Source organism: Bradyrhizobium tropiciagri (assembly GCF_018130545.1).
Taxonomy (GTDB): domain Bacteria; phylum Pseudomonadota; class Alphaproteobacteria; order Rhizobiales; family Xanthobacteraceae; genus Bradyrhizobium; species Bradyrhizobium tropiciagri_A.
This window is the reverse complement of sequence record NZ_JAFCKF010000002.1, coordinates 53,990-109,130: the sequence shown is the minus strand read 5'-3', so window position 1 is coordinate 109,130 and position 55,141 is coordinate 53,990. Positions and strand designations below refer to the sequence as shown.

Below are 55,141 nucleotides of genomic sequence, written 5' to 3'. Positions count from 1 at the left end.
TCGCGCAAGCGCAACGCGCTGTCGCTCGCCGCCGGACAACTGACGCGGCCTCCGGTCGAGAAGGAACTCGATCCCAAGGAGACGCGATGCCCATTTGACCTTCTTCTCGATCTCGGTGCCGGAAACGCGCTGGGTCCGGAGCGGAAAGGCGATATTGTTGCGCACCGTGTAGTGCGGATAGAGCCCATAGCTCTGAAACATCATCGCCACGCCGCGGGCGCGCGGCGGAACATCGTTGACGATATTTCCGTCGATGACGAGATCGCCGCTCGTCTGCCTTTCGAGGCCGCAGATGATGCGCAGAAAGGTTGTCTTCCCGCAGCCCGACGGCCCCAGCAGCACCACGAACTCGCCGTCCGGTATCGCCAGCGAAATGCCGTTGACCGCGAGAACCTCATCAAACCTCTTGACGATATTGCTCGCAGATACCGTAGCCATTGGTCATCCCAGCAAAGTTAGCCTTCCGCTCCGCCTGGCGGCGCGTGGTTCCTGTCTGCCCTTTGCTTCCAGTCCGCGCCCGAGCCTGCATGCGAACACGGGCTCGGACGCTGGCAATCACGCAATCACGTCACGCCTTGTGTTGCCACTTGGTAAGGATGGCTTCGCACTGTTGTGCAGCCCATTTGACCGACTGTTCCGCCGTCATCGCGCCAGTTGCCGCTTTCGCCATCATGTCGCAGATGATGAAATCATTGTAGACTTCGTCGGTCGCGGGCGTTGCCGGCCCGGGATAGCCGGGAACGGCGGACCATTGGTCCGACGTCTGCAGCGCAGCCAATTTGTCGCGCGGCGTCGACGTCGGATCATCCGACAGCAACGGCATCGGTTTCGGCACGATATTGGCGAAGATCGGGTTGTTGTACCCGGAACTCGCCTTGAAGGCCTCGATCCAGTTGTCGGCGTAGTATTTGAGAAACTCGATCGCCGCATCCTGGTTCTTGCCGAACTTCCAGATTCCGTAAAATTCCGACGCGCCGCCCATCAATCGACGCACCGGCCCTTTGGGAGGCTCCATCACGAAGATGTCGTCGGCCACCTTCTTGTTGAGTTGCTGGGCCGTCCGATAGGCCGAGATCGGGTTGATGATCAGCGAACTGACGCCCGAGTCGATGTACTGGTTGTTGCTGGCGTCGCTCCACGACAGGACGTCCGACGTCATTGCCTCCTTATAGAGGGCGGCGGCGAACTTGACCGCCTCGACCGACTCCTTGCTGTCGAGAACGACGTGCTTGCCGGCTTCGTCCTGAACAGCGCCGCCATAACTCCACAGCACACCGCGCCACGTCGTATTCGGATCGTTTGAGTGACCGAGCGAAATCCCGACCGGGTGGCCCTTCTGCTTCAACTTCGCGCCGCCGATGCGCACATCGTCCCACGTCTCGGGCTTCATGCCGATCTCGTCCCACAGGCTCTTGCGGTACATGGCGGGGAAATTGATGTAATAGTCGGGAAAGGCAGACCAGGTGTGGTCGTCCTGATTGTAACCGATCTGCCGCCCGATCACGCTGACCTTGCCGTACTTCTTCTCCACCGACTCGACCAGGCTGGTCACGTCGATCAGGAACTTGCGGTAAAGATGCGCCCCGCCGGCGCCGTTCCATCCAAACAGATCATGGCCCGACCCTGCCGATGCTTCGGCGGCCGCGCGGGCGGCCACGTCCTGCACCGGAATGTGGTCGACCGAGACCTCGATGTGATTCTTCTCGCCCCAATCTCTGGCAAATTTGTCGAACCATTTGTCGTAGGCAGGAACGAAGTGGCTCCATTGAACGATCGTCAGCGTCTTGGTGTCGGCCATGGCGCGCGATGCAAAGGGCGCGGAGAGCACTGGAGACGCACTGGCGGCGGCGAGAGCGAGGCTCGTGTCCCGCAGGAACCGGCGCCGCGTGATGGATGAAGGTCTGGCTGCACTCATGTTGGGGCTCCTCCCGGTTGTTTGCCGATTCGTTCGGCAGCGGTTGGATGAGGCGCGCCCCAGTCGATGAAATGTCTGCCTCGTCGTTACGCGCGTGAACGAACAACGAGAAGTTCCAACGAGAGGTTCCATGAGACTTTCGAACAAGCCTCTCGGCGCGTTTCCGCTTCCCCTGGTTGCTCACGACTCCGGCAAACGACCCCATGCGCCGCCAGATCCTTGAGGTTCGGACGCCCAGCGCAGCGCGAAGCATCCAGTTTGCCCTCGATAGCCAACGCCGGTGAATAAAGCGCCCTGGAGGTCAGGCGACAATGCCGCAGCGAAGTTGGGTGTAGCCTCTGGCCATGTGGTCACACGGTCAGCCCGCCAGCCACCAGGTCTGGATCGTGGCCGCAAAATTGTTCAGGCCGTGCAGCAGGATGGTGAGCCAGGTCGAGCCGGTGCGGAAGCGCAGATAGCCGAACAGCAGCCCGATCGTCAGCACCTGGCAGAGGAAGAACCAGTCGTATTGCAGGTGCATTACCGTCCAGACGATCGACGACAGCAGGATCGCGCCGTAGGGACCGAGCCGGGATTCCGACCAGCCGCGATAGAGCCAGCCGCGCGCGAACAGCTCCTCCCAAAGCGGCGCGGCGACGGCGAAGGCAATCACCAGAAGCCACAGCGCGCTGTGCTCCTGCGCCGATTTCAGCACGTCGCCCATGAAGCCCGGCGCCACCTCGCGGCCGGCGGCGCGGGACACCATGTCCCAGGCTCCGACCAGCACGATCAGCGAGACGATGCCGATGATCACGTTCTTCCACGACGTCCAGTGCAGCCCGAGATAATCGGCAAACGATATCCGGGTCCGGCGGATCGCGAACCACAACGCCAGCAGCACCATCGGCAAACCCGCGAGCACCGAGAGCGATATCGTCAGGCCGTCGGCGACCACATGGGTGATGCCCCCTGCCGACATCTCCCCGCCCTGCGCGATGATGCGCCAGATGATGACCGCGACCTGACCGAGGAACATCGCAATGAAGATGACGAGGCCCCACAGCGCGGTGCCCCAGAACTTCCAGACCCGCGGCGGGCGCGGCGGCGGTTCGATCGCGGCCGGCGGAGTATCGGGATTGAGTGCGTCCATCAGCAAACCTTCATGGTAGCGCCCGCGCCAGCAGCGCGCGTTGATCAGCATCGGAGATATCCACCGCGCCGTACATGCCGGCGTGGCGTTCGGCAAGCCGTGTCGCTGCGAACAGCTCGGCGTTTTTCGGCGAAACCTGGTTGAGCGCAGCCGTGGCAGCCAGCAGCGCCAGCTGTTCGACCGCGAGCCGCGCGATGCGCTCGCTGTCGGGACGGCGGAACGACTGTCCGATCGATGCGACGGCCTCGGCCGTGCCCGGCAGGCCCCTGGTCTCGTCGGCGAGCGCGCGCAGCACGGCGAGCGCGGCATCGGCCTCGCGGCCAAGCGCACGCAGCACGTCGAGGCACATCACGTTGCCGGAGCCTTCCCAGATCGCGTTGACCGGCGACTCCCGGTAGTGGCGCGCCAGAATGCCCTCCTCGACGTAGCCATTGCCACCAAGGCACTCCATCGCCTCATAGAGGAAGCTGGGTGCGTTCTTGCAGGTCCAGTATTTGATCGCCGGCGTCAGCAGCCGCATATAGGCGGCCTCGCTGGTATCGGTGGGCGCACGATCGAAGGCGCGGCACAGCCGCATCACCAGCGCGACGGACGCCTCGACATGCAGCGCCATGTCCGAGAGCACCGCCTGCATCAGCGGCTGATCGGAGAGATGTTTCTGGAACACGCTGCGATGCCGCGTATGATTGAGCGCATGCGCCAGCCCCGAGCGCATCAGGCCGGCGGATGCGATCGCGCAATCCTGCCGCGTCAGCTGCACCATCTGGATGATGGTGCGGATGCCCTTGCCCTGCTCGCCGATCAATTCGGCATGAGCGCCGTGGAATTCGACCTCCGAGGAGGCATTGGAGCGGTTGCCAAGCTTGTCCTTCAGCCGCTGGAAGTGGATCGCGTTGACGGTGTCGTCGGGCGCAAAGCGCGGCATGAAGAAACAGCTCAGACCGTCCTTGGTTTGCGCCAGCACCAGGAACGCGTCGCACATCGGCGCCGACATGAACCATTTGTGCCCAGTGATGCGATAGCCATCGCCGTCGCGCTCGGCTCGCGTCATGTTGGCGCGAACGTCGGTGCCGCCCTGCTTTTCGGTCATGCCCATGCCGAGCGTCATGCCGCGCTTGGTCCACCACGGCGCAAAGCTCGGATCGTAGGCGCGCGTTCCGATCACCGGCATCGTCTTCGCCAGGATGTCCGGCTGCGAGGCCAGCGCCGCGACCGAAGCGCGGGTCATCGTGATCGGACAGAGATGGCCGGTCTCGACCTGCGCGGCGATGTAGAATTTCGCCGCGCGCACCACCTCGGCCGCGCCGCCGACCGGCTTGCCCTGGGCGGTCCACGTCGAATTGTGCACGCCGGCATGTGCGGAGTGCGCCATCAGCTCGTGATAGGCCGGATGAAACTCGACCTCGTCGCGGCGATTGCCTCTGGCGTCGAAGGTGCGCAGTTTCGGCGTGTTCTCGTTGGCGATGCGGCCGCGCTCCGCCATGGCGGCGGAGCCCCAATGCTTGCCGAAATCCGACAGCTCAGCGGCAGCCGCTGCCCCGCCATTGGCGGCGACAGCCGCGATCAGCGGCGCATCGGTCGCGAACAGGTCGACGTTCCAAAACGGCGGCGACTGGTTGAGCACGTCGTGGGTGGCAAACGGAGCCTGCGTCATGGTCTCCTCGGAAATGGTCTCGCTGCGCGCATGCGGCCCGGACAACCGGTCTGCCCCGCCGGGATCTCGGGCCGATCGTGGCGCATTGGAATCGGGGGATCATAAGCCTGCGGGCCGGTGCCGGGCAGCGAAAAATGCGCCCGCTGCTAGATGCTTCCGTGCCTGGGCGCATCGCGACCGAGCCGCCGGTCCAGCCAATCGTTGGCGCGGGTCCTGTTGGCCTCTTTCCGGGACGCCTGGACCGGAAAGATGTCGCCGGCGTGCAGTGGCCGGTTACCGGGATAGGACGCCAGTTGCAGGTTCGATTCATGCGCGGCGCCGTCCACCGGTGAGATGTAGGCAAACCGGATCTCGATCTTGCGCTTGATGTCGTAGCCCTGCCATTTCGGATGGTTGCGCGCCAGGAGCTCGGTCAGTTCGCACGGCAGGAGATCGGACGTCGAGCTCCGATTTCCCTCCGTCTTCTCCATATAGCATTGCTCCTTGACGCTGCTGACGCGCGCGTCGATCGGACGGAAGTTCACCCGCTTGTCGAACTCGATGTAGGCATAGAGGCCCGCGACACCGATAGCGATGATCCCGTAGAGGCCAAGGCGCATGGTTGAACTCCGATCCCCCGAACCGCCGCGACGATCAGATCATGCGGGTCTTATCCGCCTTGGTCTTGGAGGCCAGCACCGGAAACACGTCGCCGGCGTGCAGCGGCTTGCCGTTGGGGAAGTAGGACATCTCCAGGCTCGACTGGTGCGAGACGCCATCGACCGGCGAGACGTAGACCACGCGCACCTCGATCTTGTGCCTCAGGTCATAGCCGTGCCACTTCGGATGCTCCTTGCGCAGCAGCTCGGCGACTTCGCAGCGGGTCAGGTCGGAGGTCCACGTCGTCTTGGTGATGACGCCGCGCTCGACCTTCTCCAGATAGCATTGATCGTTGACGACGCTGATCCGCGCATCGACGCGCTGATAGTTCGCGCCCTTGTCGTATTGATCGTAGATCGCGATGCCGGCGGCGCCGACGGCAACAAGTGCAAAGGCTGCTAAACGCATGCTTCGTGCTCCCGCAATGCCCGCACTTCATACGGCCACAATTAAGGAGTGTTGAAAGCGCGTTTCGCCACTTTTGCGATGGCAAGCTTTGTCTTGCCGAAACGCCTCGAATTTGAGGAAATCCCGCGCTATCGCGCCCGCCCGATCGGAAAATCATAGGCCGGCCCGGCCGCCCCCGGCAGCGAAAAGTGCCACCATTCCTTCGAGTAGTTCGCAAATCCCTGTTCCGCCATCGCCGCGACCAGTCTCGCCCGCCAGCGCTTCTGCGCCGGCGTGATGGCGCTGGCGGCAGTGTGGCCCTTCGCATCAGAACAGTCGTAGCCGGTGCCCATGTCGACGCTGCCCTCCGGGGCGCGGACGGCGACGGGTGCGGTGCAGTCGGCATAGTCCTTGGCCGGATCGAACTTGAGCGAATTGTCGGCGGTCAGATCAACCAGCGTGAGATCGACCGCGGCCCCGGTCGAATGCCCGGAATGGGTCGCGATATAGCCGAGGCGGAACAGATCGGCTTTCGAGAAGGCCGGGTTATAGCGCCGTTCGGCCGCGGTCTCGGTGCCGTTCTTCGACCACGCCACCATGTCGGCGACCGCGCGGACCGGCCTGTAGCAATCGAACATCTTCAGCGATAGTTTCTGCCGGGCCAGTTCCTGCTGCACGGCCTTCAGGCGCAGCCCCACTTCCCGCTTCACCACGCATTCCGCCGCGCCGTAGCCCGCGATCGGCCGGCCCATGAAATTGTTCGCGCCAGCGTAGCGGATGTCCTGGATGATGGTCGGATCGATGTCGCGGAGGAACGCGAAGCCGCCGGGCAGATCCAGGGCAAGGACCGGCGAAACCAGGCCCAAGACGGCGACAATGATCACGACAATTTTCACAAGGTCTCGCTCCGACGTCATGGCCGGGGTTTATCCCGGCCGTCCCACGTCTTGTTCCGGAAAGCCCCGCAAAAGCAAGGCTTGGATGCCCCTCGACTAGCCCGGACATGACGGCGCAGAACCCCCGCCACATCTTACTCGGGGAAAACTCCTCGAAACCCTCTTCGCGCTTGCCCCACCGGCCATCCGCGCCTATAGCTCTGGCTTTAATGACCCCATCATTGAAATCGACTTTTGTCCTCGGTCACCGGCATCTGCTGGGCATTGAGGGCCTTTCCGCTGACGACATCACGGGCCTGCTCGACCTCTCCGAGGAGTATGTCGAGCTCAACCGCCAGGTCGACAAGAAACGCGCCAGTCTGCGCGGCCGCACCCAGGTCAATCTGTTCTTCGAGGCCTCGACCCGGACCCAGTCCTCGTTCGAGATCGCCGGAAAACGCCTGGGCGCCGACGTCATGAACATGTCCGTGTCATCGATGTCGACCCGCAAGGGCGAGACCTTGATGGACACCGCGGTGACGCTGAACGCGATGCACCCTGACATCCTGGTGGTGCGCCACCACGCCTCCGGCGCGGTCGAACTGCTGGCGCGCAAGGTTGACGGTTCCGTGATCAACGCCGGCGACGGCGCCCACGAGCACCCGACCCAGGCGCTGCTGGATGCGCTGACCATCCGCCGCAACAAGGGCCGGCTCGAAGGGCTCGTGATCGCGATCTGCGGCGACGTGCTCCATTCGCGCGTGGCGCGCTCCAACATCTTCCTGCTCAACACCATGGGCGCGCGCGTCCGCGTGGTGGCCCCCTCCACGCTGCTGCCTTCCGGCATCGAGCGGATGGGCGTCGAGGTCGCACGCGACATGCGCGAGGGGCTGCACGGCGCCGACATCGTCATGATGCTGCGGCTGCAGCGCGAGCGCATGAACGGCTCCTTCGTGCCGTCGAGCCAGGAGTACTTCCACTATTTCGGCCTCGACCAGAAGAAGCTCGGTTACGCCAAGCCCGACGCGCTGGTGATGCATCCTGGCCCGATGAACCGCGGTGTCGAGATCGACACCTTCGTCGCCGACGGCGCGCAGTCGCTGATCCGTGAACAAGTTGAAATGGGTGTGGCAGTGCGCATGGCGGTGCTGGAAGCGCTCGCCCGCAACCTGCCGAACGCGTGAGACCGATGCTGACCGATCGCCGCCCCATCCTGCTCGCCAACGCCCGCGTCATCGATCCGTCGCGCGACTTCGACGGTCCGGGCGATGTCCTGATCGCCGACGGCGTGATCCGTGATGCCAAGCGCGGCATCGGCGCCGCCGGCGTCCCCGAAGGCACCGACATCGTCAATTGCGCCGGCAAGATCGTGGCCCCCGGCCTGATCGACATGCGCGCCTTTGTCGGTGAGCCCGGTGCCAGCCATCGCGAGACCTTTGCCTCCGCGAGCCAAGCCGCGGCCGCCGGCGGCATCACCACCATCATCTGCCAGCCCGACACCTCGCCGGTGATCGACAATTCCGCCACCGTCGACTTCGTTCTGCGTCGCGCCCGCGACACCGCGATCGTCAACATCCATCCGATGGCGGCCCTGACCAAAGGCATGAAGGGCCAGGAGATGACCGAGATCGGCCTGTTGAAGGCCGCCGGCGCGGTCGCCTTCACCGATGGCGACCGCAGCGTCACCAACGCCCAGGTGATGCGGCGCGCGCTGACTTATGCCCGCGATTTCGACGCGCTGATCGTGCATCACACCGAGGACCCGCATCTGGTGGGCGAAGGCGTGATGAACGAGGGCGAGTTCGCTACAAGGCTCGGCCTCGCCGGAATCCCAACCGCCGCCGAGTCAATCATGCTCGAGCGCGACATGCGGCTCGCCGGCCTCACCGGCGGGCGCTATCACGCAGCCTCGCTGACCTCGACCGAGTCACTGGAGATCCTCAAGCGCGCCCGCGACGCCGGCCATAATGTCTCGGCCTCGGTCTCTATCAACCATGTGACGCTGAACGAGAACGACATCGGCCCCTACCGCACCTTCCTGAAGCTGGCGCCACCGCTGCGCACCGAGGACGACCGGCGGGCGCTGGTCGCGGCGCTGGCTTCCGGGCTGATCGACGTCGTGATGAGCGATCACAATCCGCAGGACGTCGAGGTCAAGCGGCTGCCGTTCGCGGAAGCGGCCAGCGGCGCGGTCGGGCTGCAGACCATGCTGCCGGCGGCGCTGCGGCTGATCCACAATGGCGAGATGGAGTTCAAGACGCTGATCCGGGCGATGTCGACCCGGCCGGCGGAGTTGCTCGGCCTGCCCGGCGGCACGCTGCGCGCCGGCGCACCGGCCGACGTGATCGTGATCGACGCCGACACACCCTGGGTGCTCGACCGCGACGATCTCAAATCGCTATGCAAGAACACGCCGTTCGACGACGCCCGCTTCTCCGGCCGCGTGACGCGGACCATCGTCGGCGGACGCACCGTGTACGAGCACGTCTAAAGCATGATCCGGAAAAGTGGGAACCGGTTTTCCGAAAGGATCATGCTCAATCGATGTGGAACTCAGCGCGCCGCGAGTTGCGACATCGCTTCCATTGTCGTTCCAACGACGATGGCCGCGACGTAAACGACAAAGAAAAGCTGCTCCAGCCGCCTGCGAACAGAAGCCATGATAAGCTCCCTCATTTCCAAGGCCATGGTGCGGATCGATGGTTAATTTTTCGTTGACAGAATTGTTCAAAATGGACCGGACCGGCCGTCCAGGGAGCCACCGCGATGTCCGCTGACGCGTTCCTGCTGGTCGCCTTTGTGATCGGCTACCTCTTGGGCTCGATCCCGTTCGGCATGATCCTCACAAGGATGGCCGGCACGCAGGATCTGCGCACGATCGGCTCGGGCAATATCGGCGCCACCAATGTGCTGCGCACCGGCCGCAAGGGCCTCGCCGCGGCGACGCTGCTCGGCGACATGCTTAAGGGCACGGTCGCCGTGATCATCGCGGGCACCATCGACGGCCCGAACGCCGCGATGCTGGCGGCGCTAGGTGCGTTCCTCGGCCACCTCTTCCCGGTCTGGCTCAAATTCCGCGGCGGCAAGGGCGTCGCGACTTATATCGGCGTTCTGCTGGGCCTGTTCTGGCCGGCGGCGCTGATCTTTGTCGTGATCTGGCTCGGCACCGCCTACACCACGCGCTACTCGTCGCTGTCGGCGCTGATCGCCGCGTTCGTGACTCCGCTGTTCCTGTGGTTCTTCGGCCACAACGCGCTCGCCTCGCTGTTCGCCGTGCTGACCGTACTGTTGTTCTACATGCACCGCGAGAACATCAAGCGGCTGCAGGCCGGCACCGAAGGCAAGATCGGCGAGAAGAAGTAGTCCCGTCATTCCCCGGTGCGCAATTGCGCACCTGAGGACGCGCCCCTTGGCGCGGGCCCGGAATTCATGGGGCCGCAAGACTTGCGGAAAAATGGATTCCGGGCTCTCGCTTCGCGAGCCCCGGAATGACGAGGACTTAACCCCTCAGCGCTCCCTCGACAAAACTCGCCGCCGCCAGCGCCTTCGCATCATCGCCAAAGCCCGCGACCACGGTGACACCAATCGGCAAACCGCCTTCGGCGGTCAGCGTCGGCACGTTGACGCAGGGCACGCCCATCAAGGTCCAGAGCCGGTTGTAACGAGGGTCGCCGGTCGACGATAAACCCTCAGGTGCGGCGCCCGGCGCCGACAGCGTCAGCAGCACGTCGACCTCGCTGAGAACAGCGGCGAGTGCCTGCCGCGCGTGCAGCGTGACGTCCATTGCCGCATCATATTCGGCCGGCGTGCCGCCCTTGCTCTCGTCGAGCCGGCCACGCAGCAGCGGCGGCATCGCATCGTAGTTCTGGCCGTACTCCCAGGCGAATGACTGGTGCGCCTCGAACTCCTGGACCACCGGATGGATCCGCCACGCCTCGGCGATAATCTCGGGCATGGCGAGCTCGCGCACGACAGCGCCCGCTTGCTCGGCAGCGCGCGCGGCTGTCTGCACCGCCTCCGCTCCGGACGGATCAGGCGCGCCGGCGAAGGCCTGCGTCACCACGCCGATGCGTGGCGCAGCGAGCTGCGACGGCACCACCAGCTCGGGCCGCCTGGTCATCGCGGCCAGCCCCAGCGCGACGTCACGCACGCCGGCGCCGAACAGCCCGACGGTATCGAGCGTCCAGGAGAAGCACTTCACGCCGACGGTCGGCAGCAGCCGGTAGCTCGGCTTGATCGCGGCGACGCCGCAGAACGAGGCCGGCCGGATCACCGAGCCGCCGGTCTGCGTGCCCAGCGCCAGCGGGATCATCCCGGCGGCAACAGCTGCGGCCGAGCCCGACGACGACCCGCCCGGCGTGTGTGCGTGATTGTGCGGATTGACCGTCGGCGTCGGATCGTTCGCTGCGAACGCCGTCGTCGTGGTCTTGCCGATGATGGTCGCGCCGGCCTGCTTCAGCGCCATCACGACAGGCGCATCGGCGCGCGGCTGATGGCCGCGATAGATCGCAGCACCCATCTCGGTCGGGAAATCGGCGGTGTCGATGATGTCCTTGATCCCGACCGCAATGCCGCGCAGCGGCCCGGCCGTTTGCGCTCGGGCCTTCTCATCGAGCCGGACGAAGGCGCCGATGGTTTTTTCTTGCGCTGCGATGGCGTCCTGCGCTTGCGCGATGGCGGCATCAGCGGACAATTCGCGAGAGGCGATGCGGCGTTGGAGATCGGCAAGCGAAATCATCGGCGGACTTCCTGTTTCTTGACGGTTTTTGACGGCTTCTTGGCAAGCGCTTTTAGCGCGTTGCGCGCGGTAGCGCCAATGTCGCAGTTGATCACAATCTCAGGTTGGGCGAAGCTGCGCCCCGCATGCATGACCGCCCGCCCAGCCCGACAAAACTCACCGACGCCGAACGGCTCAACCGCCTGCGGTTGATCCGCTCCGACAATGTCGGCCCGCGCACCTTTGCATCGCTGCTCCGCCATTTTGGCGACGCCGCGCAGGCGCTGGAGCGTCTGCCGGATCTCGCGCGCCGCGGCGGCGCATCGGGTCCCCAGCGGGTCTGCAGCGAGGCCGACGCCACAGCCGAGCTCGCGGCCTGCCGCAGGTTCGGCATCGACCTCGTCGCGCCGGAAGAGGCACATTATCCCGCGCGGCTTGCCACCATCGACGATGCGCCGCCGCTACTTGCGGTGCGCGGCGCGCGCGACACCTTGATGCGGCCGATGATCGCGATCGTCGGCTCGCGCAATGCCTCCGGGGCGGGACTGAAATTTGCCGGCCAGCTGGCGCGCGATCTCGGCGATGCCGGGTTCGTCGTGATCTCGGGCCTCGCCCGCGGCATCGACCAGGCCGCGCATCGTGCCACCGTTGCCAGCGGCACGGTCGCGGTGCTCGCCGGCGGCCACGACAGGATCTACCCGCCGGAGCACGAGGATCTGCTCGCCGCCCTGCTCGAACAGGGTGCTGCGATCTCGGAGATGCCGCTCGGCCATGTGCCGCGGGCACGCGACTTCCCTCGCCGCAACCGGCTGATCTCGGGCGCGTCGCTCGGCGTCGTCGTGGTGGAGGCCGCGCATCGCTCGGGCTCGCTGATCACGGCGCGGATGGCAGCCGAACAGGGCCGCGAGGTGTTCGCGGTGCCGGGCTCGCCGATCGACCCGCGCGCAGCCGGCGCCAATGATTTGATCAAGCAAGGCGCCACGCTGGTCACCGAAGCCGCCGACGTCATCAACGCGGTCACGCCGATCATGGAGCGACCCGTGATGCTGTCTGTGCGCGAGGACGACGATCCGCTGGACTTTGCAACCGATGCCTCCGATCGTGCCCGCATCGTCAATCTGCTCGGACCGAGCCCGATCAGCCTCGACGATCTGATCCGGATGGCCGAGGTCTCACCCGCCGTCGTCCGCGCGGTGCTGCTCGAGCTCGAACTCGCCGGCAAGCTCGAGCGTCACGGCGGCGGATTGGTGTCGATGATTTAATCAATCGCGCAATCCGCTAGCGCCAATCGTTCCCCGTCACCCTGAGGAGGCCGCGACGCGGCCGTCTCGAAGGGTCGGCGGCCACCAGCCGGGCCGTGCACCCTTCGAGACGTCTGCTATGCAGACTCCTCAGGCTGACGGTCCAACAATGCGCTGATGACGGATAACCATCACTCCGCATTCCGCGTATCAAAATCCTGTCGCGCGCCCTCGATCTCCGGAAGATGGGTGAACGCCCACTGGCCGAGCGCCTTCACCGGCTCCGCCAGCCCGCGGCCGAGGTCGGTCAGCTCGTAGTCGACCCGCGGCGGAATGGTCGGAAACACCGTGCGCGTCACCAGCCCGTCGCGTTCCAGGCCGCGCAACGTGAGCGTCAGCATCCGCTGCGAGATACCGTTGATCATGCGCTTCAATTCATTGAAGCGCTTCGGTCCGTCGATCAGCATCATGATCACGAACACGCTCCATTTGTCGCCGACCCGCGACAACACGGAGGCGACCGCGCGGCAATCGCTGTGGTCGGGACTGGGCCGCGGCGACGGGCCGGTTACATCAATGTTCTCGGGTCTCATCGGTGTGCTCGGGTTTCAAAAATGTGCGTTCTTGCGAAGATTTAGGGCGGTCACTCATATAGCGCCAGTTACAAACCTATACCAAAGGTGACCTCTGCCATGAAGCTTCTGCACATCGATTCCTCGGTCCTCGGCCCCCACTCCGTCAGCCGCCAGGTCTCCGCCGCCGCCGTCGAGCGGCTGCGCCAGGCCAATCCCGGCCTCGTCGTGAGCTATCGCGACCTCACCCAGACCCCGCTCGCCCACCTCTCCGGCCTGCACCTTGCCGCCGGCCAGGGCGCGGCCCCGGACCCGTCGGTGCGCGACGACGTCGCCGCCGGCCAGGCAGTGCTGGACGAGTTCCTTGCCGCCGACATCGTCGTGATCGGCGCTCCCATGTACAATTTCACCGTTCCCTCCCAGCTCAAGGCCTGGATCGATCGCATCATGGTCGCAGGCAAGACCTTCAAATACGGCGCTGGCGGCGTCGAGGGACTGGCCGGCAACAAGCGCGTCATCATCGCCATCTCGCGCGGCGGCTATTACGGCGCCGATACGCCGATGGCCGCGCTCGAACATCTCGAGACCTATCTGCGCGGCGTGTTCGGCTTCATCGGCGTCAGGAACGTTGAGTTCATCCCGGCCGATGGCGTCCAGGTCGGTCCCGAGCATCGCGAAAAGGCGGTTGCAGGCGCGCTGCAGGCCGCCGGCAGCCTGAACGCGGCCTGATGTGATCGAGCACCTGCCGCCGCCCCTGGCGGCGGCAGGCCATTCAGTTGATGGAACTCAGAACCAGACGCCTTGAACGCCGCAGATCACGGCGACGAGCGAAATCAACAAACCGATGCCGGAGAACAGCGCGACGGTCACAAGCTGTGCCGAGTCTGAATTGTCTGCACTCTGGGACGCGGACGAAACAGGGATCGACGTCGAAATGCGGGCTGCTGCTTTCGGCATGAAGGAACTCCAAAATGATTCCGTGGTGAAAAAAATTCCCCGCCCATTCAGGAGTCCGGGCAGTACGACAAAGGTTCAATACGCACGATGATAGTCGCAGACGAAAACGGCCGGTGTGATCGGTTTCACACCGGCAGCTTCTTACAATGAGAAACAAACTTTATCCGCGATAGATCGGCGCGCCGGCAGGCGATGCAGTTGCGCCGCCATCGATGAACAGCTCCTGCCCCTGCACATGGGCAGCATCGTCGGACGCCAGGAACAGCACCGTCTTCGAGATATGATCAGGCTCGCCGATGCGGCCGAGCGGCGTGGTCTTGCCGATCCGAGCCTCGAAGACCTTCTCGGCCTCAGGCGTTGCGATCGCAGCACCCCAGATCGGCGTACGCACGGCGCCCGGCGCCACCACGTTGACGCGGATGTTACGCGGCGACAGCTCTGATGCCATCACGCGTGCCATCGCACGCACGCCGGCCTTGCTCGCCGCATAGGCCGAGTAGCCGGGATTGCCGAGCACCGAAATCACCGAGCCGTTGAGGATGATCGATGCGCCGTCGTTGAGATAGGGCGCGACCGCCTGCACGGTGAAGAACACGCCGGTGAGATTGGTGCGGATCACATTTTCGAACGCAGCGAGCGTGGTGCCGCCAACCGGCGTCTGACCGGGAATGCCGGCATTGGCGAACAGCACGTCGTATTTGCCGAACTTCTCGGCGCCTTGCTTCACCGCGGCTTCCAACGCAGCGATGTCGGTGGCATCGGCCACCACGGCGAGCGCGTTCGGTCCAAGCTCCTTGGCCGCCGCCGCAAGCGTCTCCTTGTTGCGTCCGGTGATGACGACCTTGGCGCCCTCCGCCACGAACAGCTTTGCCGTCGCAAGACCGATGCCGCTGTTGCCGCCCGTGATCAACGCCGTCTTGTTTGCCAATCTCATGTCCGCCTCCAATTGGTTGCATTATTAAACTTCGTTGCCTAGCTAGGGCATTCGGTTTAATATTGCAACCACACAAGGCCGTGATGAGCCCAATTCCCGGAGACACGTGGTGAAGAGAACCAGCCTTGCAGGCGACAGCTGCCCGGTGGCGCGCGCGCTCGATGTGTTCGGCGACTGGTGGTCGCTCCTGATCATCCGCGACGCCAGCCTCGGCCGCCGCCGCTTCGGCGAATTCCAGGCGAGCCTCGGGCTGGCGAAGAACATCCTCACGACGCGGCTGCGCACGCTGGTCGAACGCGGCATCCTCAAGACGGTCCCCGCCTCCGACGGCAGCGCCTATCAGGAATATGTGCTGACGCCGAAAGGCCACGGCATCTTCCCGATCCTGGTTGCGCTCCGACAATGGACCGAGGAGTTCGACGAGCATCCGGACGAGATCGCGACCATCATGGTCGACCGCGCCAAGGGCAAACCGGTGAAGAAGCTCGCGCTGCTGTCGCAGGACGGACGCGTGCTGAGCGCGACGGACACGACACTGAAACTGCGGCCTGCAAAGCGCGCGCGGCGCCTCGCGACTGCGTAGGACGGGCGGAGCGCAGCATCATCCGCTGCTTTCGCGGGTGATGACACCGGTCGTGTGGCAGTGGAATCGAGAACCATCCCCATCGTCGTCCTGGCGAAAGCCAGGACCCATTGCCCCAAGCCTCAATTGGGGCGCGCCGCTGGGGCCACCATCCCATTCATCACCGGATGCGGTGGTTATGGGTCCTGGCTTTCGCCAGGACGACCAACGGAGATAGCCGCGCCCCAACGCCGGCCCTGTCATCCCGCAGTGCCCTCACGACAGCTTCCGCCGGCTACGGAGCCGCAGCTGCTCGTCGGCTTCCAGGGTGGCCATCGCGAGCAGATGGTCGAGAACCTCAAATTTGTGGCGCTGGGCGAGTTTGGCGAGTTCGGTCGCGGCGGCCGCGATCAGGATCAGGGCGTCATCCGGGCCGCCCGCCCCGCCGGTCTCGTCACGCGCCGGTCGCCCCCGCCCGGACGCCTTGCGGTTCCCGCCGCCCCCTGTCCTGCTCAAAAGGCCTAATCCGATTCCCACCCCATATATAAAGAGATACGCCCTTTCCGGACGCAACTCTAGGACGCATTTTTCAACCCTTGGGATAGAAATTCCACAGTTTGGACTCTCCCTTCAATATCTGGCGATTTGACACCGACCGCCCCAGCACCCATGTTCGCCCCGACACGGCGGGTCGCGAGTCTAGCGGAAACCGCCTTCAAGTTTTCCCGTAAGCTATTGGAATGACATGAATATCGTCATTGTGGAGTCGCCGGCCAAGGCCAAGACGATCAACAAATATCTGGGCTCCTCCTACGAGGTCCTGGCGTCGTTCGGCCATGTTCGCGACCTCCCGGCCAAGAATGGTTCCGTCGATCCGGATGCCAATTTCCAGATGATCTGGGAGGTCGATGCCAAGGCCGCGAGCCGGCTCAACGACATCGCCAAGGCGCTGAAGGGCGCCGACCGCCTGATCCTCGCAACCGACCCCGATCGCGAGGGCGAGGCGATCTCCTGGCACGTGCTGGAGGTGATGAAGGAGAAGCGCGCGCTGAAGGACCAGAAGGTCGAGCGCGTGGTGTTCAACGCCATCACCAAGCAGGCCGTCTCCGAGGCCATGAAGGCGCCACGCCAGATCGACGGCGCGCTGGTCGACGCCTATATGGCGCGCCGCGCGCTGGATTATCTGGTCGGCTTCACGCTCTCCCCCGTGCTGTGGCGCAAGCTGCCCGGCGCCCGCTCGGCGGGCCGTGTGCAGTCGGTCGCGCTGCGGCTGGTCTGCGACCGCGAGCTCGAGATCGAGAAGTTCGTTCCGAGGGAGTACTGGTCGCTGGTCGCGACGCTGCTGACGCCGCGCGGCGAAGCCTTCGAGGCCCGGCTGGTCGGCGCCGACGGCAAGAAGATCGCGCGGCTCGACATCGGCTCCGGCGCGGAAGCCGAGGACCTCAAGAAGGCGATCGAGGCCGCGCTGTTCAAGGTCGCGACCGTCGAGGCCAAGCCGGCGCGTCGCAATCCGCAGGCGCCCTTCACCACCTCGACGCTGCAGCAGGAAGCCAGCCGCAAGCTCGGCTTCGCGCCGGCGCACACCATGCGCATCGCGCAGCGGCTGTATGAAGGCATCGACATCGGCGGCGAGACCACCGGTCTGATCACCTATATGCGAACCGACGGCGTGCAGATCGCCCCCGAGGCAATCACCCAGGCGCGCAAGGTGATCGGCGAGGATTACGGCAACGCCTACGTGCCGGACGCGCCGCGCCAGTACCAGGCCAAGGCCAAGAACGCGCAGGAAGCCCACGAAGCGATCCGCCCGACCGATTTGTCGCGCCGCCCGGCCACGATCGGCCGCCGGCTCGATGCCGATCAGGCACGGCTCTATGAACTGATCTGGAAGCGCACCATTGCGAGCCAGATGGAGTCGGCCGAGCTCGAGCGCACCACCGTCGACATCGAGGCCAAGGCCGGCGCCCGCGTGCTGGAGCTGCGCGCCTCCGGCCAGGTCATCAAGTTCGACGGCTTCCTCGCGCTCTACCAGGAAAGCCGCGACGATGAGGAGGACGAGGATTCGCGCCGCCTGCCCGCGATGAGCCAGGGCGAGGCCGTGAAGCGCCAGAGCCTCGCCGTCACCCAGCATTTCACCGAGCCGCCGCCGCGCTTCTCGGAAGCCTCGCTGGTGAAGCGGATGGAAGAGCTCGGCATCGGCCGTCCCTCGACCTACGCCTCGATCCTGCAGGTCTTGAAGGACCGCGGCTACGTCAAGCTGGAGAAGAAGCGGCTGCACGGCGAGGACAAGGGCCGCGTCGTGGTCGCGTTCCTGGAGAACTTCTTCTCGCGCTATGTCGAATACGACTTCACGGCCGATCTCGAGGAGCAGCTCGACCGCGTCTCCAACAACGAGATCGCCTGGCAGCAGGTGCTGAAGGATTTCTGGACCGGCTTCATCGGCGCGGTCAACGACATCAAGGATCTGCGCGTCGCCGAGGTGCTCGATGCGCTCGACGAGATGCTCGGCCCGCACATCTATCCGCCGCGCGCGGATGGCGGCGACGTCAGACAATGCCCGACCTGTGGCACCGGCAAGCTCAATCTGAAGGCCGGCAAGTTCGGCGCGTTCGTCGGCTGCTCGAACTATCCGGAATGCCGTTACACCCGCCCGCTCGCGGCCGACAGCGCCGAGAGCGCCGATCGCGTGCTCGGCACCGATCCCGACACCGGGTTCGACGTCACCGTGAAGGCCGGCCGGTTCGGCCCCTACATCCAGCTCGGCGAGCAGAAGGATTACGCCGAAGGCGAGAAGCCGAAGCGCGCGGGGATTCCGAAGGGCACCTCGCCTGGCGATGTGGACCTCGAACTGGCGCTGAAGCTGTTGTCGCTGCCGCGCGAGATCGGCAAGCATCCGGAGACGGGAGAGCCGATCGTGGCCGGCCTCGGCCGGTTCGGGCCGTTCGTGAAGCACGAGAAGACCTATGCCAGCCTCGAGGCCGGCGACGAGGTCTTCGACATCGGCCTGAACCGCGCGGTCACGCTGATTGCGGAGAAGATCGCGAAGGGCCCGAGCGGCCGCCGCTTCGGCGCCGATCCGGGCAAGCCGCTCGGCGATCACCCGACGCTCGGCGCGGTCGCGCTCAAGAACGGCCGCTACGGCGCCTATGTCGCGGCCGGCGGCGTCAACGCGACGATCCCGAGCGACCGCACACCCGACGAGGTCACGCTCGCGGAAGCGATCGCGCTGATCGACGAGCGCGCAGCCAAGGGCGGCGGCAAGAAGGCCAAGAAGGCGGCAAAGCCTGCCAAGGCAACCAAGGCCAAATCGGACAAGACCGAGTCGGACAAGGCTGACGGCGACGCCGAGGCCAAGCCCGCCAAGAAGGCTGCGTCGAAGAAGGCCGCGGCGAAACCGAAAGCGGATGCGACCAGCAAGGCGCGCGCGCCGGTCGCTTCCGGTGCCAAGACGTCGCCTTCAAAATCATCGGCACCCGCGAAAGCGCCCGCGAAGAAGAGCGCCGGCAAGGCACGAGGATAAGTGAAACGAAAACCCGACCATGGCTTTCCGGGCCGGGACGCCATCGTCGCCTTCATCCGCGCCAATCCAGGTAAGGTCGGCACCCGCGAGATCGCACGCGAGTTCGGCCTGAAGAACGCCGACCGCATCGAGCTGAAGCGGATCCTCCGCGAGCTCGCCGACGATGGCACGGTCGCCAAGCGCGGCCGCAAGATCCACGAGCCGGCGGCACTACCGCCGACCGTGCTCGCCGACATCACTGGCCGTGACGGCGACGGCGAGTTGATCGCCACCCCCGCCGAGTGGGATACCGAAGAGAACGGCACCGCTCCGAAAATCCGTATCGAGACGCCGCGGCGGCCGAAGCCCGGCACCACGGCCGGCGTCGGCGATCGCGCGCTGCTGCGGGTCGAAGTGACCGACGAGCAAGACGGTACGCCCTATCGCGGCCGCGTCATCAAGGTGATCGATCACGGCCGCACCCGTATCCTCGGCATCTTCCGCCGCAATCCGGATGGCGGCGGGCGCCTGATCCCGGTCGACAAGAAGCAAGCCGGCCGCGAGCTCAACATCGCCAAGCCAGATACCGGCGGCGCCGAGGACGGCGACCTGATCAGCGTCGACCTGATCCGTACCCGCAGCTTTGGGCTCGCCTCCGCCCGCGTCAAGGAGCGGTTGGGCTCGATCGCGAGCGAAAAGGCGATCAGCCTGATCGCGATCAACACCCACGACATCCCGCAGGTGTTTTCGTCTTCTGCGCTGCGCGAGGCCGAAGAGGCAAAACCCGCGACGTTGCAGGGTCGCGACGACTGGCGCGACGTGCCGCTCGTGACCATCGATCCGCCCGATGCAAAGGACCACGACGACGCCGTGCATGCGGAAGTCGACACCGATCCGAACAACAAGGGCGGCTTCATCGTCCATGTCGCGATCGCCGACGTCGCCTATTACGTGCGGCCCGGCTCGGCGCTCGATCGCGACGCGCTCCAACGTGGCAACTCGGTCTATTTCCCCGATCGTGTGGTGCCGATGCTGCCCGAGCGGATCTCCAACAATCTCTGCTCGCTGGTGCCGGGCGAGCCGCGCGGCGCGCTCGCGGTTCGGATGGTGATCGGCGCCGACGGCCGCAAACGCTCGCACACGTTCCATCGCGTGCTGATGCGCTCGGCCGCGAAGCTCGCTTACGCACAAGCGCAGGCGGCGATCGATGGCAGGCCGGACGACACGACAGGCCCCTTGCTCGATCCGATCCTGAAGCCGCTGTGGGCCGCCTATGAGCTGGTCAAGCTCGCACGCAACGAGCGCGATCCGCTTGATCTCGATCTGCCCGAGCGCAAGATCCTGCTGAAACCCGACGGCACGGTCGACCGCGTGATCGTGCCGCAACGGCTCGATGCGCACCGGCTGATCGAGGAATTCATGATCCTCGCCAACGTCGCCGCGGCCGAGATGCTGGAGAAGAAGGCGCTGCCGCTGATCTACCGCGTGCACGACGAGCCGAGCCAGGAGAAGGTGCACAACCTCCAGGAATTCCTGAAGACGCTCGATTTGCCCTTCACCAAGCAGGGCGCGCTGCGTCCCGCGCAATTCAACCGCGTGCTGGCGCAGGTCGCCGGCGAGGACTACGAGCCGCTGGTCAACGAGGTGGTGCTGCGTTCGCAGGCGCAGGCCGAATACTCCGCCGAGAACTACGGCCATTTCGGCTTGAACCTGCGCCGCTATGCGCATTTCACCTCGCCGATCCGCCGCTATGCCGATCTGATCGTGCATCGCGCGCTGATCCGCGCGCTCGGCCTCGGCGAAGGCGCCTTGCCGACCGATGAGAGCGTGGAGACGCTGGCCGAAATCGCCGCGCAGATTTCCGTCACCGAGCGCCGCGCGATGAAGGCGGAGCGCGAGACCACCGACCGGCTGATCGCGCATTTCCTCGCCGACAAGGTCGGCGCTTCGTTCCAGGGCCGCATCTCCGGCGTGACGCGGGCCGGCTTGTTCGTGAAGCTCGACGACACCGGCGCCGACGGCCTGATCCCGATCCGCACCATCGGCAGCGAATATTTCAACTACGACGAGACCCGCCATGCGCTGATCGGCACCCGCAGCGGCACGATGTATCGGCTCGGCGACGTCGTCGACGTGCGGCTGGTCGAGGCCGCACCGGTGGCGGGCGCACTGCGGTTTGAGCTATTGTCCGACGGCCAGGCCATTCCGCGCGACAGAAAACGCGACGGCAAAAGAGCCGAGCGCCGCGCCGTGGGATTTGGCAAGGGAAACAGCAAGGGCCCGAAGGGATCGGGCAAGAAGGCGCACAAAGAGCGCAAGGCACGCAACAAGAAGGACCGCAAGCCGGTGAAGCCGAAGTCCGGCAAATCGAAGCGTGGCAAATCATGGACGTGACACCGCCGACGGTGGTCTGGACTCGCGATGCGGCCGAGCCCGAAAAGCGCGACGTGTGGAGCGCGATGAAACGCGGGTTCCGCGGCCGTTGTCCGCGCTGCGGAAATGGCAAACTGTTCCGCAAGTTTCTGAAATGCGACGGCCATTGCCCAGTCTGCGATCTCGATTTCACGCCGCATCGCGCCGACGATCTGCCCGCTTATCTCGTCATCGTCATCGTCGGCCATATCGTGGTACCGACCGCGCTATGGATCGAGACCAATTATTCGCCGCCGGTGTGGCTGCAACTTGCGATCTATCTGCCCCTCACGCTGTTTGCATCGCTGGCACTGTTGCAGCCGGTGAAGGGAGCCGTGATCGGCTTGCAATGGGCCCTGCGCATGCATGGCTTTGACGAGAATCCCCCTAGCGACATCCCGCCGGTCTAGCTAAACCGGACGATAAGAAGAAATGAGGGATGAAATGACTGAAGCTGCCGCACCTGCCGCCGTCGTCCACCAGGGCGAGAAAGAAGCCGATCATCACGCCTATTTCCGGCCGAAGGATGCGGCGACGCTGATCCTGATCGATCGTTCCGGCGCCAAACCAAAAGTGCTGGTCGGCAAGCGCCACGACAAGGTCGTGTTCATGCCGGGCAAATTCGTCTTCCCCGGCGGCCGTGTTGACAAGGCCGACAACCGCGTGCCGGTCGCCGCCTCGATCACACCGGAGCTCGAAGCCAATCTGCTCAAGGGCAGCCCGAAGATCACACCCGGCCGCGCGCGCGCGCTCGCCAATGCGGCGATCCGCGAAGCCTGCGAGGAAACGGGACTCTGCCTCGGCCGCAAGGTGGAGAAGGCAGCAAAGCTCGACGGCCCCTGGGCGCCGTTCGCCGATGCAGGTCTCCTGCCCGATCCGTCCGGCCTTTTCCTGATCGCGCGCGCGATCACTCCGCCCGGCCGCGTTCGCCGCTTCGACACCCGCTTCTTCACCGCAGATGCCTCGACCATCGCGCATCGTGTCGAAGGCGTGGTGCATGCCGATGCCGAGCTGGTCGAACTGGTCTGGGTCGAGATCGGCTCCGAGCCGCTCGCGGATGCGCATGCCATGACCAAGAACGTGCTCGCCGAGCTCGACCGCCGTCTCGCCACCGGCCCGCTCCGCCACGACGCGCCGGTGCCATTCTTCCACTTCTACGGCGGCAAGATGCAGAAGGACGTGCTGGGCGCGTGAACGCCACAACACAAGGGCACTGTCCAGGTCAGCGCACCGCGCTCATCACCACGGGCAGCATGTGCGCTGCGACCACCTTGTGTCCCTCCACTGTGAAGTGAATGTGGTCCGGCTGCAGATAATTGCGCAGGACCGCATTCCACCACATCGGGATCACGCGGATGTGCCGGCTGCGTAGCCGCGCTTCGATCGCCGCCAGGTCGGCATTCTGGTCTCCCTGCCCGCGTCGCCTCGCATTCCAGCCACCTCCGAAGCGGTCGAGGAGCACGATCTTGGTCCCTTCGGGGACAGCGGAATCGAGCCGCGCCAGCATGCCCGCGTTGGTGTCACCCGAGATCCCTGCATTGGTCACGTGAACATTGCGGCCCTTCGCGGCGAGCATCGCCTCGAGCTGAGCCGGCCAGGCGTCCGAACTGCTGACGCCCCTGCCCGCGACGTTGCTGGCACCGATCGCGACGATTTGCGCCCGCGCGGGGTTGCCGAGACAGAGCAGCATCGCGACCAGGAAGCCCGCGATCCGCAACGGCCTTGTCGGATAAACCATGCCCCCTCCAAGATGACAAAAGGCGCCGGATTGAAAATATCCTCCGCTCGTCACCTAGATTGCAAGATTCTTCTTAAGTCCCCTCATGGCGTTGCCGTCCGGCCTCCCTATCTGTTCCGCTAACGACATCAAGAACGGAACGGGGCAATGGCGAAGCGTCAACTCAAGCTCGGCGCGTTCATGCGGCCGATCAGCATCCACACCGGCGCCTGGCGCTATCCCGGGGCGTGGCCCGACGCCAATTTCAACTTCGACCACATCAAGACGCTGATCCGCAAGCTCGAGGCCGGCAAGTTTGACGCCTTCTTCATGGCCGACCATCTGGCCGTGCTGAACATGCCGATCAATGCGCTGAAGCGCAGCCACACCGTGACCTCGTTCGAGCCGTTCACGCTGCTGTCGGCGCTCGCGGCCGTCACCGAGCGGATCGGCCTGATCGCGACCGGCTCGACCACCTTCGACGAGCCCTATCATGTCGCCCGCCGCTTCGCCTCGCTCGACCATATCTCCGGCGGCCGGGCCGGCTGGAATATCGTCACCACGTCCAACCCGGACGCGGCGCTGAATTTCGGCCTCGACGATCACATGGAGCACGCCGAGCGCTACAAGCGCGCCCGCGAGTTCTACGACGTGGTCACCGGGCTCTGGGATTCATTCGCCGACGATGCCTTCGTGCGCGATGTCGAGTCCGGGCTGTTCGTCGATCCCGACAAGATGCATACGCTCAATCACAAGGGAAAATATCTGTCTGTCCGCGGCCCGCTGAACATCGCCCGCCCCGTGCAGGGCTGGCCGGTGATCGTGCAGGCCGGCGCCTCCGATGACGGCAGGCAGCTGGCGGCCGAGACCGCGGAAGCCGTCTTCACCGGCGGCGGCAGCCTGGCCGACGGACAGAAGCTCTATGCCGACATCAAGGGCCGCATGGAGAAGATCGGCCGCGATCCCGAGCATCTGAAGATCCTGCCCGGCGCCTTTGTGGTGGTCGGCGACAGCGTCGAGGAAGCCAAGGAGAAGCGCGCGCTGCTCGACAGCCGCGTGCATTACGACAGCGCGATCGCCTCGCTGTCGGTGATCCTCGGCACCGATGCGTCGGGCTTCGATCCCGATGGGCAATTGCCGCCGATCCCGGAAACCAATGCCAGCAAGAGCGGCCGGCAGCGCCTCGTCGACGTCGCCGCGCGCGACAAGCTCACCGTGCGCCAGCTCGCGCAGCGCGTCGGCGGCTATGGCGGGCTCGCCTTCGTCGGCACGCCACAGACCATCGCCGACCAGATGGAGGAATGGCTGGTGAGCCGCGGCAGCGACGGCTTCAACATCATGTTCCCGTATCTGCCGCAGGGCCTGTTCGAGTTCGTCGACCGGGTGGTGCCGGAACTGCAGAAGCGTGGAATCTTCCGGACCGAGTACGAAGGGCGGACCCTGCGCGAGAATCTGGGCCTGCCGCGGCCCAAAAATCAGTTCTTCGAGGGGTAATCGGGCCCGAATCGGCATGATTTCAGCCCGGAAATCCTTGACTTCTCACGGTTTGTGGCTAGTTTCCGGGCCAAACGCGGGCCGATTTGGCCGGCTCCCGATACCCCTTCATTTTCGAGGATTTGCACATGGCCAAAGCGGTCACCATCAAGGTTAAGCTCGTGTCGACCGCCGACACCGGCTTCTATTACGTCGCCAAGAAGAATTCGCGCACCATGACCGACAAGCTGGTCAAGAAGAAATACGATCCGGTCGCGCGCAAGCACGTCGAATTCAAGGAAGCCAAGATCAAGTAAGATCGCCTGCTTCTGACGTTTCAAACGGGGCCCTCGCGGCCCCGTTTTGCGTTTCACGAATGTCTTTGATCGACGCGGTCAGACCGCCTTGAGCAGCGGCGGCTGCGCCGGCCGGATCAGCGCGAAGGCGACCTGGATGATGCCGCCGGCAAGACCGAGCGCGACGCCGATGCGCCAAGCCATCGTGTAGGAGCCGAGCGAATCGTAGATCAGCCCGCCTCCGTAAGCGCCGAGGAAGCTACCGATCTGGTGGCTCATAAAGGCAAGTCCCTGGATCATCGCCTGCCAGCGCAAGCCGAACATCTCAGCCACCGCGCCCGCGACCAGCGGACCGACGCCCATCCAGAGGAAGCCCATGATGGCACCGAACAGCAGCGTCGAGGAAGGCGTCGCCGGCAGCATGAAGTACCAGGCAAGCGCCAGCGAACGCAGGATGTAGATGCCGCCGAGCAGCGCCAGCTTGTTCCAGCGCTGGCCGGCCCAGCCGAAGAACAGCGAGCCCAGCACGTTGAAGCCGCCGATCATGCCGAGCGTCTGCGCGCTCAGCATCGGATCGAGCCCGCAGATCGCCAGATACGACGGCAGATGCGTGGTGAGGAAGACGAGTTGCATGCCGCAGACCATGTAGGCGCAGGTCATCACCACGAAGGACGCGTTGCCGAACGCAGTCTTCGCCGCGGTCGCAGCCGTGGCATTGCCGATATCATCGCCTGCAGGCTTCGGCAGCGGGATCTTGTCGACGCGGCCGGCGAACAGCGCGGCCGGGATCATGAAGACGGAGAGGATCACAAAACCGGCGAGCCCGACGCGCCAGCCGAAACCTTCATTGAGTATCTGGCCAAGCGGCGCCGACAGCAGCGCGCCGAGCGAGCCCGCCGCGGAGACCATACCGAGCACGGTCGAGCGCACCGTCTCCGGCACCGCGCGGGCCGCGACTGACATGGCGATCGCATTCGCGGTGCAGGCAAGCGAGATGCCGATCAGCACGCCGGCACCGATCATGATGCTGACCAGCCCATGCGCCGTCGTCATCAGCACGAGGCCGGCGATATAAGCCAGCGCGCCGACCACCATGATCGGGCGGAAGCCGTAACGCACCGTCATCGCACCCGCCAGCGGCTGCAGGAAGCCCCAGGCGAGGTTCTGCACGGCGAGCGCCAGCGTGAAATGCGACACCGAAATCCCGATGTCGTGCGTGAGCGGCTGCATGAAGATGCCGAGACTCTGCCGCAGCCCCATGCTCAGCGTGAGCATGATGGAAGCACCGATCAGAATGGGAAGCGTGGGACGCAGGACCTGCAACAGGGGCATTGTTCTTGTTCTCCCATACCGGCGCGGCACGATAGCCATGGCCTGCGATTCACGCATGTTTTGGTTACACAGACCTGTGTAATTAGTCTATAGAGAGGTGCTGCTGTCAAGCGAAGAGGATCACGGCCGGCGCATGGCTTCCCCGCCTCCCAAACAGACCATGAAAGAGCGGATCCTCGAGACCGCCGACAAACTGTTCTATCTGCAGGGTATTCGCGCCATCGGCGTCGACACCATCGCGGCCGAGATCGGCATCAGCAAGCGCACGCTCTACAATCATTTCCCGTCGAAGGACGCGCTCATCGAAGCCTATCTGCAACGCCGCTTCGTGCAGTCCCGCCCTTCCGACAAGCCGCCGGCCGAGCAGATTCTCGCAACCTTCGATTCGCTGGAGCGGCGCTTTGCGGCGAAGGATTTTCGCGGCTGCCCGTTCGTCAACGCGGTCGCCGAGCTCGGTCCTGATGACGAAGACCGCACGTTCCGAAATATCGCGATCGCCTTCAAGGAAAGCCGCCGGGTCTGGTTTCGCGATCTGCTGCTGCAACTCGGCGTCGTCGATGCCGAGGGACTTGCGACCCAGCTCACACTGCTGGTCGACGGTTCGATCGCGCAGGACCTGGTACGCGACGATCCGGCCATGGCGCGCGCGGCCAAGGAGGCTGCCAGGGTGCTGCTGGCGAATGCCGGCGTGAAGGTTGGCGCCTCCGCGCCCGCGGACAAGAAACGACCTGGATAAATCCCGGTTGCGTACACAGATCCGGTTTGGTTGTTAGCGTCGACGGCACGCGACGGCATCCCAATTGGATATTCCGTCCGGCGAGATAGAGAGCGACCGCGCGACAGCCTGCGGCACAACAGGGGAACGACCATGGAAGATCTGAAGGTGACGGCCACCGGCTACGACTTTGCGCCGGCGCGCGCCGCCATGCAGCGCTATATCGACAACGATCTCTTGTCCGGCATCTCCTGGACGGTTCTGGTCGGGCGCGACATCGCCGACACGGGCTGCGTCGGATGGGCCGACAAGGAAGCGCAAACGCCGCTGCGGACCGACCACATCTTCCGGGTGTTCTCCAACACCAAGCTGATCACGTCGTGCGCGGCGCTGCTGTTGTTCGAGGACGGCCGCTTCCGGCTCGACGATCCGATCGAGACCTACATCCCGCAACTCGGAAACCGGAAAGTGCTGCGGCCGGGCGCGACCTCGATCGAGGACACCGAGCCGGCGCGGAGCTCGATCACGATCCGCCAATTGCTGAGCCACAGCGCCGGCCTGAGCTACGGCTTCTTCGATCCCGGCACCGTCATCTTCAAGGCGCTGAACGAGCGCGGCGTCCACAATCCCAATACGACCTTGGCTCAGATGGTGGATGTGCTGGCCGACCTGCCGCTGATCTATCAGCCCGGTACGTCGTGGGAATACTCGCTCGCGATCGACGTGATCGCACGGCTCGTGGAGGTCGTCAGCGGACAGAGCTTCGACAAGTTCATCAAGGCACGCATCCTTGATCCGCTCGGCATGGTCGATACCGGCTTCGTCGTTCCCGAACAGGATCAGGGCCGCCTCGTCGCGTATTACGCCGGTGCGGATCTCATGGAGCCGATGAAGCCGGGCCTCACCCGCACCGACAATGCGCCCTTCCCCGGCGCCTATCTGCGCCCGGTCGCGAGGCTCAATGGAGGCGGTGGCCTGGTCTCAACGCTGCCCGACATGGTCGCACTGATCCGCAGCCTGCTGCCGGGAGGACCGACGCTGCTCAAGCCGGACACGATCGCTGCGATGATGTCCAACCAATTGCCCGACGGACAATGGATCCGCTTCGCGATGATGGGCGAACAGCCCGGCAAGGCGCATGGGCTTGCCGGCGGCCTGATCCTCACCCCCTCGCCGATCGATCATCCCGACGCGGCCGGTGAATTCTACTGGGGCGGCGTCGCAGGCACGCAATGGTGGATTTCGCCGAAGACGGGCACCGCCGGCGTGATGATGGCGCAGCGCCAGATGGCGTTCGTCCATCCGTTCTCTTTCGAGTTCAAGCGGCTGGCCTATGACGCGGTGAAGCGCGGAAGATAGTGCAGCGAGACTTGATTACGCCGCAGCCGAGACCACGCGGTTGCGGCCATCGTGCTTGGCGCGATAGAGCGCGGTGTCGGCGCGCTTGAGCACGTCGGCGACCTGTTCGCCCTTGCGCTCCAGCGTGGTGAGCCCGATCGAGATCGTGACGGTGATCCGCTTGCCGCCCTTGTCGACGGCAAACGGCTCGCCGGCGATCGAGCGGCGCAAGCGCTCGGCGACCATGCCGGCGACATGCAGATCGGTCTCGGGCATCACGATCACGAACTCCTCGCCGCCATAGCGGCAGGCGAGGTCGATGCCGCGGATCGACTTGCGGATGCGGACGGCGAATTCGCGCAACACATCGTCGCCGGCATCATGGCCGTAGGTGTCGTTGATCGCCTTGAAGTAATCGATGTCGAGGATCATCAGCGCCAGCGGCTTGCCGCGGACCGAGGCCTGCTCCGCGAGCGTCGCGAGATGGCTCTCCATGTAGCGCCGGTTATTGAGGCCGGTCAGCGCATCCGTGATCGCCATCTCGATCGAGTTCTGCACATTGTCGCGCAGATGATCGGTGTAGCGGCGGCGGCGGATCTGGGTGCGCGCTCGCGCCAGCAGCTCGTTCTTGTCGACCGGGCGCAGCAGATAGTCGTTGACGCCGATCTCGAGCCCGCGCATCAGCCGCGCGTTATTGTCGGCATCGGAAATGGCAAGGATCGGCACCTGGCGCGTCCGCTCCAGCGAGCGGGCCTGGCTGCACAGCCGCAGACCGTCGAAATTGTCGAGACTGAGCGACACGATCAGCAGGTCGTAATTGCCCTCGGCGGCGTGGAACAGCGCTTCCGACGGATTGGTCTCGACGTCGACGGTGTGCTCGGCGGAGAGGATCGGCGCCAGCTTCTCGTAGGATGACGGACGGTCGTCGACCAGCAGGATGCGGCCGCCGGTGCCCTTGTCGGCGATCGCGCTGCGCTCGGGCGCCTGCATGCCGATCTCGAGCGAGGTGATGGCGCGCATCCGCAGCTCGTCGGTCATCATCTTCAGCCGCGTCAGCGAGCGCACGCGCGCGATCAGCACGACGTCGGACACCGGCTTGGTCAGGAAGTCATCGGCGCCGGACTCCAGCCCGCGCACGCGATCGGCCGGACTGTCGAGCGCGGTGACGATGACGACCGGAATGAAATGGGTCGCCGGATTCGATTTCAAACGGCGGCAGACCTCGAAGCCGTCCATGTCCGGCATCATGACGTCGAGCAGGATGATGTCGCATTCCGCGCGTGAACAGATTTCGAGTGCCTCGGTCCCGTTGGAAGCGGTCAGCACATCGAAATATTCGGCCGACAGACGTGCTTCCAGCAGCTTGACGTTCGCCGGAACATCATCGACGACGAGGATACGCGCGGACATTGCACCACAACTCCCCTATCCGATAAAGCGTCGGACAGTCTCAATAAATTTGCCGACCGAGATCGGCTTGGACAAATAGGCTTCGCAGCCGCCCTCGCGGATGCGTTCTTCGTCGCCCTTCATGGCGAAGGCGGTGACCGCGACCACCGGAATCGTGCGCAGATCGGGATCGTCCTTGATCCAGCGCGTGACCTCGAGGCCGGAAACCTGGGGCAGCTGAATATCCATCAGGATGAGGTCGGGGCGCAGCTTGCGGACAAGATCGAGCGCTTCGAAACCATTGCTGGTGCCCGAAGTCTGATAGCCATGCGCTTCCAACAGATCGCGAAAGAGCTTCATATTGAGCTCATTGTCCTCCACGATCAGGACGGTTTTGGCCATCCCGTCCCTCCCAAACCCAGGAGACGGGCCCGGCTGCGGCACCTCACGCACCGCGCTCGGGACGCGTCGAAAATGTGAATTCAAACTAGCGCCAGAATCGCTCTAACCCGTTAACCCGATATCCAACTTCCGCAGCGTGGTTTCCGTTGCTTGAACACACGCGGAAGACTCGGGCATGATGGGCCTCTCAATAGAGACCATAAGTTAACGGAAAGGCAAACCGGCGCGTTGAAAAAGCCTGTTCACAACCCGCGGGAAGTCGCTGAAATCGTTGCGATTCAGGCGCTCGGCTTCATTGCCGGCGATCCCGAACGGCTGGGCCTGTTCCTGGCCGAAACCGGAATCGGTCCAGAGACCCTGCGGAACGCGGCGTCCAATCCTCAATTTCTTGCGAGCGTGCTCGATTTCGTGATGCGTGACGATGCCACCGTGAAGGCATTCGCCGCCGCCTCCGAACTGCACCCGACGAACATCGCAGCCGCCCACCAGGCGCTGGGTGACCCGAGATGGGAGCGCGACGTGCCGTGACGACGGCAGCGCCAGCTCCCGACGGCCCCCTCAGTTTCTGCCGAGATTGCCTCGGCGATCTCGACATCAAGGTAAAGCGATGCAGCCATTGCGGCTCGCCGCGGCTGGTGCGGCATCGCACCCTGCCCGCGCTGGCGCTCGCACATATCGACTGCGATGCGTTCTATGCCACCGTCGAGAAGCGCGACAATCCCGAGATCGCCGACCGCCCGGTCATCATCGGCGGCGGCAAGCGCGGCGTGGTATCCGCCGCCTGCTACATCGCCCGTACCTACGGCGTCCGCTCGGCGATGCCGATGTTCAAGGCGCTGGAACTCTGCCCTGACGCGACCGTGATCCCGCCGGACATGGCGAAATATGTCCGGGTCGGGCGCGAGGTCCGCCAGGCGATGCAGGCGCTGACGCCGCTGGTCGAGCCGCTGTCGATCGACGAGGCCTTCCTCGATCTCTCCGGCACCCAGCGCGTCCACGGCATGATCCCGGCCAAGGTGCTCGCCAAATTCGCCCGCAATGTCGAGCGCGACATCGGCATCACGGTGTCGGTCGGGCTGTCCTGCAACAAGTTCCTCGCCAAGATCGCCTCCGACCTCGACAAGCCCCGGGGCTTTGCGGCGCTCGACCAGGACGAGGCGCGCGAGATGCTGGCGAGCAAGCCGGTCGGCTTCATCTACGGCGTCGGCCCCGCGACGCAAGAGAAGCTCGTGCAGCGCGGCTTCCGCATCATCGCCGATTTGCAGCGCGCCGACGAGAACGAGCTGATGAAGCAGTTCGCCAGCGAAGGCCGCAGGCTGTGGCGGCTGGCGCGTGGCATCGACGACCGCAGCGTGGTGCCCGACCGCGGCGCCAAGACCATTTCGAGCGAGACCACCTTCGAGACCGACATCCGCGACTTCGCGACGCTGGAAAAACTGCTCTGGAAGTTGTCGGAGAAAACCTCGGCGCGGCTGAAGAGCAGCGACCTCTCCGGCTGCACCATCACGCTGAAGCTGAAGACCGCGGATTTCCGCCAGCGCACCCGCTCGCAATCGATCCAGACGCCGACCCAATTGGCGGCAAAGATTTTTGCGGTGACGCGCGAGATGCTGGCCAAGGAGATCGACGGCACCGCCTTCCGCCTGATGGGCGCTGGCGTCAGCGCGTTGCGCCCGGGCTCGCAAGCCAACGATTCCGACATGCTCGACCGCCGCTCGGCCCACGCCGAACGCGCGATGGACAATCTGCGCAAGAAGTTCGGCAATGCGGCCGTGATCCGCGGCATTGCCTATGAGGGGCCAGGCAAGCCGGAGTAGTCCCGCTAGCGTCATGGCCGGGCTTGCCCCGGCCATCCATCTCCAATGAAAATTCTCAAGCGCGATGGATGCGCGGGTCAAGCCCGCGCATGACGACTGGTATCAATCCGCGACCGCAACCGCCTCGATCTCGATCAGCCATTCCGGCGCCGCGAGCGCGGTGACGCCGACGAGCGTGGAGGCCGGCGGCTCCATGCCCTCGAAGAATGCCGAGCGCGCCTTGCCGATGATCGGGCGAAGCTCCGGCTTGTAGCCGACCACGAAGGTCGTGATCTTGACGATGTTGGAATAGCTCGCACCGGCGGCTTTCAGCGCCATGCCGAGGTTCTGCATCACCTGCGTCGTCTGCGCGGCGAGATCGCCGGCGCCGACCACCCGGCCCTCTTCGTCCGTGGACACCTGTCCCGAAATGTAGATCGTGCGCGCGCCCGAGGCGACCACGACGTGGGAGTAAGCCGGATTGTGATGCAGGCCGCTGGGACGAAGGTGGTCTGATTTGCTCATGAGATGCCTCCCTGACACGCGTGTTTTGGGAAGCGTACTCGTGTCTGGTGGTTCCGGCCAGAGCGGTCTCGCGGGATGCGGAGGCTTGCTCCGCTGTCGTCCCTGCGAAAGCAGGGACCCATAACCACCGAAGGTGATTATCGCGCGACGCTGGGGCCGCCCCCCCCATTTAACAACTCGACCCTGTGGCTATGGGTCCCGGGTCGCGCTTCGCTTGCCCGGGACGACGGCTGTGTATGTCGAGAAGATCAGCCCCTCACTTGCAGGGCTTGGAGTCCCTGACGTCGAACTTGTCCAGCGCGCCCGAGATCACGAAATCGTTGTAATCAAGCACCAGCGCGCGGGAGACGCCGTTCTCGTAGAGCTCGAACGCCATCGAGTAGACCGGCGTCTGCTCGCCGTCCTTGGCGCGCGCGTCGCTGTCGTAATAGCTCACCGTCACCGGCCAGCGCGTCATGGTCTTCATCGCATCGCTCGCCGTCGACGGATCGGGCGATGACGGCGCGCGGTCGCCGGCGATCGGCCGGCCGATCACGGTCAGCGTGTTGTAGATCTTCTCGCCATTGTCGGAGCCGTCATAGACGGTCTGCTCGAGCACCGACTTACCATCGCGGGCAGCGGCGATGATGTGCTGGATCTGCTCGGTCGGGAACACGATCTTGCCGTCGATATTGAACGTCTTCTTCACCGGCTGGGTCAGCTTCACGGTGATATGATCGCCAACGCGCTCGGCGACGCCGTCGACCGGCGCCGAGTCACTGTCGTTCATCCGGGTGTCGATCTTGAAGCGGTAGCTCTTGCCCGACGCGTCCTCCCAGGACGAGGAACGCAGATCGGATAGCGTCACCTTGCCCTCGCCGCTGTCCAGCTCGGAGACCTGGCGGAATTCGGAAGTGTAGCCTTCGCAGGAATTGCCGGAGAAATTGTACAGGATGCGCCCGCGCGCATCGCTGACCGAATTGGAGCCACGCGATTTCACCAGACTGAGATCGTACAGCGCCTGGTGCGCGAGAAACGGCCCGCCTGCCGCAGCGGCGGACCCTTGAACCAGACCGGATCCTGCGGCAACGGCGATCGTGAGCACCAGGGCACGCAACGGAGTCCGAAACGGCAGGGTCATGTTCTTTCCTCGGGGAGGCAGGGATTCGCCACAATAGTGACGGTCGTATTGCGCCGCAACTGGGGCAAATTTTACAAAAAATCCATGTCGGCGCCGAAAGTGCCGCCCATTTCAGCAGCTTTCCCAGCGATTCCTCACCTCATGACCGCGCTGCCCTCACTCTAGCGTCGCTTGCAACCGGCGGCACGATGCGCGAAACAATCGAAACAAACTTGGCCCTGACCGCGTTTCAGGCTTCGTGCAATCCACTTGGGGGACAAAAAATGGCGGGTACCGTCGAACAAAAATTGGCGTCACAGGGCATCACACTTCCCGAGCCGACCTCCCCGGTCGCGAACTATGTCCCCTTCGTCCGCAGCGGCAACCTGCTGTTCGTCTCGGGTCAGGTCTGCTTCAACGCCGAAGGCAAGCTGATTGCCAAGGGCAAGCTCGGCGCGGGTGTCACGCTCGAGCAGGGCGTTGCTGCAGCGCAGGGCTGCGCGATCAATTTGCTGGCGCAGATCAAGGCCGCGCTCGGCGACCTCGACAAGGTCGTGCGCGTGGTGCGGCTCGGCGGCTTCATCAACTCCGCACCCGACTTCTTCGACGGACCGAAGGTCCTGAACGGCGCGTCCGACCTGATGGTTGCGGCATTCGGCGACAAGGGCCGCCATGCCCGCACCACCGTCGGCGTCGCCTCGCTGCCGGCGGATGCCGCGGTCGAGGTCGAAGGCGTGTTCGAAGTCTCCTGATCGATGCGCGCGCCTGATTGGCTGACGAAGCGGCCGGTCGCCCACCGCGGCCTGCATGATGCTGCACGTGGCGTCATCGAGAACATGCCGGCCGCGGCCAACGCCGCGGTTGCCGGCAATTTCGCGATCGAATGCGATATCCAGCTCACTGCCGACGGCGAGGCGATGGTGCATCACGACGACGCGCTCGGCCGCCTCACCGAGGGTTCGGGCCTGCTGGCGAGCAAGACCGTGGCCGAGCTCAAGGCGGTCAGGTTCAAGGACACCTCCGAGCAGATGATGACGCTCGGCGATCTCTGCGCGCTGGTCGCCGGCCGCGTTCCGCTGGTGGTCGAGGTGAAGAGCCATTTCGACGGCGACCGCAAACTGGTGCGGCGGATGGCCGAGGTGCTGTCGTCCTATTCCGGTCCGGTGGTCGGCATGTCCTTCGATCCCGACCAGGTGCTGGCGTTGCGCGAGATCATGCCGGACCTGCCGCGCGGCATCACGGCCCAGCGCACTTACGACGACGGCTATTGGGACAAGCTGACCCCGGCGCAGCGCGACGGCATGCTGTACCTGCGCCACGGTTTCAGGACTGAGCCGCATTTCGTGGCTTTCTGGGTCAACCAACTACCGGCGCCGGCGCCCTGGATCGCCCGCAATGTGTTCGGCTGCCCGCTGCTGGCCTGGACCGTACGCACGGCGGAACAGCGCGAGCGTGCGGCGCGTTTCGCCGACCAGATGATTTTCGAGGGGTTTGTGCCGGGAACCTGACATGCCGCCGGCAGTCTTGAACTCGTCGCTGCGACGCACGATCTTGGCAAGGGTTGGTTAGTCAAGCGTTGGTCGTCATCGGCGATGGCGGAATGCGGAGCATGATCCGGAAGTGGAGCCAGCTGTTCCGGAAAGATCATGCTCAAACGAGGCACCGGTCTTCATTCTCGATGGCGTCGTCTGAAATCACCCTAGAGGCTGTGGCTGACATCGGCGCCATTCCGGCGGCCGAATGGGACGCCTGCGCCAATCCCAAAGCGGACGCGGACAGCATCCACAACCTCGACACGCTGGCCTCGCCCGCGGTCACAGGTGATTGCCAGACCACCGCAGGTTCAAGCTATAACCCATTCGTTTCCCACGCATTTTTTGCCGCCGCCGAGGCCTCCAATTCGGCCTGCCCGCGGACCGGCTGGGGACCGCGGCATCTGATCGCTAAGCTGGATGGCAAGGTCGTCGGTGTCGTGCCCTGCTATCTGAAATCGCACTCGCAGGGCGAATACGTGTTCGACCGCGGCTGGGCCGAGGCCTATCACCGCGCCGGCGGCAGCTACTACCCGAAGCTGCAGGTCTCGGTCCCCTTCACGCCGGCGACCGGGCCGCGGCTCTTGATCCGCGGCGGCGTCGACCGCGAGGTGATCGGCTCCGCGCTGGCGCGGGGGCTGCGGGCGCTCTGCAACGCCACTGAGGCCTCCTCCGTGCACGTCACCTTTGCCCGCGAGGACGAGGCCAGGTTCCTTGGCGCGCACGGCTTCCTGCAGCGGACCGACCAGCAGTTCCACTGGCACAATCAGGGCTACAAGACCTTCGACGATTTCCTGGGATCGCTGAACTCGCGTCACCGCAAGGGCATCAAGCGCGAGCGCCGCGAGGCGCTTGCCGCCGGCATCACCATCCACTTGCTGACCGGCTCCGACATCACCGAGGACGCCTGGGACGCGTTCTTCGAGTTCTACATGGAGACCGGCTCGCGTAAATGGGGCCGTCCGTATCTGACCCGGGAGTTCTTCTCGCTGATCGGCGAAAGCATGGCCCGCGACGTGCTGCTTGTGATGGCCAAGCGTAACGGCCGTTGGATCGCGGGTGCGATCAACTTCATCGGCTCCGATACGTTGTTCGGCCGCAACTGGGGCGCGATCGAGCACCACCCGTTCCTGCATTTCGAAGTCTGCTACTACCAGGCGATCGATTTTGCGGTTCAGCGCGGGCTCAAGGTGGTCGAGGCCGGCGCGCAGGGCGAGCACAAGCTGGCGCGCGGCTACCTACCGCAAACCACCCACTCGGCGCATTTCATCGCCGATCCCGGGCTGCGCCGCGCGATCGCCGACTACCTCAAGCGCGAGCGCGATTATGTCGCCGAGGTCGGCCGCGAGCTCGCCGAGGCCGGCCCGTTCCGGAAGACCGTCGACGACGACGCTTGACGTTTCAGCCGCGACCGAGACATTAGCCTTCTAAAAGATCGAGGAGCCGCCGCCATGCCCGCCGCCTATGACAACAACAACCCCTTCGCAAAGATCCTGCGCGGCGAGTTTCCCTGCTACAAGGTCTATGAGAACGAGCACGTGCTCGCCTTCCTCGACATCATGCCGCGCTCGCCCGGGCATACGCTTGTCATCCCGAAAGCCCCTGCCCGCAACATCCTCGACATCACGCCCGACGACTACGCCCATGTCGCGCGCGCCGCGCACAAGATCGCGGCCGCCAGCATGAAGGCGTTCGAAGCCGACGGCATCACCGTGCAGCAATTCAACGAGCCAGCCGGCGGCCAGGTCGTTTTTCATCTCCACATGCACGTGATGCCGCGCAAGGACGGCGTGGCGCTGCTGCCGCCCGCCAGCCTCAGGGAAGACGGCAAGGTGCTGGAAGCGAATGCCGTGAAGCTGATTGCGGCGTTGAAGTAGACTCCACCGTCGTCATTCCGTCTCGAAATCTCCGGCCTGCGGCGGTGCCAACGGAGTGAATTCGCAGCGGTCGGGCTTGACGTCGATCAGCGGTGTCTCGTCGAGGCAGTCGAGGCCGCGCACCAGGATGACATTGCCCTCGACGCCGACCAGCTTGACGATCGAGGTCCCGATCGGGTTCGGCCGCACCGGCGAGCGCAGCGAGAAGGTGCCGCGGGTGTTGCCGTTGTTCTTCGGGCTTTGCAGCACGATGTCGCGGCGAGACTGGTGCAGCCAGTACAGCACTTCGAGATTTGAATAGAAATCGACACCCTTGATCGCGGCGACCCACGGCTCGAAGATCTCGAGCCGGCACACCGGGCCGTCATGCCGCCCCTGCCGCGGTGTCGCCAGCCGCGAGGTCCAGGGCGTGCGGATGCGGCCGATGAACACGAGCCCCGCGTCACGCGCCGTCGGCATGTCGACAGCGACCTCGCCCTGGCGCAATTCCATTTCACGTACCATGTGTCAATCCAGCGATATGTTCAGCGCCTTGACCACGCCCGCCCATCGCGCGCGATCGGTATCCACGAACTTGTCGATCTCGGCCTGGCTCTTCGCGTGCAATGGCGGAAAACCGATCTTGACCAGCGAAGCGCGGAACGCCTCGTCGTTCAAGGCCCGGTCGAGGCTCGCCTTGATCTTGCCGGCGATCTCGTCAGGCACTTTCGACGGCGCTGCAATACCATACCAGACGCTGACCGCATAATCGGGATAGCCGCTCTCGGCGATCGTCGGCAGGTCGGGCAAATCAGGGATGCGCTCGGTCGAACTGACGCCGAGCGCGCGCAACATGCCTGACTTGACCGGCGGCAGCGCGGTGCCGAGCGTGTCGAACATCAGCTGGATATTGCCCGACAGCAAATCCTGCAGCGCGGGTCCGGCGCCCTTGTAGGGCACATGGGTCATCTCGACGCCGGCCATCTGCTTGAACATCTCCCCGGCGAGGTGAACCGTGCCGCCGGTGCCGGCCGATCCGAAATTGAGTTTGCCTGGATTCTTCTTGGCGTAGGCGACGAACTCCGCGATCGTCTTTGCGGGTACCGACGGATTCACCTCCATGATCATCGGCGCGTCCGTGATGACAGACAGCAGGCGAAAATCCCTGGCGGGATCGTAGGGCAACTTCTTGTAGAGCAGCGGATTGAGCACGAAGATCGAGGCCGCGGTCACGAACAGCGTGTAGCCGTCGGGATCGGAGCGCGCCACCGCCTCGGCGCCGATCGCGCCCTGCGCGCCGGCCTTGTTCTCGACCACGACCACCTGCTTGAGATCGCGCCCGAGATATTCGCCGACGATGCGGCCGAGCACGTCGGTCGGCCCGCCTGCGGCATAGGGCACCACGAGCTTGATCGGCCGTGTCGGATAGTCGGCGGCACGCGCGGGCACCGCCGCCAGCAACGCCGTCAGAGCAACAATGAATAGCGATGATGCGCGCCGCCGCATGCCGTTTCCCCGTTGTCTTGTTCTTGGGGAGCGAGAGTAACGGATAATGCAGTCGCCGCAATCAGCCGAGCCAGTATTTGCCGCCGAGCATGACGATTTCGCCAGCAATCACGCCAGCGAAGATCGATTTCCGCGCCAGCATGAACACGATGAAACCCGCGGCGACGGCGCCGTAGCGCAGCCAGTCCGGCACGCTGGCGAGCGCGCCCGGCGGCTGCACCACGATCTGCGCGATGATGCCGGCGAGGATCGCGGTGGCGACCGCCCTCACCCAGACCAGCAGCTCGGAATTCTCATCGATGCCGCCGCCGAACCACAGGCCGAGCATGCGCCAGATCTGGTTCGGGATGACGCCTGCCACGAACAGGATCGCGAGCGCGTGCCAGTCACCGATGAAGCCAGTCATGCGCGCGCCCTCACCACGCCCGCCCTCGCCCGGTGCACACCATAGGCAATGGTTCCCGCGACCACGCCGCTGACCAGGATGTCGACCCCGCTGTTCAGCAGCGCGGCCAGCGGAAACAGCAACAGCCCGAGCACCAGCGCGATGACATCGGCGAGCTCGCGACAGTTGCGCGCGGTGGAGAACAGGAACGCCAGCGGCGTCAGCATCAGCATGCCGGCGGCGAACAACGGTGTGAGGTTGGCCGCGAGCGCATAACCGATCGTGTTGGCGATCAGGCAGACCGAGACCAGCCCCAGGCCGAGCCCATGGATGAAGACGATCCGCCGGTTGCGCGGCACTTGCGGCAGGAAGCGGTAGCATTCGACCCACAGCGTCACGGCCGTGAGATGCGCCACCAGGATCAGATGCCGCCGCTTGGTGTCCTCGGTACGCATCAGCGGCAGCACCGACACCACCATCGGAAACAGCCTGATCGCGCTGACGGTGACTGCGATCGCCGCTTGCAGCACAGTGGCGCCGGAGCCGAGCGTCGTGATCACGATGATCTGCGCGGGCCCCGCCCAGACGAATGCCGTGCTCGCCAGGGTCCAGCCCAGCGAGAAGCCGCTATCATGCGCCAGCGCGCCGATGCCGAGATAGGTCGCAAACAGCACCAGCGTGAGCACCGTCGCGCCAATCGACCGCGCGCCCCACAGGAAGGCGCGGAACGAGGTCTGCCATTGCGGAGAATCGAGCGGAGGAAGCGCCACGGTGGAACCAGATGGTTTTGCAATCGCGGCGGCTTAGGGCGCGGTGCTCAACGGGTCAAGCAAGTGGCTGCACAGGTCCGGTATGCGACGGCGACAGCCCCGACCGTCATTGCGAGCGCAGCGAAGCAATCCATTGCTCCCTTGCTCGGACAGATGGATTGCTTCGTCGCTTCAGTGCAAAATTGCCCCGCAACTTTGTCACGAGCTCTTCGCAATGACGTGGAGAGGTCCGTGCTTCACGCCCGGTTCTTCAGCACGAAGCACGCGCCGCCGGCCTTGCGGATGCGGTTGCACAGGCCGTCGGCCTCGGGGCGCGTGTCGGCGCCGATGCGCACCTGGTAGAAGGTCGCGCTGCCGCGCGTGCGCAGCCGCGAGCCGAGCAGGCTCGGATCCTGATCGCCGATCACGCTCGACAGCCGCTTCATGGCACGTGCGTACATCGCCAGCGCCTTGTCGCGGCTGAAGCCTGCGGCAAGCTGCACGCCCCACACCTTCGCCGCCGACAGCGTGATGTGCTGCTCGAGGCCCGCGACGAACGGGTTGGGTGCACGCTTCAGCAGCGCCATCAGCTCGCGGCAACTCTTGGCCGGCGGACGCTCCGGCATCTTGCCGTTGTTGCGGGCGGCAGCGGCCCAGTCGTCAACGCTGGAGCCTGTGATCGCGGAGACATAGTTGCGCGTCTCCTGCGGCATGTATCCCGTGCCGGCGAGCCAGTCCTGGATCCGGCGCGGACCAGCATTATAGGCCGCCGCCGCGAGGCCGAGATTGCCGAACTGGTTGCGCAGCTCGCTGAGGAATTCGGCCGACTTCGGCAGCGCCTGGACGGGATTGAAGGGATCGAGCAGCCCGCGCTCGTTGGCGGTGCCGGGCATGAACTGCGCGATGCCCTGCGCGCGCTGGCCGCTCCGGGTCATGGGACCGACGGCATCGGACTGGAAGCGGCTCTCCTGCCAGATCACGCGCGCGAAGAATTCGAGCGGCAGATCGTTGGCCCGCGCCGCCGACTCGATCATCAGGCACATCGCCTCGCGGGTGTCGCTCTCGCGTGCGTCGTCCGCTGGCTTGTCGGTTGCCGCCGCAGGCTTCTCGGCGGGCGCCGCAGGCGCGTCTGCCGGAGGTGCCGCAGGCTTCTCCGCCGAGGGCGCGGACTGCTCGCCCGGCGGTGGCGCAGGCTGCTCCGCCGGCGCTGGTTTCTCGGCAGGCGTGGCGGGCTTGTCCGCAGGTGCCGCCGCGGGCTGCCCGGCGCTGGGCGACGTTGCCGGGGCTGCGGCAGGCGGATCCTCTGCGCCGGCGCCGGCCGGCAACACCAGCAACAAAAGCGTGATCCATGCGGCGCAACGACCTGTTCGCATCGCAAATCTGTTCCCGCGCAGCGGCGGCTTGACACCGCAAGCTCGTGGTCTAGCTATGGACTGAAATGATGGCGCGCAAAAGGGAGCGCAAAATGGCCGCAGCCTCGGACGATCAAACCGGCTTTGCCCCCGACGACGATGCCCCGATCGGCTACATGAAGCGGACCCGCGACTATTACGCGGCGATCGGCTACACCACCCCCTACCGCTGGGCCCATTACACCTCCGCCCCGTTCCAGCCGCTCAGGAAGCCGCTGAACCAGTCCCGCGTCGCCCTCATCACGACGGCGGCGCCGTTCGATCCCGCCAAGGGCGACCAGGGTCCCGGCGCCAAATACAATGGCGGAGCCAAGTTCTATTCGGTCTATGACGGCGACACCTCCCAGCCGCACGATCTGCGGATTTCGCACATCGCCTATGACCGCACCCACACCACCGCGACCGACAGCGGCACCTGGTTCCCGCTGGCGCAACTCAAGCGCCTCGCCGCGGCCGGCACGATCGGCGAAGTCGCGCCGCGCTTCTTCGGCGCCCCGACCAACCGCAGCCATCGCGTCACGATCGAGACCGACGCCCCCGAAATCCTCAAGCGCTGCCGCGACGACATGGTCGACGCCGCGGTGCTGGTGCCGAACTGTCCGGTCTGCCATCAGACTGTCAGCCTGGTGGCGCGGCATCTCGAGGCCAACGGCATCCCGACCGTCGTGATGGGTTGCGCCAAGGATATCGTCGAACACGCCGCCGTGCCGCGCTTCCTGTTCTCGGATTTCCCACTCGGCAACTCCGCCGGCAAGCCACACGACGAGGCCTCGCAGGCGTTCACGCTGGAGCTCGCCCTGCGCGTGCTGGAATCCGCGCCCGGTCCGCAGACCACGGTGCAGTCGCCGCTGCGCTGGAGCGAGGACGCCTCCTGGAAGCGCGACTACAGCAATGCCGATGCGCTCAGCGCCGAGGAGCTGGCGCGCCTGCGCCGCGAGTTCGACGCGCAGAAGGAGGTCGCCAAGGGCCTCCGCGTCGCGTAACAGCGGGCGTTAGATCTCGGCGATAGGCACGAGCGCTTATCCAACTCACGGTGTCATCGTCCGGCTCGACTGGGCGATCCAGTATTCCAGAGACACCAGTCAGTCGCGGAGAAGCCGCGGCGTACTGGGTCCCCCGGCCAAGCCGGGGGACGACAAGTGGTGCAAGGTGGTGATGCTCACTGCACCGCGCCCAACATCCCCGTCCGGTCGTGGCAGCCGAGATATTCGAAGAATTGCTCGTCGGCGGCGGCGACCGTGACCTCGTGATACAGCCGGAGCTTTGCGTTCGGTCCGAGCGTCGACAGATACTTCATCGCCGCGCCGAAGATCCTGACATGGGTCGGGTGTGATTCCGCCCAGCGCTCCAGGGCCGCGAGGCTCTTCCACCAGCTCTGACCGTAGGACTTTTCCGTCGGTCTTCCCTCCGCATCGACGACACGCATATAGCGGTTGGCGTAGCAGCCGATCGGCACGCCCTCGTCACGCAGGAAATCCATGCCCTCGCGCAACACCGGCTCGACATCGTCGAGATACATCTTGCGTTCGGATGCTTCGGTGTCGCTCCAGTCCTGGCCGGAGCGGATCAGGCAGAGATTGTCATGCGCCACGACGCGGATCCTCGCGCCGTCGCGGATCACACGCGGCTCGCCGCCCGGCGACATCGCGTCGGTCTGCGACAGCGGGATGCGGTCGCGCATGCCGCCCCAATAGGCGTGCTCCTGCACCTCACCGCTCATGCCGTCGGCGAGCACGGCGACGCCCTCCGGCCGGCCGAGCGACGAGAACAGCGTTTCGTAGCGCGCAACATGCGGCCGCAGCACCTCGATGAAACGGCCGACGCCATCGCTGGCGCTGCCGCCGGTCCAGGCCTCGCGTGCGCCCTCGAACCAGGCGTCGAAACGCCCGGCATCGTCCCAATAGGCAACCGAGACCACATTGGTGAACCCGGCCTGGTCGACATATTGCGCGCGGTCCCAATGCGTTGGGCCGTTCTCGCCGGCAAAACGCCCAGCGATCTGCGCCAGCGCCTCGGCCACCGCGGCGGTCGGCTCGCCACGAAGCTGCACGCCGAAATAGGCCATGATCACGCTCGCAACCGCGGGCTTGTGGCGCGCGACGAAGGACGGATAAGGCGGCGCGTAATCGTCGGGCACGCGACGATGACGGGAGCGCGCCGTTTGCAGGTGAGATGGAATTGCGGATTCCATGGCAATCGCCTCCGGTTGGAGGTCGGTCAGTTCGCGGCCGCGTCAACCTCCTCGAAACTGTCGAGCGGCAGCGCAAAATGCTCGACGCGCTTCGAGGGCTTCTTGTTCAAGAGCAGGCGCGTGACGTCCGGCCGCGAATAATGCCCGGCGGGATCGGCGGCATTCTTGGCGATCCCGATCGCGCCGAGGTCGATATCGGCGAGCAGCAGGCCTTCCTGTTCGGGCGGCAGCTTCTCGGCGATCGAGCTGCCGTCCGGCCCGTAGATCGCGGCGTGTCCGCCGCCGACATGCAGCAGCGCATGCTTGTCGTCGCGGTCGCACATCTCGTCGACCATCGCCTGCGAGACCGTGGCGCAGGGCGCCAGCACGAAGCACGAGCCTTCGACCGCATAGACGCGCGAGGCCGCGTTGTTGACCTCCCAGCCGAGCGCCGGCGCGAATGGATCGTACAGCGAGAAGCTCGGCCAGGCCGCGACATGGACCTGCTCGTTCTGGGCATACATCGCGTATTTCGACAGTGGCTGCAGGTGCTCCCAGCAGCACAGCGCGCCGAGCCGGCCGATGCCGGGACGGTCATGCACCGCAAGGTCGCTGCCGTCGCCCTCGCCATAGACCGTGCGCTCGGCATGGGTCGGCCGCAGCTTGCGCCGCTTGGCGATGGTCTCGCCGTCAGGCCCGATCAGCCATTGCGCGAGGTAGAGGCTGCCGCCCTCGCGCTCGGACAGGCCGAGCACCGCGGTCATTCCAGCCTTCTTCACCGCGAGCCGCAGCTTCTCAGCCTGCGGACTGTCATAGCTCAGCGAATTATCGAAATAGCGCTGCACGAAGCCACGCCCGATCGCCCAGGCCGGCGAGTCCAGCCAGATATACCAGGGATAGCCGGGGATGAAGGCCTCGGGGAACGCGATCAGTTTTGCCCCTTTGGAGGCCGCCTCCTCGATCAGGGAAATGCTCTTGGCGATGGAGGCGTCGAGATCGAGCCAGGCAGGCGCCGCCTGCACCACCGCAACGCGATATTTCGGATGTTCGATGCCCATGATGTCCTCCTCGTGACCGGCCGCTCCGGCCGGTTCGGTCTTGATCGGCCGCAGCCGCTTCTGACATCATGCTGCCTTGGGACCGGGGACGCCGTTCGACCAGGACGGAAGGAAAATTCGACTGCGGAGGAGATTCCCCCGGCCGTCACCGGTACGAAGCTTGCTTTGTTTGCGTGGCCAGCGTTTGCACTCGTGAAGGGAGGAAATCATGCCGGCCCTGTTCACCACGGAAGACGCGCCCACGCACCGGCGCCTCGCGCTCTGGCGGGACATCGTCTGCGACGTGTTCGTGCAGCTCGACTGCAAGTCCGATCTCGGCAGCGCCTTCCACGGCGCCATCACCAGCGCGCAACTCGGCACGGTGAAATGCTCGGTCGTGTCGTCGGGCCGGCAGCGCGTGCTGCGCACGCCATCACGGATCGCGCGCACCAGCGAGGACTTCGTGCTGGTCGCGCTCGGCCAGCGCGGCGCCGGCGCCGTGCTGCAGGACGGCCGCGAGACCGTGATCCAGCCCGGCGAGTTCGCGTTCTACGACACCACGCGCCCCTACGAATTGCGCTTCAACGACGACTTCACCCAAACCATCTTCCAGGTGCCGCGCGCAATGCTGCACCGGCGCTTTGCTGGCACCCAGGGCCTCACCGCGACGACGTTCGCATCGGATCGCCCGGTGCAGCGGCTGGCCTTTCAGTTCATCTCGGGGCTCTCCGAGATCGCCGACCGGCTCGATCCCGACAATGCGATCCGCCTCGCCGATCAGGCCGCCGACTTGCTGGCGATGGCGATGAGCGAGCGGCTCGGCGGCGCCGCGCTGCCGGCCTCGACCCATCGCTCTGCCCTGCTGTACCGGCTGAAGGCGCATGTGCTGGCGCATCTGCCGAACCCCGAGCTTGGCCTCGCTGAAACCGCCGCCGCGCTCGGCATCTCGCCTCGCTACGTCAACAGCCTTTTGGCCGACGAGGACACCTCGTTCCAGCGCTTCGTGCTGGCGCAGCGGCTGGAGCGCTGCAAGCGCGACCTCGCCTCGCCGGCACACGCCCATCGCCATATCGGCGAGATCGCGTTCGCCTGGGGCTTTAACGATCTCTCGCATTTCGGCCGCGTGTTCCGCGAGCATTACGGCCTGTCGCCGCGCGATTGGCGACATAGCCGGCTGCCGAACTAAAGCGCTGTCGAGCGAAGCGGATACCGGCTCGCGTTGACAGGACGCGTCAAAGCAAGAATCCCGTTCCAAAGGGGCTTTGCGTGTGCCTCGCGGCGCAAAATAGCCGGGAATCCAGACCTTCACGGATGCAAACAATTTACACTAACTGCAACGGTTTTCCCCGGCACCCTTCTTTTCGCGGACGCCGACCGGTACAGTCCTGCCGTTAATTTAAGGAGGATTTCCCATGCAGGACCGGCGCCAGAGCGTTCGCGACAAGGTGTTTTACGGTGCGGTTGCGGAGATCAATGACCGTGGCTCGACGATGGATTGCGTCGTCCGCAATATCAGTGAAGGCGGCGCGTGCGTTGAATTCGGTGATGCCGCGCCCCTGCCCGAAGAGATGAATCTGAGCATCGCCCGCAAGGGCCGCTCGTTCCTGGCCCGCCTGATCTGGCGCCAGGCCAACAAGGTCGGCCTCGCCTTCCGGATCATGACCTCGGACACGCCCGTCAGCGATCTCGACGAGCGGGTCCGCCGCAGCGAGATCAAGAAGCGGCAGCTGCAGCAGCGCATCAAGGAACTGCTCGGCCAAGGCTAACGATCGAGGCTAACATCGAGGCTGAACCGCCGCACCGCGCCCGCCCTCGTTTTGATCGCGGCCGGCATCCGGCATTCGGGGTTGCAAAGGCCCGGCTAATCCAGCATGCGGTAGACCCGCAACGCAGGAACCGAGGGCCACTCCACGACATGTCGTCCGCGATCATTGAGCATCCCGATGGGCTGCCGCAGCCGCAGCGCAATTGGGCCATTCTCACGATCGCACTCGGCCTCGTGATGGCCGTCGTCGACGGCTCGATTGCCAATGTCGCGCTGCCGACCATTGCCCGGGATCTTGACGCCAGCCCCGCCTTCTCGATCTGGATCGTCAACGGCTATCAGCTCGCGATCACGATCTCGCTGCTGCCGCTGGCCTCGCTCGGCGAGATCATCGGCTATCGCCGGGTCTATCTGGCCGGGCTGCTGCTGTTCACGCTGGCCTCGCTGTTCTGCGCGCTGGCGCACACGCTGCCACTGCTGACGATCGCCCGCATCCTGCAAGGCTTTGGCGCCGCCGGGATCCTCAGCGTCAACACCGCGCTGGTCCGCTTCATTTATCCGCATTCGCTGCTCGGCCGCGGCATCGGCGTCAATGCACTGGTGGTCGCGATCTCGGCCGCGGTCGGCCCGACCATCGCCTCGTTCATCCTAGCGGTCGGGACCTGGCCCTATCTGTTCGCCATCAACGTCCCGCTCGGCATCGTGACGCTGGCCTTGGGCTGGCGCTTCCTGCCGCACACCAGGCCCGCCGTGCACGCCTTCGACTGGCAGAGCGCCGGCATGAGCGCCATCGCATTCGGCTTCGGCATCAGCGCGATCGACAGCGCCGGCCATGGCGAGGCGCTCTATGTCTGTGCATTGGAGTTCGCTGTCGCTGTGGTCGCCTCGCATCTGCTGTATCGGCGGCAGCAGCATCTGCCCTCGCCGCTGCTGCCGGTCGACCTCTTGCGGATTCCGATCTTCGCACTCTCGATCGGCACCTCGATCGCCTCGTTCTGCGGCCAGATGCTGGCCTTCGTCGCGATGCCGTTCTATCTCGAAAACCATTTCGGATATTCGGCGGTGCAGATCGGCCTCTTGATCACGCCATGGCCGATCGCGGTCGCGTTCGCCGCACCGATCGCCGGCTGGCTGGTTGAACGCTATCCGGCCGGCCTGCTCGGCGGCGTCGGCCTGCTGATTTTCGCGACAGGACTGGGCTCGTTGGCATTGATGCCGGCCAACGCTGCGCCGATCGACGTGATCTGGCGCATGGCGCTCGCCGGCGTCGGCTTCGGCCTGTTCCAGACCCCGAACAACCGCACCATGATCGCCGCCGCCCCGCGCGAGCGCTCCGGCGGCGCCAGCGGCATGCTCGGCACTGCCCGCCTGCTCGGACAGACCATCGGCGCCGCCCTGGTGGCGATGCTATTGGCGCGCTATCCGGCCGACGGCACGCGAATCTCGCTGATGGTCGGCGTCGGCTTTGCCGTCGCGGGTGCCGTGCTCAGCACGCTGCGGCTGTCTTCGGCCGGCAGCCGCGGCGCCGACCAGGTGCGGGTCCATGAGGGCCAGCGGCTCAAGGGCGAGTGACGCCGCGAGGCGACGCTCTGCATCAACAAAAACAAAAAGGCCGGCTATGCAGCCGGCCTTTTCATTTAATTGCTTGCTCGCGCCTCAGGCCTTGACCATCGGCCCCTTGGAGACCGGCCCCTTGGTGCCGCCTCCACCGCCGTTGTTGGGGCCACCCTTCGGCGGCTTACGCTTGCGCGGCGGCAGGCTCTCGGGCTTCGGCGTAACCGGGCCCTCGACATATTCGAAGCCGATCTTGTCCTTGGCGGCAGCCTCGTCCTTGACCAGCACGACGCGGACGTGTCCGCCGCCCTTGAGGTGGCCAAACAGCACCTCATCCGCGAGCGGCTTCTTGATGTGCTCCTGGATGATGCGCGCCATCGGACGTGCGCCCATCTGCTCGTCATAGCCGTGCTCGATCAGCCAGGCCTTGGCGGGCTCGGACAGCTCGATCGTGACGTCGCGGTCGGCGAGTTGCGCCTCCAGCTGCAGCACGAACTTCTCGACCACCATGCCGATCACCTCGGCATTGAGATGCGCGAAGGAGACGATCGCATCCAGCCGGTTGCGGAACTCCGGCGCGAACTGGCGATTGATGGCCTCGTGATCGTCGCCCTCCCGCTTCGAGCGGGTGAAGCCGAAGGCCTGCCGCGCAAGGTCGGCAGCGCCCGCATTCGTGGTCATGATCAGGATCACGTTGCGGAAGTTGACCTGCTTGCCGTTGTGGTCGGTGAGCCGGCCATGGTCCATGATCTGCAGCAGCACGTTGTAGAGATCCGGATGCGCCTTCTCGATTTCGTCGAGCAGCACCACGCAATGCGGATGCTGGTCCACACCATCGGTGAGCAGGCCGCCCTGGTCGAATCCGACATAGCCGGGAGGCGCGCCGATCAGGCGCGACACGGTGTGCCGCTCCATGTATTCGGACATGTCGAAGCGCAACAGCTCGACACCAAGCGACGCCGCCAGTTGCTTGGCCACTTCGGTCTTGCCGACACCGGTCGGACCCGAGAACAGATAGCTGCCGATCGGCTTCTCCGGCTCGCGCAAGCCGGCACGCGCCAGCTTGATCGACGCCGCCAGCGACTCGATCGCCTTGTCCTGACCGAACACCGTGCGCTTCAGGGTCTGCTCGAGATGCTTGAGCACCTCGGCATCGTCCTTCGACACGCTCTTCGGCGGGATCCGCGCCATGGTCGCGATCGTGGTCTCGATCTCCTTGATGCCGATCGTCTTCTTGCGCTTGCTCTCGGCGACCAGCATCTGCGCCGCACCGGACTCGTCGATCACATCGATCGCCTTGTCGGGCAACTTCCGGTCGTGGATGTAGCGCGACGACAGCTGCACCGCCGCCTCGATCGCCTCATTGGTGTATTTCAGCCGATGGTAATCCTCGAAATAGGGCTTGAGGCCCTTGAGGATCGCGATCGCGTCTTCCACCGTCGGCTCGTTGACGTCGATCTTCTGGAAGCGCCGCACCAGCGCGCGGTCCTTCTCGAAGTGCTGACGGTATTCCTTGTAGGTGGTCGAGCCCATGCAGCGGATGGTGCCCGAAGCCAGCGCAGGCTTCAGCAGATTGGATGCATCCATCGCGCCGCCGGAGGTGGCGCCGGCGCCGATCACGGTGTGGATCTCGTCAATGAACAGGATCGCGTTCGGATGCGCCTCCAGCTCCTTCAGGACCTGCTTCAGCCGCTCCTCGAAATCGCCGCGGTATCGGGTGCCGGCGAGCAGCGTGCCCATGTCGAGCGAGAACACGGTGGCGGCCGCCAACACCTCCGGCACATCGCTGTCGACGATGCGCTTGGCGAGGCCCTCGGCGATCGCGGTCTTGCCGACGCCGGCTTCGCCGACGAACAGCGGGTTGTTCTTCTGGCGGCGGCACAGCACCTGGATCGCACGGTTGATCTCGGCATTGCGGCCGATCACCGGATCGATCTTGCCGTCACGCGCCTTCTTGTTGAGGTTGACGCAATAGGTCTCGAGCGCTTCGCCCTTCTTCTTGGCGTCCTCGTTGCCCTTGGTCTCGGTCTCCTCGTCGACGCCGCGCACCGGCCGCGCCTCGGAGACGCCGGGCCGCTTGGCGATGCCGTGGCTGATGTAGTTCACCGCGTCGTAGCGCGTCATGTCCTGCTCCTGCAGGAAATACGCGGCGTGGCTCTCGCGCTCGGCGAAGATCGCGATCAGGACGTTGGCGCCGGTCACTTCCTCGCGACCGGATGACTGGACGTGAATCACCGCGCGCTGGATCACGCGCTGGAACCCGGCGGTCGGCTTCGCGTCGTCGGCGCCGTCCGTCACCAGGTTTTCGAATTCGGTCTCGAGATAATTGACGAGGCTGGTCCTGAGCTTGTCGAGATCGACGCTGCAGGCCCGCATCACCGCCGCCGCATCCGAGTCGTCGATCAGCGACAGCAGCAGATGTTCGAGCGTCGCGTACTGATGGTGACGCTCGTTCGCGATCGCCAATGCACGGTGCAACGATTGTTCAAGGCTTTGAGAAAAAGTTGGCATTCGCGTCCTCTATGGCCCCCGGCCATCATGATCGCCATTACCGGGTCAGGCAATAACAACCTTCGTGATCGCCATTGATATAGTTACGACGGATCGTGGCGAAAGACCGGTCCCGCGATGATGGTTTTCTTCTAAATTCCGGGCGTCTCGACGCCGCGCGGGCGCGCTCCGTGTTCGTACGGGAACGCCGTTCGCCACCATCACAAAACGCGATGCAAGACCCGTTCCGCCACGCGGCGCAGTAAATCGTTCCCGCGAACTACTTCTTTTCCATCACACATTGCAGTGGATGCTGATGCTTGCGCGCGAAATCCATGACTTGCGTCACCTTGGTCTCGGCGATCTCATAGGTAAAAACGCCGCACTCGCCGATCCCGTGATGGTGAACATGCAGCATAATCTTGGTCGCCGCCTCGGCGTCCTTGTTGAAGAACCGCTCCAGCACGTGAACGACGAACTCCATCGGCGTGTAGTCGTCGTTCAGGATCAGGACACGATACAGGTTCGGCCGCTTGGTCTTCGGCTTGACCTTGGTGATGACCGATGTCGACGGGCCACTCCCCGCCCCGTTGCGGTTGTCATCATTGCTCATTGTCGGCGCCGGCAAGGCTGGCACCGCCGGCATGGACGAAACCGGCTCGGAGATCAGGGCTGTCAACGTGGATCGCAACATGGCTCAGGCGTTCGAATTCCCCAAGGGAGGCCGGCGGGAAACCGGTTAGCGATTGGAAGGTGGTCGCGATGGCCGCAAGGCTTACCGCGGAACCCCCAGCAATGCTTTCCAGATTGCCGCTCCCGGTTCGATCCGGCGGCCGGATCGCTCTCCAAATATGGGCCTCACGAGGCCCTGCCGCAAGCACCGACCCGCCGCGGCCCACCGGTCCGATTCCCGGTGCGGCAACCCGCGGAAGGTTAATCAGTTCTGCCTGATTTGACAAAGGAGTCGGGCATCCAATTTAGAGGGCATTCAGGATAGCCAGCGCTTTTGCCACACTTTTCATCGTCTGCCGGGCAAGCCGCCGGGTTTCCCCGGCCCGATTCACCAACTGTTTAGCCGCACGCGTAGAAATGATGGCGCCATCAATAATTTCGATGAGAGCGTCATGCTGGGTTCAGCCATTTTCAATCGCGGCCGCGCGGCTGCCCGCCGGTTTTCCAAGGCAAAGGACGGCAATGTTGCCGTCATCTTCACCCTCGCGATTCTGCCGATTTTCGCCTTCATTGGCGCAGCGATCGACTATACGCGCGCCAACAACGCCCGCACCGCGATGCAGTCGGCGCTCGATTCGGCCGCGCTGATGCTGTCCAAGGACCTGACCATGGGCAACATCACGGCCGCGCAAATCCCGAGCAAGGCGCAGAGCTATTTCAGCGCCCTCTATACCAACAAGGACGGCCAGGGCATTTCCGTCTCGGCCACCTATACGACCCCGACCTCGAGCGCGGCGGCGACCATTTTGCTCGGCGGAACCGGCTTCATCAAATCCGATTTCATGCAGCTTGCCGGGTTTCCGACGCTGAACTTCAGCAGCTCGTCGACCACCACCTGGGGCAACGTCAAGATGCGCGTCGCGCTCGCCCTCGATAATACCGGCTCGATGAGCCAGAACGGCAAGATTACCGCGTTGCGAAACGCGGTGGCCGGAACCGGCGGCCTGATCGACCAGCTCAGCGCGCTGAGCAAGAACAACGGCGACGTCTACATCTCCGTCATCCCGTTCGCCAAGGTCGTCAACCTCGGCGCCAGCAACTATACCCAGAACTACATCGACTGGACCGACTGGCTCAATCCTCCGACCGCGCAGCCCAACAACGGCAGCATGGGGACGGGCAGCCAGAGCTTGCAGGCGACGCTGCCGATGAACTGGCACGCGGTTGGCCCCGGCGCGAGGTGCCCGTGGACCAACAGCAACGGCGGCTTTACCTGCACGAAGGGCCCGACCAACTCGTCCAACACGACCTACATCCCCTCGAGCGGGACCTACTCGGGCTACATCTGCCCGAGCGTCGACTACAATTCGCACAGCCTCTACAATGGCTGCTGGGTCAGCACCTCGGTCGGCACCGGCGTCTTCTGCACCGGCTCGAGCTCGTGCTCCTGCCCCACTGACTCCACGGGCGGCGCTGTGAGCGGCTGCAGTTGCAGCACCAAGAACGGCGTCTATTCGTGCAGTGGCAAGCTGTATACCCACGACTGGACACAGCCGGGCCCCAACGACACCGTGGACAACAAGAACCAGCCCCGGGTCACCGCCGTCGTCGGCTGGACCAACAACCAATGGACTTCGACCAACCAGACGCCAACCGTCGTGAACAACTGGCAGCAGCCCTCCACCAACCCGATCAGCACATGGACCGGCTGCATCACCGACCGCACCCAGCCAAACGATGCGAACGGCGTCCTGCCGGCGACGTCTGACATCACCACGATGTTCCCGGCCAACGAGTACTATGAAAACAGCACGGCCTACTGCAACAGCAGCGTCTCGACGCCGCTCGGACCGATCATTCCGCTGAGCTACAATTGGAGCGCGCTCAAGACGGCAGTCAACGCCATGCAGCCCACCGGCGGTACCGACCAGTCGGTCGGCCTTGCCTGGGCGTGGCAATCCCTTCTGGTGGGTGGTCCGCTGAACGCGCCGGCGGAGGACTCCAACACCACCTACAACCGGGTCATCATCATTCTTTCCGACGGTCTGAACACCGAGGACCGCTGGCCGGTCTACGGCGACGGCAGCAGCCAGGCGTCCGGCAATCCGATCGATGCACGGCAGGCCCTGCAGTGCCAGAATCTACAGGCCGCGAAGGATTCCAATGGCGCGCCGATGTACACGATCTACGCCATCCAGGTGAACACGAGCACGCCCGCCGATCCGACCTCGACCGTGCTGCAGAACTGCGCCAGCAGCCCCGACAAGTTCTACATGCTGACCAGCTCGACCCAGATCCTGACGACGTTCAACACGATCGGGACTGCGCTCAGCAAGCTGCGGCTGGCGAAATAACCGCCCGCTTCAGGCACAACAAAAAAGCCCGGCCGAACGGCCGGGCTTTCGTTTGTTTTGTCGGCGACGCTTACTGAGCAGCGGGCGCGAACTTGGAGACCAGGCCCTCATAGGGCTTGAAGGTCTGCTTGGCGCAGTCGCTGTAGAGACCGGCGATCTTCTGCGACTCCGAGACGAAGGTCTCGTAGGACGAGCGCAGGTATTCGGTCTGCGCCTCGAGCGCCTTGTCCAGCGACTTCACGCCCGACAGCTTCTCGACGAACGACTTGGTGTCCTCGAAGGACTTCTTGGCGTAGTCGCCGTAGGCGGTGGCGATCGCCTGGACGCCGCTCTGCAGGTTGTTCGCGGACGCGGTGACCGACTCGAAATGCTCTTTGCCGTAGCTCTGAATGTCTTCGATCTTGACCATGGATGGAATTCCTTTTCCCAGACTTTGAAGGCGCAAATTCCCATTGCCGGGAAGCTTCCCGGCCCCCTGACAACGATTGAAATATCGCATCGCACAATAAAGTCAACAAATATTGTGCGTCGCACAACGGTGTTTGCCCGAATCCTGAGCATTTGCGATAAACCCCGGGGGACTACGCAACGGTTGCTTAATCTTTTGGAAACTCGAGCCGCCTAACCTGATTCCCGGACTTTGTTCGCCTTCCGACACACAGCCTTGAAAGCTGTTTGTGAACAACACCTTAGCTAGAAGAGCGACCTGAGCCGCCACCAGGGCCGATTGTTCTGTCCGACGTGGTCTGTTGCGCAGGCAAGGATCGATGGCCGCCGGGCACAATTTCGCCTCACGAGCCAGTGATCTAGATAGAAATTGGGACGGGGAAGTAGATGCTTCGAACAACCTTGGCTTCCTCGCGGGCGCTGCGAGTTGGCGTTCTTGGGCTCATCACCGTCACGACGGCGATCCTGATCACCAGTGACAGCGCCGAGGCGCGCCGCCACCGGCGCCACACCGCCCGCCACCATCACAGCGAGGAAGCGCGCGAAAGCTACAGCCCGCAATTCGCGACGATCATCGTCGACGGCAACACGGGCTCGGTGCTGACCGCAAACAGTCCCGACGGCCTGCGCCATCCCGCCTCGCTCACCAAGATCATGACGCTCTATCTGCTGTTCGAGCGCCTCGAGTCCGGCAAGATCAAGCTCGATACCGAGATGCCGGTTTCCGAGCATGCATCTGAGCAGGATCCAACCAAGCTCGGCTTGCGTCCCGGCCAGACCATCAGGGTCGAAGATGCCATCAAGGGCCTCGTCACCCGCTCCGCCAACGACGCCGCAGTCGTGATCGCCGAGGCGATCGGCGGCAGCGAAGACGATTTTGCGCGGATGATGACCCGCAAGGCCCGAGCGCTCGGCATGAGCCGGACGGTCTATCGCAACGCCTCCGGACTGCCCAATGACGAGCAGGTCACGACGGCGCGCGATCAGTCGACGCTCGGCCGCGCCATCCAGGATCGCTTCCCGCGCTATTATCGCTACTTCTCGACGACGGCGTTCAATTTCCGCGGCCACACCATCACCGGCCACAATCACCTGCTCGGCAGCGTCGAGGGCGTCGACGGCATCAAGACCGGCTACACCCGCGCTTCCGGATTCAACCTGGTGACCTCGATCCACCGCGGCAACCGCTTCCTGGTCGGCGTGGTGCTCGGCGGCCGCAGCGGCGGCTCGCGCGATGCCATCATGCGCAACCTGCTCGCCGAGAACATCGGCAAGGGCGCGACCAACCGCACCGTCGCCGCGATCACCGAGCGCAACCCGGCCGATGCCAATGTCGAGGTTGCCGATGCGGACGACGCACGCGCAGCGGCGGAGACCACGCCGGTTGCAGCGTCCGAGCCCGCCCCGACCCCCATGCCGGCGCCGCGCCCGGCCAGCAAGCCCTCGCTGATGGCGGCAGCAGCAGCCGCCCTGCCGCCGCCCCCGGCCAAGCCGGAGCCGCAGGCCAAGCCCGAACCGGCGCCGCTGACCTCGGGCGTGATCCAGACCCAGCAGCTCGCCGCAATCCCCGGTTCGGCTGAACCGATGAAGCCGGTCAAGGTGAAGACCGTGCAGGTCAAGGCAGGCCAGGTCAGGCT

General features: G+C 64.8%; 54 protein-coding genes (2 of these 54 cut by a window edge). 26 read left to right on the top strand and 28 right to left on the bottom strand.

Annotation, left to right across the window (positions count from 1 at the left end; all coding sequences use genetic code 11):
- The 7 genes from JQ616_RS07050 to JQ616_RS07020 form a co-directional block, all read right to left on the bottom strand.
- Positions 1–438 carry the 5' portion of an ABC transporter ATP-binding protein gene (locus tag JQ616_RS07050; RefSeq protein ID WP_212013310.1) on the bottom strand. The gene continues 585 nt to the left of window position 1, outside the view, so only the first 438 of its 1,023 coding nucleotides appear in the window; its start codon is at positions 436–438; the stop codon falls past the left edge of the window.
- A 130-nt stretch (positions 439–568) separates the two neighbouring features.
- Positions 569–2,047, bottom strand: a complete 1,479-nt coding sequence (locus JQ616_RS07045; RefSeq protein WP_212013309.1) for an extracellular solute-binding protein — start codon at positions 2,045–2,047, stop codon at positions 569–571.
- A gap of 226 nt (positions 2,048–2,273) precedes the next feature.
- Positions 2,274–3,044 carry a CPBP family intramembrane glutamic endopeptidase gene (locus JQ616_RS07040; RefSeq protein WP_212014710.1) on the bottom strand — a complete coding sequence of 257 codons (771 nt, stop codon included), beginning with the start codon at positions 3,042–3,044 and terminating at the stop codon, positions 2,274–2,276.
- 10 nt (positions 3,045–3,054) lie between these two features.
- Entirely contained in the window at positions 3,055–4,698 is a 1,644-nt protein-coding gene (locus tag JQ616_RS07035) for an acyl-CoA dehydrogenase family protein (protein WP_212013308.1), read from the bottom strand.
- Positions 4,699–4,844: 146 nt separating this feature from the next.
- Positions 4,845–5,297, bottom strand: a complete 453-nt coding sequence (locus tag JQ616_RS07030; protein ID WP_212013306.1) for a hypothetical protein — start codon at positions 5,295–5,297, stop codon at positions 4,845–4,847.
- A 34-nt stretch (positions 5,298–5,331) separates the two neighbouring features.
- Entirely contained in the window at positions 5,332–5,745 is a 414-nt protein-coding gene (locus JQ616_RS07025; protein WP_212013304.1) for a hypothetical protein, read from the bottom strand.
- Between the two features lie 128 nt (positions 5,746–5,873).
- Entirely contained in the window at positions 5,874–6,641 is a 768-nt protein-coding gene (locus JQ616_RS07020) for a M15 family metallopeptidase (RefSeq protein ID WP_212013302.1), read from the bottom strand.
- Positions 6,642–6,829: 188 nt separating this feature from the next.
- On the opposite strand from JQ616_RS07020, the gene JQ616_RS07015 reads away from it, so the two are divergent.
- The 3 genes from JQ616_RS07015 (at position 6,830) to plsY (ending at position 9,962) form a co-directional block, all read left to right on the top strand.
- Positions 6,830–7,783: an aspartate carbamoyltransferase catalytic subunit gene (locus JQ616_RS07015; RefSeq protein WP_212013300.1), complete on the top strand. Its 954-nt coding sequence runs from the start codon at positions 6,830–6,832 to the stop codon at positions 7,781–7,783.
- 5 nt (positions 7,784–7,788) lie between these two features.
- Positions 7,789–9,090 carry a dihydroorotase gene (locus JQ616_RS07010; RefSeq protein ID WP_212013298.1) on the top strand — a complete coding sequence of 434 codons (1,302 nt, stop codon included), beginning with the start codon at positions 7,789–7,791 and terminating at the stop codon, positions 9,088–9,090.
- A 275-nt stretch (positions 9,091–9,365) separates the two neighbouring features.
- Positions 9,366–9,962: a glycerol-3-phosphate 1-O-acyltransferase PlsY gene (gene plsY / locus JQ616_RS07005; protein ID WP_212013296.1), complete on the top strand. Its 597-nt coding sequence runs from the start codon at positions 9,366–9,368 to the stop codon at positions 9,960–9,962.
- 136 nt (positions 9,963–10,098) lie between these two features.
- Here the strand turns inward: plsY and JQ616_RS07000 are convergent, their stop codons facing one another.
- A complete protein-coding gene (locus JQ616_RS07000; protein WP_212013293.1) occupies positions 10,099–11,337 on the bottom strand; it encodes an amidase in 1,239 nt (412 codons plus the stop codon).
- A gap of 125 nt (positions 11,338–11,462) precedes the next feature.
- Between JQ616_RS07000 and dprA the strand changes: the two genes are divergently transcribed.
- The gene (gene dprA, locus JQ616_RS06995) at positions 11,463–12,578 is read left to right on the top strand and encodes a DNA-processing protein DprA (protein ID WP_212013291.1); all 1,116 of its coding nucleotides are present in this window, start codon (positions 11,463–11,465) and stop codon (positions 12,576–12,578) included.
- Between the two features lie 170 nt (positions 12,579–12,748).
- Here dprA and JQ616_RS06990 read toward each other — a convergent pair whose 3' ends face one another.
- The gene (locus JQ616_RS06990; RefSeq protein WP_212013290.1) at positions 12,749–13,150 is read right to left on the bottom strand and encodes a winged helix-turn-helix transcriptional regulator; all 402 of its coding nucleotides are present in this window, start codon (positions 13,148–13,150) and stop codon (positions 12,749–12,751) included.
- Between the two features lie 99 nt (positions 13,151–13,249).
- Between JQ616_RS06990 and JQ616_RS06985 the strand changes: the two genes are divergently transcribed.
- Positions 13,250–13,858 (top strand): FMN-dependent NADH-azoreductase, encoded by a 609-nt coding sequence (locus tag JQ616_RS06985; protein WP_212013289.1) that lies wholly within the window; start codon positions 13,250–13,252, stop codon positions 13,856–13,858.
- 57 nt (positions 13,859–13,915) lie between these two features.
- Here the strand turns inward: JQ616_RS06985 and JQ616_RS06980 are convergent, their stop codons facing one another.
- Entirely contained in the window at positions 13,916–14,086 is a 171-nt protein-coding gene (locus JQ616_RS06980; RefSeq protein ID WP_212013288.1) for a hypothetical protein, read from the bottom strand.
- A 160-nt stretch (positions 14,087–14,246) separates the two neighbouring features.
- Positions 14,247–15,020 (bottom strand): SDR family NAD(P)-dependent oxidoreductase, encoded by a 774-nt coding sequence (locus JQ616_RS06975; RefSeq protein ID WP_212013287.1) that lies wholly within the window; start codon positions 15,018–15,020, stop codon positions 14,247–14,249.
- A 106-nt stretch (positions 15,021–15,126) separates the two neighbouring features.
- On the opposite strand from JQ616_RS06975, the gene JQ616_RS06970 reads away from it, so the two are divergent.
- On the top strand, positions 15,127–15,603 hold the full coding sequence (locus tag JQ616_RS06970; protein WP_212013286.1) for a winged helix-turn-helix transcriptional regulator: 477 nt from the start codon (positions 15,127–15,129) through the stop codon (positions 15,601–15,603).
- 255 nt (positions 15,604–15,858) lie between these two features.
- Here the strand turns inward: JQ616_RS06970 and JQ616_RS06965 are convergent, their stop codons facing one another.
- A complete protein-coding gene (locus JQ616_RS06965) occupies positions 15,859–16,098 on the bottom strand; it encodes a hypothetical protein (RefSeq protein WP_212014847.1) in 240 nt (79 codons plus the stop codon).
- A gap of 229 nt (positions 16,099–16,327) precedes the next feature.
- Between JQ616_RS06965 and topA the strand changes: the two genes are divergently transcribed.
- The 4 genes from topA to JQ616_RS06945 are packed head-to-tail and all read left to right on the top strand — an operon-like array spanning position 16,328 to position 22,687.
- Positions 16,328–19,102 carry a type I DNA topoisomerase gene (topA, locus tag JQ616_RS06960; RefSeq protein WP_212013285.1) on the top strand — a complete coding sequence of 925 codons (2,775 nt, stop codon included), beginning with the start codon at positions 16,328–16,330 and terminating at the stop codon, positions 19,100–19,102.
- The gene (gene rnr, locus JQ616_RS06955) at positions 19,103–21,475 is read left to right on the top strand and encodes a ribonuclease R (RefSeq protein ID WP_212013284.1); all 2,373 of its coding nucleotides are present in this window, start codon (positions 19,103–19,105) and stop codon (positions 21,473–21,475) included.
- Complete coding sequence (locus JQ616_RS06950) at positions 21,466–21,903, top strand: DUF983 domain-containing protein (protein ID WP_212013283.1); 438 nt, start codon at positions 21,466–21,468, stop codon at positions 21,901–21,903. The genes rnr and JQ616_RS06950 overlap by 10 nt, the downstream gene beginning before the upstream one ends.
- Before the next feature lie 34 nt (positions 21,904–21,937).
- Complete coding sequence (locus JQ616_RS06945) at positions 21,938–22,687, top strand: NUDIX hydrolase (protein WP_212013282.1); 750 nt, start codon at positions 21,938–21,940, stop codon at positions 22,685–22,687.
- A 28-nt stretch (positions 22,688–22,715) separates the two neighbouring features.
- Here JQ616_RS06945 and JQ616_RS06940 read toward each other — a convergent pair whose 3' ends face one another.
- A complete protein-coding gene (locus JQ616_RS06940; RefSeq protein ID WP_249136558.1) occupies positions 22,716–23,231 on the bottom strand; it encodes a GDSL-type esterase/lipase family protein in 516 nt (171 codons plus the stop codon).
- Positions 23,232–23,378: 147 nt separating this feature from the next.
- Here JQ616_RS06940 and JQ616_RS06935 point away from each other — a divergent pair, with 147 nt between their 5' ends.
- Positions 23,379–24,704: an LLM class flavin-dependent oxidoreductase gene (locus JQ616_RS06935; protein ID WP_212013281.1), complete on the top strand. Its 1,326-nt coding sequence runs from the start codon at positions 23,379–23,381 to the stop codon at positions 24,702–24,704.
- 128 nt (positions 24,705–24,832) lie between these two features.
- On the top strand, positions 24,833–25,000 hold the full coding sequence (rpmG, locus tag JQ616_RS06930; protein ID WP_018271988.1) for a 50S ribosomal protein L33: 168 nt from the start codon (positions 24,833–24,835) through the stop codon (positions 24,998–25,000).
- Between the two features lie 78 nt (positions 25,001–25,078).
- Here rpmG and JQ616_RS06925 read toward each other — a convergent pair whose 3' ends face one another.
- Positions 25,079–26,311 (bottom strand): MFS transporter, encoded by a 1,233-nt coding sequence (locus JQ616_RS06925; protein WP_212013280.1) that lies wholly within the window; start codon positions 26,309–26,311, stop codon positions 25,079–25,081.
- A gap of 133 nt (positions 26,312–26,444) precedes the next feature.
- Here JQ616_RS06925 and JQ616_RS06920 point away from each other — a divergent pair, with 133 nt between their 5' ends.
- Positions 26,445–27,047, top strand: coding sequence for a TetR/AcrR family transcriptional regulator (locus JQ616_RS06920; RefSeq protein ID WP_212013278.1), 603 nt, complete (start codon positions 26,445–26,447; stop codon positions 27,045–27,047).
- Between the two features lie 132 nt (positions 27,048–27,179).
- Positions 27,180–28,385, top strand: coding sequence for a serine hydrolase domain-containing protein (locus tag JQ616_RS06915; protein WP_249136557.1), 1,206 nt, complete (start codon positions 27,180–27,182; stop codon positions 28,383–28,385).
- 15 nt (positions 28,386–28,400) lie between these two features.
- Here the strand turns inward: JQ616_RS06915 and JQ616_RS06910 are convergent, their stop codons facing one another.
- Together JQ616_RS06910 and JQ616_RS06905 are read right to left on the bottom strand one after the other, a co-directional pair.
- Positions 28,401–29,774 carry a PleD family two-component system response regulator gene (locus JQ616_RS06910; protein WP_212013276.1) on the bottom strand — a complete coding sequence of 458 codons (1,374 nt, stop codon included), beginning with the start codon at positions 29,772–29,774 and terminating at the stop codon, positions 28,401–28,403.
- 15 nt (positions 29,775–29,789) lie between these two features.
- Positions 29,790–30,155: a response regulator gene (locus tag JQ616_RS06905; protein WP_016845968.1), complete on the bottom strand. Its 366-nt coding sequence runs from the start codon at positions 30,153–30,155 to the stop codon at positions 29,790–29,792.
- 228 nt (positions 30,156–30,383) lie between these two features.
- Here JQ616_RS06905 and JQ616_RS06900 point away from each other — a divergent pair, with 228 nt between their 5' ends.
- Positions 30,384–30,683, top strand: coding sequence for a DUF3572 domain-containing protein (locus tag JQ616_RS06900; protein ID WP_076858046.1), 300 nt, complete (start codon positions 30,384–30,386; stop codon positions 30,681–30,683).
- Positions 30,662–31,972: a DNA polymerase IV gene (locus tag JQ616_RS06895; RefSeq protein ID WP_212013275.1), complete on the top strand. Its 1,311-nt coding sequence runs from the start codon at positions 30,662–30,664 to the stop codon at positions 31,970–31,972. Before JQ616_RS06900 ends, JQ616_RS06895 begins: the two co-directional genes overlap by 22 nt.
- Before the next feature lie 102 nt (positions 31,973–32,074).
- Here JQ616_RS06895 and JQ616_RS06890 read toward each other — a convergent pair whose 3' ends face one another.
- Both JQ616_RS06890 and JQ616_RS06885 read right to left on the bottom strand, forming a co-directional pair.
- A complete protein-coding gene (locus JQ616_RS06890; protein WP_212013274.1) occupies positions 32,075–32,476 on the bottom strand; it encodes a RidA family protein in 402 nt (133 codons plus the stop codon).
- 256 nt (positions 32,477–32,732) lie between these two features.
- Complete coding sequence (locus JQ616_RS06885; protein ID WP_212013273.1) at positions 32,733–33,596, bottom strand: cell envelope integrity EipB family protein; 864 nt, start codon at positions 33,594–33,596, stop codon at positions 32,733–32,735.
- 263 nt (positions 33,597–33,859) lie between these two features.
- Here JQ616_RS06885 and JQ616_RS06880 point away from each other — a divergent pair, with 263 nt between their 5' ends.
- The 4 genes from JQ616_RS06880 to JQ616_RS06865 all read left to right on the top strand — a co-directional run bounded on the left by JQ616_RS06880 (position 33,860) and on the right by JQ616_RS06865 (position 36,984).
- Entirely contained in the window at positions 33,860–34,327 is a 468-nt protein-coding gene (locus tag JQ616_RS06880; RefSeq protein WP_212013272.1) for a RidA family protein, read from the top strand.
- A 3-nt stretch (positions 34,328–34,330) separates the two neighbouring features.
- Positions 34,331–35,083 (top strand): glycerophosphodiester phosphodiesterase family protein, encoded by a 753-nt coding sequence (locus tag JQ616_RS06875; protein WP_212013271.1) that lies wholly within the window; start codon positions 34,331–34,333, stop codon positions 35,081–35,083.
- 170 nt (positions 35,084–35,253) lie between these two features.
- Positions 35,254–36,504, top strand: a complete 1,251-nt coding sequence (locus tag JQ616_RS06870) for a GNAT family N-acetyltransferase (RefSeq protein WP_212013270.1) — start codon at positions 35,254–35,256, stop codon at positions 36,502–36,504.
- A 54-nt stretch (positions 36,505–36,558) separates the two neighbouring features.
- Positions 36,559–36,984, top strand: a complete 426-nt coding sequence (locus JQ616_RS06865; protein WP_212013269.1) for an HIT family protein — start codon at positions 36,559–36,561, stop codon at positions 36,982–36,984.
- 12 nt (positions 36,985–36,996) lie between these two features.
- Here JQ616_RS06865 and tsaA read toward each other — a convergent pair whose 3' ends face one another.
- The 5 genes from tsaA to JQ616_RS06840 all read right to left on the bottom strand — a co-directional run bounded on the left by tsaA (position 36,997) and on the right by JQ616_RS06840 (position 40,976).
- Entirely contained in the window at positions 36,997–37,488 is a 492-nt protein-coding gene (gene tsaA / locus JQ616_RS06860) for a tRNA (N6-threonylcarbamoyladenosine(37)-N6)-methyltransferase TrmO (RefSeq protein WP_074128941.1), read from the bottom strand.
- Positions 37,489–37,491: 3 nt separating this feature from the next.
- Entirely contained in the window at positions 37,492–38,469 is a 978-nt protein-coding gene (locus tag JQ616_RS06855; protein ID WP_212013268.1) for a Bug family tripartite tricarboxylate transporter substrate binding protein, read from the bottom strand.
- Between the two features lie 61 nt (positions 38,470–38,530).
- Positions 38,531–38,875: an AzlD domain-containing protein gene (locus tag JQ616_RS06850; RefSeq protein ID WP_212013267.1), complete on the bottom strand. Its 345-nt coding sequence runs from the start codon at positions 38,873–38,875 to the stop codon at positions 38,531–38,533.
- Positions 38,872–39,624 carry an AzlC family ABC transporter permease gene (locus tag JQ616_RS06845; RefSeq protein ID WP_212013266.1) on the bottom strand — a complete coding sequence of 251 codons (753 nt, stop codon included), beginning with the start codon at positions 39,622–39,624 and terminating at the stop codon, positions 38,872–38,874. The genes JQ616_RS06850 and JQ616_RS06845 overlap by 4 nt, the downstream gene beginning before the upstream one ends.
- Before the next feature lie 236 nt (positions 39,625–39,860).
- Positions 39,861–40,976 (bottom strand): lytic transglycosylase domain-containing protein, encoded by a 1,116-nt coding sequence (locus JQ616_RS06840; RefSeq protein WP_212013265.1) that lies wholly within the window; start codon positions 40,974–40,976, stop codon positions 39,861–39,863.
- 92 nt (positions 40,977–41,068) lie between these two features.
- On the opposite strand from JQ616_RS06840, the gene JQ616_RS06835 reads away from it, so the two are divergent.
- The gene (locus JQ616_RS06835) at positions 41,069–41,998 is read left to right on the top strand and encodes a glycine/sarcosine/betaine reductase selenoprotein B family protein (protein WP_212013264.1); all 930 of its coding nucleotides are present in this window, start codon (positions 41,069–41,071) and stop codon (positions 41,996–41,998) included.
- A gap of 176 nt (positions 41,999–42,174) precedes the next feature.
- On the opposite strand, the gene JQ616_RS06830 is transcribed toward JQ616_RS06835, so the two are convergent.
- Both JQ616_RS06830 and JQ616_RS06825 read right to left on the bottom strand, forming a co-directional pair.
- Positions 42,175–43,206 (bottom strand): phenylacetaldoxime dehydratase family protein, encoded by a 1,032-nt coding sequence (locus JQ616_RS06830; protein ID WP_212013263.1) that lies wholly within the window; start codon positions 43,204–43,206, stop codon positions 42,175–42,177.
- Positions 43,207–43,232: 26 nt separating this feature from the next.
- A complete protein-coding gene (locus tag JQ616_RS06825; protein WP_212013262.1) occupies positions 43,233–44,243 on the bottom strand; it encodes a carbon-nitrogen hydrolase family protein in 1,011 nt (336 codons plus the stop codon).
- Positions 44,244–44,451: 208 nt separating this feature from the next.
- On the opposite strand from JQ616_RS06825, the gene JQ616_RS06820 reads away from it, so the two are divergent.
- The 3 genes from JQ616_RS06820 to JQ616_RS06810 all read left to right on the top strand — a co-directional run bounded on the left by JQ616_RS06820 (position 44,452) and on the right by JQ616_RS06810 (position 47,559).
- The gene (locus JQ616_RS06820; RefSeq protein ID WP_212013261.1) at positions 44,452–45,408 is read left to right on the top strand and encodes a helix-turn-helix domain-containing protein; all 957 of its coding nucleotides are present in this window, start codon (positions 44,452–44,454) and stop codon (positions 45,406–45,408) included.
- Positions 45,409–45,634: 226 nt separating this feature from the next.
- On the top strand, positions 45,635–45,988 hold the full coding sequence (locus JQ616_RS06815; RefSeq protein ID WP_212013260.1) for a PilZ domain-containing protein: 354 nt from the start codon (positions 45,635–45,637) through the stop codon (positions 45,986–45,988).
- Positions 45,989–46,137: 149 nt separating this feature from the next.
- Positions 46,138–47,559: an MFS transporter gene (locus JQ616_RS06810; RefSeq protein ID WP_212013259.1), complete on the top strand. Its 1,422-nt coding sequence runs from the start codon at positions 46,138–46,140 to the stop codon at positions 47,557–47,559.
- Positions 47,560–47,643: 84 nt separating this feature from the next.
- Here JQ616_RS06810 and clpA read toward each other — a convergent pair whose 3' ends face one another.
- A complete protein-coding gene (clpA, locus tag JQ616_RS06805; protein WP_212013258.1) occupies positions 47,644–50,052 on the bottom strand; it encodes an ATP-dependent Clp protease ATP-binding subunit ClpA in 2,409 nt (802 codons plus the stop codon).
- Between the two features lie 259 nt (positions 50,053–50,311).
- Positions 50,312–50,644: an ATP-dependent Clp protease adapter ClpS gene (gene clpS, locus JQ616_RS06800; protein WP_106318898.1), complete on the bottom strand. Its 333-nt coding sequence runs from the start codon at positions 50,642–50,644 to the stop codon at positions 50,312–50,314.
- A 511-nt stretch (positions 50,645–51,155) separates the two neighbouring features.
- Between clpS and JQ616_RS06795 the strand changes: the two genes are divergently transcribed.
- Positions 51,156–53,057, top strand: a complete 1,902-nt coding sequence (locus tag JQ616_RS06795; RefSeq protein ID WP_212013257.1) for a TadE/TadG family type IV pilus assembly protein — start codon at positions 51,156–51,158, stop codon at positions 53,055–53,057.
- A gap of 70 nt (positions 53,058–53,127) precedes the next feature.
- On the opposite strand, the gene JQ616_RS06790 is transcribed toward JQ616_RS06795, so the two are convergent.
- A complete protein-coding gene (locus tag JQ616_RS06790) occupies positions 53,128–53,466 on the bottom strand; it encodes a phasin family protein (protein ID WP_212013256.1) in 339 nt (112 codons plus the stop codon).
- Positions 53,467–53,891: 425 nt separating this feature from the next.
- On the opposite strand from JQ616_RS06790, the gene JQ616_RS06785 reads away from it, so the two are divergent.
- Positions 53,892–55,141 carry the 5' portion of a D-alanyl-D-alanine carboxypeptidase gene (locus tag JQ616_RS06785; RefSeq protein ID WP_212013255.1) on the top strand. Its footprint extends 535 nt past the window's final position, so the window shows 1,250 of its 1,785 coding nt (coding positions 1–1,250); the start codon lies at positions 53,892–53,894; its stop codon lies off the right edge, out of view.

What these genes read in the sequence shown, in the direction of transcription:
- JQ616_RS07045 (WP_212013309.1), bottom strand. Translation starts at nt 2,047, where the DNA reads ATGGAACCTCTCGTTGGAACTTCTCGTTGTTCGTTCACGCGCGTAACG.
- JQ616_RS07040 (WP_212014710.1), bottom strand. Translation starts at nt 3,044, where the DNA reads ATGGACGCACTCAATCCCGATACTCCGCCGGCCGCGATCGAACCGCCG.
- JQ616_RS07035 (WP_212013308.1), bottom strand. Translation starts at nt 4,698, where the DNA reads ATGACGCAGGCTCCGTTTGCCACCCACGACGTGCTCAACCAGTCGCCG.
- JQ616_RS07030 (WP_212013306.1), bottom strand. Translation starts at nt 5,297, where the DNA reads ATGCGCCTTGGCCTCTACGGGATCATCGCTATCGGTGTCGCGGGCCTC.
- JQ616_RS07025 (WP_212013304.1), bottom strand. Translation starts at nt 5,745, where the DNA reads ATGCGTTTAGCAGCCTTTGCACTTGTTGCCGTCGGCGCCGCCGGCATC.
- JQ616_RS07020 (WP_212013302.1), bottom strand. Translation starts at nt 6,641, where the DNA reads ATGACGTCGGAGCGAGACCTTGTGAAAATTGTCGTGATCATTGTCGCC.
- JQ616_RS07015 (WP_212013300.1), top strand. Translation starts at nt 6,830, where the DNA reads ATGACCCCATCATTGAAATCGACTTTTGTCCTCGGTCACCGGCATCTG.
- JQ616_RS07010 (WP_212013298.1), top strand. Translation starts at nt 7,789, where the DNA reads ATGCTGACCGATCGCCGCCCCATCCTGCTCGCCAACGCCCGCGTCATC.
- plsY (WP_212013296.1), top strand. Translation starts at nt 9,366, where the DNA reads ATGTCCGCTGACGCGTTCCTGCTGGTCGCCTTTGTGATCGGCTACCTC.
- JQ616_RS07000 (WP_212013293.1), bottom strand. Translation starts at nt 11,337, where the DNA reads ATGATTTCGCTTGCCGATCTCCAACGCCGCATCGCCTCTCGCGAATTG.
- dprA (WP_212013291.1), top strand. Translation starts at nt 11,463, where the DNA reads ATGCATGACCGCCCGCCCAGCCCGACAAAACTCACCGACGCCGAACGG.
- JQ616_RS06990 (WP_212013290.1), bottom strand. Translation starts at nt 13,150, where the DNA reads ATGAGACCCGAGAACATTGATGTAACCGGCCCGTCGCCGCGGCCCAGT.
- JQ616_RS06985 (WP_212013289.1), top strand. Translation starts at nt 13,250, where the DNA reads ATGAAGCTTCTGCACATCGATTCCTCGGTCCTCGGCCCCCACTCCGTC.
- JQ616_RS06980 (WP_212013288.1), bottom strand. Translation starts at nt 14,086, where the DNA reads ATGCCGAAAGCAGCAGCCCGCATTTCGACGTCGATCCCTGTTTCGTCC.
- JQ616_RS06975 (WP_212013287.1), bottom strand. Translation starts at nt 15,020, where the DNA reads ATGAGATTGGCAAACAAGACGGCGTTGATCACGGGCGGCAACAGCGGC.
- topA (WP_212013285.1), top strand. Translation starts at nt 16,328, where the DNA reads ATGAATATCGTCATTGTGGAGTCGCCGGCCAAGGCCAAGACGATCAAC.
- JQ616_RS06950 (WP_212013283.1), top strand. Translation starts at nt 21,466, where the DNA reads ATGGACGTGACACCGCCGACGGTGGTCTGGACTCGCGATGCGGCCGAG.
- JQ616_RS06945 (WP_212013282.1), top strand. Translation starts at nt 21,938, where the DNA reads ATGACTGAAGCTGCCGCACCTGCCGCCGTCGTCCACCAGGGCGAGAAA.
- JQ616_RS06940 (WP_249136558.1), bottom strand. Translation starts at nt 23,231, where the DNA reads ATGGTTTATCCGACAAGGCCGTTGCGGATCGCGGGCTTCCTGGTCGCG.
- JQ616_RS06935 (WP_212013281.1), top strand. Translation starts at nt 23,379, where the DNA reads ATGGCGAAGCGTCAACTCAAGCTCGGCGCGTTCATGCGGCCGATCAGC.
- rpmG (WP_018271988.1), top strand. Translation starts at nt 24,833, where the DNA reads ATGGCCAAAGCGGTCACCATCAAGGTTAAGCTCGTGTCGACCGCCGAC.
- JQ616_RS06925 (WP_212013280.1), bottom strand. Translation starts at nt 26,311, where the DNA reads ATGCCCCTGTTGCAGGTCCTGCGTCCCACGCTTCCCATTCTGATCGGT.
- JQ616_RS06920 (WP_212013278.1), top strand. Translation starts at nt 26,445, where the DNA reads ATGGCTTCCCCGCCTCCCAAACAGACCATGAAAGAGCGGATCCTCGAG.
- JQ616_RS06915 (WP_249136557.1), top strand. Translation starts at nt 27,180, where the DNA reads ATGGAAGATCTGAAGGTGACGGCCACCGGCTACGACTTTGCGCCGGCG.
- JQ616_RS06910 (WP_212013276.1), bottom strand. Translation starts at nt 29,774, where the DNA reads ATGTCCGCGCGTATCCTCGTCGTCGATGATGTTCCGGCGAACGTCAAG.
- JQ616_RS06905 (WP_016845968.1), bottom strand. Translation starts at nt 30,155, where the DNA reads ATGGCCAAAACCGTCCTGATCGTGGAGGACAATGAGCTCAATATGAAG.
- JQ616_RS06895 (WP_212013275.1), top strand. Translation starts at nt 30,662, where the DNA reads ATGGGAGCGCGACGTGCCGTGACGACGGCAGCGCCAGCTCCCGACGGC.
- JQ616_RS06890 (WP_212013274.1), bottom strand. Translation starts at nt 32,476, where the DNA reads ATGAGCAAATCAGACCACCTTCGTCCCAGCGGCCTGCATCACAATCCG.
- JQ616_RS06885 (WP_212013273.1), bottom strand. Translation starts at nt 33,596, where the DNA reads ATGACCCTGCCGTTTCGGACTCCGTTGCGTGCCCTGGTGCTCACGATC.
- JQ616_RS06880 (WP_212013272.1), top strand. Translation starts at nt 33,860, where the DNA reads ATGGCGGGTACCGTCGAACAAAAATTGGCGTCACAGGGCATCACACTT.
- JQ616_RS06875 (WP_212013271.1), top strand. Translation starts at nt 34,331, where the DNA reads ATGCGCGCGCCTGATTGGCTGACGAAGCGGCCGGTCGCCCACCGCGGC.
- JQ616_RS06870 (WP_212013270.1), top strand. Translation starts at nt 35,254, where the DNA reads ATGGCGTCGTCTGAAATCACCCTAGAGGCTGTGGCTGACATCGGCGCC.
- JQ616_RS06865 (WP_212013269.1), top strand. Translation starts at nt 36,559, where the DNA reads ATGCCCGCCGCCTATGACAACAACAACCCCTTCGCAAAGATCCTGCGC.
- tsaA (WP_074128941.1), bottom strand. Translation starts at nt 37,488, where the DNA reads ATGGTACGTGAAATGGAATTGCGCCAGGGCGAGGTCGCTGTCGACATG.
- JQ616_RS06855 (WP_212013268.1), bottom strand. Translation starts at nt 38,469, where the DNA reads ATGCGGCGGCGCGCATCATCGCTATTCATTGTTGCTCTGACGGCGTTG.
- JQ616_RS06850 (WP_212013267.1), bottom strand. Translation starts at nt 38,875, where the DNA reads ATGACTGGCTTCATCGGTGACTGGCACGCGCTCGCGATCCTGTTCGTG.
- JQ616_RS06840 (WP_212013265.1), bottom strand. Translation starts at nt 40,976, where the DNA reads ATGCGAACAGGTCGTTGCGCCGCATGGATCACGCTTTTGTTGCTGGTG.
- JQ616_RS06835 (WP_212013264.1), top strand. Translation starts at nt 41,069, where the DNA reads ATGGCCGCAGCCTCGGACGATCAAACCGGCTTTGCCCCCGACGACGAT.
- JQ616_RS06830 (WP_212013263.1), bottom strand. Translation starts at nt 43,206, where the DNA reads ATGGAATCCGCAATTCCATCTCACCTGCAAACGGCGCGCTCCCGTCAT.
- JQ616_RS06825 (WP_212013262.1), bottom strand. Translation starts at nt 44,243, where the DNA reads ATGGGCATCGAACATCCGAAATATCGCGTTGCGGTGGTGCAGGCGGCG.
- JQ616_RS06820 (WP_212013261.1), top strand. Translation starts at nt 44,452, where the DNA reads ATGCCGGCCCTGTTCACCACGGAAGACGCGCCCACGCACCGGCGCCTC.
- JQ616_RS06815 (WP_212013260.1), top strand. Translation starts at nt 45,635, where the DNA reads ATGCAGGACCGGCGCCAGAGCGTTCGCGACAAGGTGTTTTACGGTGCG.
- JQ616_RS06810 (WP_212013259.1), top strand. Translation starts at nt 46,138, where the DNA reads ATGTCGTCCGCGATCATTGAGCATCCCGATGGGCTGCCGCAGCCGCAG.
- clpA (WP_212013258.1), bottom strand. Translation starts at nt 50,052, where the DNA reads ATGCCAACTTTTTCTCAAAGCCTTGAACAATCGTTGCACCGTGCATTG.
- clpS (WP_106318898.1), bottom strand. Translation starts at nt 50,644, where the DNA reads ATGAGCAATGATGACAACCGCAACGGGGCGGGGAGTGGCCCGTCGACA.
- JQ616_RS06795 (WP_212013257.1), top strand. Translation starts at nt 51,156, where the DNA reads ATGCTGGGTTCAGCCATTTTCAATCGCGGCCGCGCGGCTGCCCGCCGG.
- JQ616_RS06790 (WP_212013256.1), bottom strand. Translation starts at nt 53,466, where the DNA reads ATGGTCAAGATCGAAGACATTCAGAGCTACGGCAAAGAGCATTTCGAG.